The 57,671-nt window shown below is 31.4% G+C and carries 57 protein-coding genes and 2 pseudogenes (2 of these 59 running past the window's edge); 41 read left to right on the top strand and 18 right to left on the bottom strand.

Features of this window, described 5'->3' with window-relative positions; translation table 11 throughout:
• The 8 genes and pseudogenes from AC0L3M_RS05205 to AC0L3M_RS05170 all read left to right on the top strand — a co-directional run.
• Positions 1–1,275, top strand: partial view of an Eco57I restriction-modification methylase domain-containing protein gene (locus AC0L3M_RS05205; RefSeq protein ID WP_473432081.1) — the 3' portion only. The gene continues 105 nt to the left of window position 1, outside the view; the window shows 1,275 of its 1,380 coding nt (coding positions 106–1,380); the start codon falls outside the window, past its left edge; its stop codon occupies positions 1,273–1,275.
• Entirely contained in the window at positions 1,268–2,251 is a 984-nt protein-coding gene (locus AC0L3M_RS05200; RefSeq protein ID WP_473432080.1) for a BsuBI/PstI family type II restriction endonuclease, read from the top strand. Before AC0L3M_RS05205 ends, AC0L3M_RS05200 begins: the two co-directional genes overlap by 8 nt.
• A gap of 240 nt (positions 2,252–2,491) precedes the next feature.
• Positions 2,492–3,223, top strand: a pseudogene (locus AC0L3M_RS05195) (YifB family Mg chelatase-like AAA ATPase); the annotation flags it as partial.
• Positions 3,224–3,293: 70 nt separating this feature from the next.
• Positions 3,294–3,653: a hypothetical protein gene (locus AC0L3M_RS05190; protein ID WP_473432079.1), complete on the top strand. Its 360-nt coding sequence runs from the start codon at positions 3,294–3,296 to the stop codon at positions 3,651–3,653.
• Positions 3,654–3,658: 5 nt separating this feature from the next.
• Positions 3,659–4,375: a hypothetical protein gene (locus tag AC0L3M_RS05185; RefSeq protein ID WP_473432078.1), complete on the top strand. Its 717-nt coding sequence runs from the start codon at positions 3,659–3,661 to the stop codon at positions 4,373–4,375.
• Between the two features lie 118 nt (positions 4,376–4,493).
• The gene (locus AC0L3M_RS05180; RefSeq protein ID WP_473432077.1) at positions 4,494–4,994 is read left to right on the top strand and encodes a hypothetical protein; all 501 of its coding nucleotides are present in this window, start codon (positions 4,494–4,496) and stop codon (positions 4,992–4,994) included.
• A gap of 9 nt (positions 4,995–5,003) precedes the next feature.
• The gene (locus tag AC0L3M_RS05175) at positions 5,004–5,711 is read left to right on the top strand and encodes a hypothetical protein (protein WP_473432076.1); all 708 of its coding nucleotides are present in this window, start codon (positions 5,004–5,006) and stop codon (positions 5,709–5,711) included.
• A gap of 701 nt (positions 5,712–6,412) precedes the next feature.
• On the top strand, positions 6,413–7,234 hold the full coding sequence (locus AC0L3M_RS05170) for a sensor histidine kinase (RefSeq protein WP_473432075.1): 822 nt from the start codon (positions 6,413–6,415) through the stop codon (positions 7,232–7,234).
• Between the two features lie 10 nt (positions 7,235–7,244).
• On the opposite strand, the gene AC0L3M_RS05165 is transcribed toward AC0L3M_RS05170, so the two are convergent.
• From AC0L3M_RS05165 to panB, 3 genes and pseudogenes are all read right to left on the bottom strand, one after another.
• On the bottom strand, positions 7,245–8,615 hold the full coding sequence (locus AC0L3M_RS05165) for an aldehyde dehydrogenase (RefSeq protein ID WP_473432074.1): 1,371 nt from the start codon (positions 8,613–8,615) through the stop codon (positions 7,245–7,247).
• Between the two features lie 144 nt (positions 8,616–8,759).
• A complete protein-coding gene (locus AC0L3M_RS05160; RefSeq protein ID WP_473432073.1) occupies positions 8,760–9,455 on the bottom strand; it encodes an RluA family pseudouridine synthase in 696 nt (231 codons plus the stop codon).
• A gap of 47 nt (positions 9,456–9,502) precedes the next feature.
• Positions 9,503–10,320: pseudogene (gene panB / locus AC0L3M_RS05155) on the bottom strand (3-methyl-2-oxobutanoate hydroxymethyltransferase).
• A 108-nt stretch (positions 10,321–10,428) separates the two neighbouring features.
• Here panB and AC0L3M_RS05150 point away from each other — a divergent pair.
• The gene (locus tag AC0L3M_RS05150; RefSeq protein ID WP_473432072.1) at positions 10,429–10,881 is read left to right on the top strand and encodes a nuclear transport factor 2 family protein; all 453 of its coding nucleotides are present in this window, start codon (positions 10,429–10,431) and stop codon (positions 10,879–10,881) included.
• Between the two features lie 4 nt (positions 10,882–10,885).
• Here the strand turns inward: AC0L3M_RS05150 and AC0L3M_RS05145 are convergent, their stop codons facing one another.
• Complete coding sequence (locus AC0L3M_RS05145; protein ID WP_473432071.1) at positions 10,886–12,307, bottom strand: L-serine ammonia-lyase; 1,422 nt, start codon at positions 12,305–12,307, stop codon at positions 10,886–10,888.
• Between the two features lie 179 nt (positions 12,308–12,486).
• Here AC0L3M_RS05145 and dnaK point away from each other — a divergent pair, with 179 nt between their 5' ends.
• The 4 genes from dnaK (at position 12,487) to AC0L3M_RS05125 (ending at position 17,405) form a co-directional block, all read left to right on the top strand.
• Complete coding sequence (dnaK, locus tag AC0L3M_RS05140; RefSeq protein ID WP_473432070.1) at positions 12,487–14,382, top strand: molecular chaperone DnaK; 1,896 nt, start codon at positions 12,487–12,489, stop codon at positions 14,380–14,382.
• 202 nt (positions 14,383–14,584) lie between these two features.
• Complete coding sequence (locus tag AC0L3M_RS05135) at positions 14,585–15,532, top strand: NAD(P)H-dependent flavin oxidoreductase (protein WP_292944850.1); 948 nt, start codon at positions 14,585–14,587, stop codon at positions 15,530–15,532.
• 9 nt (positions 15,533–15,541) lie between these two features.
• Positions 15,542–16,015 carry a hypothetical protein gene (locus AC0L3M_RS05130; protein ID WP_473432069.1) on the top strand — a complete coding sequence of 158 codons (474 nt, stop codon included), beginning with the start codon at positions 15,542–15,544 and terminating at the stop codon, positions 16,013–16,015.
• 106 nt (positions 16,016–16,121) lie between these two features.
• A complete protein-coding gene (locus tag AC0L3M_RS05125; RefSeq protein WP_473432068.1) occupies positions 16,122–17,405 on the top strand; it encodes a hypothetical protein in 1,284 nt (427 codons plus the stop codon).
• Here AC0L3M_RS05125 and AC0L3M_RS05120 read toward each other — a convergent pair.
• Positions 17,395–17,973, bottom strand: coding sequence for a GNAT family N-acetyltransferase (locus AC0L3M_RS05120; RefSeq protein WP_473432067.1), 579 nt, complete (start codon positions 17,971–17,973; stop codon positions 17,395–17,397). The two genes, AC0L3M_RS05125 and AC0L3M_RS05120, sit on opposite strands and share 11 nt — an antisense overlap.
• 43 nt (positions 17,974–18,016) lie before the next feature.
• Here AC0L3M_RS05120 and AC0L3M_RS05115 point away from each other — a divergent pair, with 43 nt between their 5' ends.
• From AC0L3M_RS05115 to AC0L3M_RS05095, 5 genes are all read left to right on the top strand, one after another.
• The gene (locus AC0L3M_RS05115) at positions 18,017–18,442 is read left to right on the top strand and encodes a PaaI family thioesterase (RefSeq protein WP_292944858.1); all 426 of its coding nucleotides are present in this window, start codon (positions 18,017–18,019) and stop codon (positions 18,440–18,442) included.
• Between the two features lie 3 nt (positions 18,443–18,445).
• Positions 18,446–19,561, top strand: coding sequence for a chorismate-binding protein (locus AC0L3M_RS05110; RefSeq protein WP_473432066.1), 1,116 nt, complete (start codon positions 18,446–18,448; stop codon positions 19,559–19,561).
• A gap of 42 nt (positions 19,562–19,603) precedes the next feature.
• Positions 19,604–21,355 (top strand): 2-succinyl-5-enolpyruvyl-6-hydroxy-3-cyclohexene-1-carboxylate synthase, encoded by a 1,752-nt coding sequence (gene menD / locus AC0L3M_RS05105; RefSeq protein WP_473432065.1) that lies wholly within the window; start codon positions 19,604–19,606, stop codon positions 21,353–21,355.
• A 118-nt stretch (positions 21,356–21,473) separates the two neighbouring features.
• Positions 21,474–21,815 carry a DUF2853 family protein gene (locus AC0L3M_RS05100; protein WP_028281981.1) on the top strand — a complete coding sequence of 114 codons (342 nt, stop codon included), beginning with the start codon at positions 21,474–21,476 and terminating at the stop codon, positions 21,813–21,815.
• Positions 21,816–21,886: 71 nt separating this feature from the next.
• Positions 21,887–22,726 (top strand): CvfB family protein, encoded by an 840-nt coding sequence (locus AC0L3M_RS05095; RefSeq protein ID WP_473432064.1) that lies wholly within the window; start codon positions 21,887–21,889, stop codon positions 22,724–22,726.
• Here the strand turns inward: AC0L3M_RS05095 and AC0L3M_RS05090 are convergent.
• Complete coding sequence (locus tag AC0L3M_RS05090) at positions 22,710–23,141, bottom strand: hypothetical protein (protein ID WP_473432063.1); 432 nt, start codon at positions 23,139–23,141, stop codon at positions 22,710–22,712. The two genes, AC0L3M_RS05095 and AC0L3M_RS05090, sit on opposite strands and share 17 nt — an antisense overlap.
• A gap of 178 nt (positions 23,142–23,319) precedes the next feature.
• Positions 23,320–23,763 (bottom strand): hypothetical protein, encoded by a 444-nt coding sequence (locus tag AC0L3M_RS05085; protein WP_473432062.1) that lies wholly within the window; start codon positions 23,761–23,763, stop codon positions 23,320–23,322.
• Positions 23,764–24,064: 301 nt separating this feature from the next.
• Here AC0L3M_RS05085 and AC0L3M_RS05080 point away from each other — a divergent pair, with 301 nt between their 5' ends.
• On the top strand, positions 24,065–24,904 hold the full coding sequence (locus AC0L3M_RS05080) for a 1,4-dihydroxy-2-naphthoyl-CoA synthase (protein WP_145001854.1): 840 nt from the start codon (positions 24,065–24,067) through the stop codon (positions 24,902–24,904).
• Positions 24,905–24,907: 3 nt separating this feature from the next.
• On the top strand, positions 24,908–25,810 hold the full coding sequence (menA, locus tag AC0L3M_RS05075; RefSeq protein WP_473432061.1) for a 1,4-dihydroxy-2-naphthoate octaprenyltransferase: 903 nt from the start codon (positions 24,908–24,910) through the stop codon (positions 25,808–25,810).
• On the opposite strand, the gene AC0L3M_RS05070 is transcribed toward menA, so the two are convergent.
• A complete protein-coding gene (locus tag AC0L3M_RS05070) occupies positions 25,811–26,602 on the bottom strand; it encodes an SDR family oxidoreductase (RefSeq protein ID WP_473432060.1) in 792 nt (263 codons plus the stop codon).
• Positions 26,603–26,659: 57 nt separating this feature from the next.
• On the opposite strand from AC0L3M_RS05070, the gene AC0L3M_RS05065 reads away from it, so the two are divergent.
• The 5 genes from AC0L3M_RS05065 (at position 26,660) to AC0L3M_RS05045 (ending at position 31,950) form a co-directional block, all read left to right on the top strand.
• The gene (locus AC0L3M_RS05065) at positions 26,660–27,694 is read left to right on the top strand and encodes an o-succinylbenzoate synthase (RefSeq protein WP_473432059.1); all 1,035 of its coding nucleotides are present in this window, start codon (positions 26,660–26,662) and stop codon (positions 27,692–27,694) included.
• 3 nt (positions 27,695–27,697) lie between these two features.
• Complete coding sequence (locus AC0L3M_RS05060; protein WP_473432058.1) at positions 27,698–28,009, top strand: hypothetical protein; 312 nt, start codon at positions 27,698–27,700, stop codon at positions 28,007–28,009.
• 53 nt (positions 28,010–28,062) lie between these two features.
• Positions 28,063–28,653 (top strand): lysostaphin resistance A-like protein, encoded by a 591-nt coding sequence (locus AC0L3M_RS05055; RefSeq protein WP_473432057.1) that lies wholly within the window; start codon positions 28,063–28,065, stop codon positions 28,651–28,653.
• 2 nt (positions 28,654–28,655) lie between these two features.
• A complete protein-coding gene (locus AC0L3M_RS05050) occupies positions 28,656–29,714 on the top strand; it encodes an AMP-binding protein (RefSeq protein WP_473432056.1) in 1,059 nt (352 codons plus the stop codon).
• A gap of 94 nt (positions 29,715–29,808) precedes the next feature.
• Positions 29,809–31,950 carry a vWA domain-containing protein gene (locus tag AC0L3M_RS05045; RefSeq protein ID WP_473432055.1) on the top strand — a complete coding sequence of 714 codons (2,142 nt, stop codon included), beginning with the start codon at positions 29,809–29,811 and terminating at the stop codon, positions 31,948–31,950.
• Positions 31,951–32,121: 171 nt separating this feature from the next.
• Here AC0L3M_RS05045 and AC0L3M_RS05040 read toward each other — a convergent pair whose 3' ends face one another.
• Genes AC0L3M_RS05040 through AC0L3M_RS05025 form a run of 4 tightly spaced genes read right to left on the bottom strand, consistent with a single transcriptional unit; the run spans position 32,122 to position 37,412 of the window.
• A complete protein-coding gene (locus AC0L3M_RS05040) occupies positions 32,122–32,919 on the bottom strand; it encodes a hypothetical protein (protein WP_473432054.1) in 798 nt (265 codons plus the stop codon).
• On the bottom strand, positions 32,912–33,763 hold the full coding sequence (locus AC0L3M_RS05035) for a hypothetical protein (protein WP_473432053.1): 852 nt from the start codon (positions 33,761–33,763) through the stop codon (positions 32,912–32,914). The genes AC0L3M_RS05040 and AC0L3M_RS05035 overlap by 8 nt, the downstream gene beginning before the upstream one ends.
• A 30-nt stretch (positions 33,764–33,793) precedes the next feature.
• Positions 33,794–35,779, bottom strand: a complete 1,986-nt coding sequence (locus tag AC0L3M_RS05030; RefSeq protein WP_473432052.1) for a DUF3352 domain-containing protein — start codon at positions 35,777–35,779, stop codon at positions 33,794–33,796.
• A 4-nt stretch (positions 35,780–35,783) separates the two neighbouring features.
• Positions 35,784–37,412 (bottom strand): acyl-CoA carboxylase subunit beta, encoded by a 1,629-nt coding sequence (locus AC0L3M_RS05025; RefSeq protein WP_145001844.1) that lies wholly within the window; start codon positions 37,410–37,412, stop codon positions 35,784–35,786.
• A 202-nt stretch (positions 37,413–37,614) separates the two neighbouring features.
• On the opposite strand from AC0L3M_RS05025, the gene AC0L3M_RS05020 reads away from it, so the two are divergent.
• The 5 genes from AC0L3M_RS05020 to ettA all read left to right on the top strand — a co-directional run bounded on the left by AC0L3M_RS05020 (position 37,615) and on the right by ettA (position 41,360).
• Positions 37,615–38,145: an NADPH-dependent FMN reductase gene (locus AC0L3M_RS05020; protein WP_473432051.1), complete on the top strand. Its 531-nt coding sequence runs from the start codon at positions 37,615–37,617 to the stop codon at positions 38,143–38,145.
• A 24-nt stretch (positions 38,146–38,169) separates the two neighbouring features.
• Positions 38,170–38,610, top strand: a complete 441-nt coding sequence (locus tag AC0L3M_RS05015) for a MarR family winged helix-turn-helix transcriptional regulator (protein WP_473432050.1) — start codon at positions 38,170–38,172, stop codon at positions 38,608–38,610.
• A gap of 13 nt (positions 38,611–38,623) precedes the next feature.
• The gene (locus tag AC0L3M_RS05010) at positions 38,624–39,340 is read left to right on the top strand and encodes a pirin family protein (protein WP_473432049.1); all 717 of its coding nucleotides are present in this window, start codon (positions 38,624–38,626) and stop codon (positions 39,338–39,340) included.
• A 96-nt stretch (positions 39,341–39,436) separates the two neighbouring features.
• Positions 39,437–39,619 carry a CAL67264 family membrane protein gene (locus tag AC0L3M_RS05005; RefSeq protein WP_028281998.1) on the top strand — a complete coding sequence of 61 codons (183 nt, stop codon included), beginning with the start codon at positions 39,437–39,439 and terminating at the stop codon, positions 39,617–39,619.
• A 49-nt stretch (positions 39,620–39,668) separates the two neighbouring features.
• Positions 39,669–41,360 (top strand): energy-dependent translational throttle protein EttA, encoded by a 1,692-nt coding sequence (gene ettA / locus AC0L3M_RS05000; protein WP_473432048.1) that lies wholly within the window; start codon positions 39,669–39,671, stop codon positions 41,358–41,360.
• 63 nt (positions 41,361–41,423) lie between these two features.
• Here ettA and AC0L3M_RS04995 read toward each other — a convergent pair whose 3' ends face one another.
• Together AC0L3M_RS04995 and AC0L3M_RS04990 are read right to left on the bottom strand one after the other, a co-directional pair.
• Positions 41,424–41,615 carry a hypothetical protein gene (locus AC0L3M_RS04995; RefSeq protein WP_473432047.1) on the bottom strand — a complete coding sequence of 64 codons (192 nt, stop codon included), beginning with the start codon at positions 41,613–41,615 and terminating at the stop codon, positions 41,424–41,426.
• A gap of 465 nt (positions 41,616–42,080) precedes the next feature.
• Entirely contained in the window at positions 42,081–42,860 is a 780-nt protein-coding gene (locus tag AC0L3M_RS04990) for an MBL fold metallo-hydrolase (RefSeq protein WP_473432046.1), read from the bottom strand.
• 169 nt (positions 42,861–43,029) lie between these two features.
• On the opposite strand from AC0L3M_RS04990, the gene AC0L3M_RS04985 reads away from it, so the two are divergent.
• The 10 genes from AC0L3M_RS04985 (at position 43,030) to AC0L3M_RS04940 (ending at position 54,128) form a co-directional block, all read left to right on the top strand.
• A complete protein-coding gene (locus AC0L3M_RS04985; protein WP_145001836.1) occupies positions 43,030–44,370 on the top strand; it encodes a coiled-coil domain-containing protein in 1,341 nt (446 codons plus the stop codon).
• 156 nt (positions 44,371–44,526) lie between these two features.
• The gene (locus AC0L3M_RS04980; RefSeq protein ID WP_473432045.1) at positions 44,527–44,736 is read left to right on the top strand and encodes a hypothetical protein; all 210 of its coding nucleotides are present in this window, start codon (positions 44,527–44,529) and stop codon (positions 44,734–44,736) included.
• Between the two features lie 44 nt (positions 44,737–44,780).
• Complete coding sequence (locus tag AC0L3M_RS04975; protein WP_473432044.1) at positions 44,781–45,842, top strand: hypothetical protein; 1,062 nt, start codon at positions 44,781–44,783, stop codon at positions 45,840–45,842.
• 132 nt (positions 45,843–45,974) lie between these two features.
• On the top strand, positions 45,975–47,936 hold the full coding sequence (locus AC0L3M_RS04970) for an AAA family ATPase (RefSeq protein ID WP_473432043.1): 1,962 nt from the start codon (positions 45,975–45,977) through the stop codon (positions 47,934–47,936).
• Positions 47,926–48,513 (top strand): NUDIX domain-containing protein, encoded by a 588-nt coding sequence (locus tag AC0L3M_RS04965; RefSeq protein ID WP_191098776.1) that lies wholly within the window; start codon positions 47,926–47,928, stop codon positions 48,511–48,513. The genes AC0L3M_RS04970 and AC0L3M_RS04965 overlap by 11 nt, the downstream gene beginning before the upstream one ends.
• A 10-nt stretch (positions 48,514–48,523) precedes the next feature.
• Positions 48,524–49,153 (top strand): hypothetical protein, encoded by a 630-nt coding sequence (locus AC0L3M_RS04960; protein ID WP_473432042.1) that lies wholly within the window; start codon positions 48,524–48,526, stop codon positions 49,151–49,153.
• A gap of 5 nt (positions 49,154–49,158) precedes the next feature.
• Positions 49,159–50,394 (top strand): DUF6638 family protein, encoded by a 1,236-nt coding sequence (locus AC0L3M_RS04955; RefSeq protein ID WP_473432041.1) that lies wholly within the window; start codon positions 49,159–49,161, stop codon positions 50,392–50,394.
• 69 nt (positions 50,395–50,463) lie between these two features.
• A complete protein-coding gene (locus AC0L3M_RS04950; RefSeq protein WP_473432040.1) occupies positions 50,464–51,000 on the top strand; it encodes a hypothetical protein in 537 nt (178 codons plus the stop codon).
• Between the two features lie 72 nt (positions 51,001–51,072).
• Positions 51,073–52,836, top strand: coding sequence for a hypothetical protein (locus tag AC0L3M_RS04945; RefSeq protein WP_473432039.1), 1,764 nt, complete (start codon positions 51,073–51,075; stop codon positions 52,834–52,836).
• Between the two features lie 242 nt (positions 52,837–53,078).
• Positions 53,079–54,128: a T9SS type A sorting domain-containing protein gene (locus AC0L3M_RS04940; RefSeq protein WP_473432038.1), complete on the top strand. Its 1,050-nt coding sequence runs from the start codon at positions 53,079–53,081 to the stop codon at positions 54,126–54,128.
• A gap of 53 nt (positions 54,129–54,181) precedes the next feature.
• On the opposite strand, the gene AC0L3M_RS04935 is transcribed toward AC0L3M_RS04940, so the two are convergent.
• The 3 genes from AC0L3M_RS04935 to AC0L3M_RS04925 are packed head-to-tail and all read right to left on the bottom strand — an operon-like array spanning position 54,182 to position 55,972.
• Complete coding sequence (locus AC0L3M_RS04935) at positions 54,182–54,658, bottom strand: GNAT family N-acetyltransferase (RefSeq protein ID WP_473432037.1); 477 nt, start codon at positions 54,656–54,658, stop codon at positions 54,182–54,184.
• 2 nt (positions 54,659–54,660) lie between these two features.
• On the bottom strand, positions 54,661–54,951 hold the full coding sequence (locus AC0L3M_RS04930; protein ID WP_473432036.1) for a hypothetical protein: 291 nt from the start codon (positions 54,949–54,951) through the stop codon (positions 54,661–54,663).
• Positions 54,944–55,972, bottom strand: a complete 1,029-nt coding sequence (locus AC0L3M_RS04925; RefSeq protein WP_292944970.1) for a formimidoylglutamase — start codon at positions 55,970–55,972, stop codon at positions 54,944–54,946. The genes AC0L3M_RS04930 and AC0L3M_RS04925 overlap by 8 nt, the downstream gene beginning before the upstream one ends.
• Positions 55,973–56,066: 94 nt before the next feature.
• On the opposite strand from AC0L3M_RS04925, the gene AC0L3M_RS04920 reads away from it, so the two are divergent.
• Positions 56,067–56,951 carry a chromosome partitioning protein ParA gene (locus tag AC0L3M_RS04920; protein WP_473432035.1) on the top strand — a complete coding sequence of 295 codons (885 nt, stop codon included), beginning with the start codon at positions 56,067–56,069 and terminating at the stop codon, positions 56,949–56,951.
• Positions 56,952–57,051: 100 nt separating this feature from the next.
• On the opposite strand, the gene hutI is transcribed toward AC0L3M_RS04920, so the two are convergent.
• Positions 57,052–57,671 carry the 3' portion of an imidazolonepropionase gene (hutI, locus tag AC0L3M_RS04915; RefSeq protein WP_473432034.1) on the bottom strand. It continues 616 nt past the right edge of the window, so 620 of the gene's 1,236 nt are visible here — the last part of the coding sequence; its start codon lies beyond the right edge, outside the window; the stop codon is at positions 57,052–57,054.

Genomic DNA, 57,671 nt, shown 5'->3' with positions numbered 1-57,671 from the left:
TTAGATAATGATATTAATAATATTAGTGCAACGATTTACGAAATTGATAAGGATATAATCGATGAACTTCGTAAAATTTTAAATGATGTTAGTGTTATATTTAGAGATAGAAGTAAAATTTTTAATTTTACTATAATTAATAAGGATTTTGTAAGCTTACGACCAGATTTGCAGGATGAACAAAGGTTTGATGTATCGGTTATTAATCCGCCATATTTTAAATATTCCGTAAAAAATTCTATTTATTCAAAGAAAACAGCAGACCTTTTTAAAGGAGACCCTAATATTTATGCATCATTTTTGGCTGTAACGTTGTCGTCAATGGCTGTGGGCGGTCAAATTATTGCTATAACACCACGCAGTTTCTTAAATGGTCTTTACTTTAAAGGTTTTAGAAAATATATTTTAAATAATTCTAAACTTGAATTAGTGCATATATTCAAGTCTAGAAAAGATGTATTTGTTGATTCTAAAGTTTTACAAGAAAATATCATTTTTAAAATTGTTAAGAATAATGATACGTATTCTAAAATAAAAATTTCGAGTTGCTTCGGTACTTCTGATTTAGAAAACTCAATTCTTGTAAAATATCCAAAGAGTATCATAGTGGATAAATCTAATGGAGAAGAAATAATAAGAATACCAGAAAATCAGAATGATTTTGATATATTAAAAAAAGCTGAAAACCTTCCATCTTCATTTTCACAGGAGGGGTATTCCATATCTACAGGTCCTGTAGTTTTACACCGAACTAGACAATACCAATGTCTTAAACACAATGAGAACACTGTACCTTTATTAAAAGCTCATAATGTTAAAATTAATGGTGTTTTATGGAATGGTGAGGATAAAAAAGATTTTTCTTTTAAGCTAATTGATGATTATAGTAAGCACATTTTACCTAATAAGAAGTATGTTATTTTGAAACGATTTACTTCAAAAGATGAGAAAAGAAGACTTGTAGCGAGTGTATATAATCCTTATAATTTTAATGATTATATCGGTGTAAGCAATAAATTAAATTACATAAAACGGAAGGATTCGGAGTTATCAGATGAAGAAGCCTTGGGGTTGTCTATACTATTTAATTCTGAGTTTATGGATAATTATTATAGATGTATTTCGGGTAATACACAAGTTAATTCTACGGATGTTCGTATAATGAAAACACCAACTAGGAGTGAAATTATAGCACTTGGTAAATCAGCTGAAGGAATAAATAATTTGGACTATAATACTATTAATATTTTGATAAACAACATTTTAAATGACTGATAAACAAATAGAAAAGTTAGAAGATGCTAAAGCTATTCTAAAAGCTTTAGAGTTACCGAAAAAGCAAACAAACAATCGTTCTGCTTGGGTATTTCTTGCATTGGCAAACATTATTCCTTCAATAAAATGGAACGAAGCTAAAGCATTACTATTACCTACCCATGCTATTATGGAGTTTATAAGAGTGCATTATGATATGGATTATAAACCAAATAGTAGAGAAACTATAAGAAGGCAAACTTTACATCAGTTTGAGCAAGCTCGTATTATAGATAGAAACCGAGATAATCCTAAAAGAGCTACAAATAGTAAGGATAATAATTACTCTTTAAATAAGGAGATAATTGAAATGCTACAAAATTATCCTGATGGTGATTGGGAGACCAAAATAAAAGAGTTTTTAGTTCTGTCACCTAGTTTGCGAGAGGAATATCAAAGAAAAAGGAAATTGGAAAAGATACCTGTAACGCTTCCTGACGGTAAATTAATTACACTGTCACCAGGAAAACATAATCAACTACACGCTGATATCATTCACGAATTTTGTCCGAGATTCGTAGGTGAAGGTGGAATTGTATTATATATAGGGGACACTGCAAGTAGTAGAATTGGTGAAGGTGGTAAATTAATGCACTTAGAAATGGAATATCTAAAAGAGCTAGGAGTTTCGCCTATGTCTCACGATAAACTACCTGACGTTGTTGTTTACGATAGTGAGAGGAAGTGGTTGTTCCTAATTGAAGCCGTTACTAGCCACGGACCTGTTTCTGCTAAGCGTTGGACAGAACTAGAAGAAGCTCTTAAAGATTGCAAAGTTGGTAAGGTGTACGTTACTGCATTTTTAGATAAAAAGGAATTTAAAAAGAATGTCAGTGATATTGCTTGGGAAACAGAAGTTTGGATTTCAGAAAACCCTGACCATATGATTCATTTTAATGGTGATAGATTTTTGGGACCTCACGTTAAGCAGGTTTAAAATCTTTATAGGTAGTGTTGAGGAGTTTTGAATACAAGTGATTTTTATGATTTTAGGCTTAGTTATTTGCTCTATGATATAATACAGTCATTGGCTCTTATTATGCGTTTTTTAGTTAATTAAAGAAATTTTTTTATGTTTAGTTATATGTTTCAAGATTACAAAAAGAAAGTGAAATTTTAATGAAATATTTTTTCAAACTAAATTATTACCCTATAAACTTATAAAAAATTGATATGTTTTTATTCCCCCCACAAAACAATTTACACAGATGTTGCACTTGTTGGTGGTGGTGCATATCCACAGCCAGGAGAAATATCACTATCACATAATGGTGTTTTATTTTTAGACGAATTACCAGAATTTAAACGTGGTGTTTTAGAAGTCATGAGACAACCGTTAGAGGATAGAGAAGTGACCATTTCTAGAGCAAGATTTACAGTTACGTATCCATCATCGTTTATGTTGGTTGCTAGTATGAATCCTAGTCCTAGTGGTTATTTTAACGATCCTGATGCTCCTGTAACTAGTAGTCCTGCCGAAATGCAACGTTATTTAAGTAAAATTTCCGGACCGCTTTTAGACCGAATTGATATTCATATTGAAGTCACACCTGTACCTTTTGAAAAATTGTCTGAAGAACGTAAAGGCGAAGCTTCTGTAGATATAAGAAAACGGGTAACTAAAGCACGAAAAATCCAAACCACTCGTTTTGAAACTTTTGATAATGTACATTATAATGCACAAATGTCTACCAAGCAAATTAGGGTATATTGTAAGTTGGAAGAGGCTTCAAAACAATTACTTAAAACAGCAATGGAACGCTTAAATCTTTCCGCAAGAGCGTACGACAGAATATTAAAAGTATCTAGAACCATAGCTGATTTAGAAGGTAGTGAAGATGTTAAAGGTAATCATATTAGTGAGGCAATCCAATACAGAAGTTTAGATAGAGATGGTTGGTTGGGATAAATGTTTAAAGTTTAATAGATTTTCAGTACTTTCGTAAACAGCTATTAATAACTATAAACCTTATTTTAAAATGTCAGAACCAACTGGAAAAATTTCGGCTACAGAAGCCGAAACACTAAGTCAAGCGTGGACTAAACTACGTCAAGATGCTAACAATACTGCTGCAGGTCAGGAAGATAATAGGTCTTCGTGGTATTCTCTTGAAGATATGCAAGCATTTTTAGAAATGATTAAAGAACAAAATCCTAATGTAAATGGTGTAAGATGCTATTTAGGTGTGCAAACCGATAAGGAAACATCTAAAGGATTAACCACTATATTTATGGTACCAACAGAAGATGTTAATGGTAAAAACATGGATATAAAAGATGCTGATGGTATTGATAGAGGACAAGGAGGAATGCCTCCAGGAGCTGGTTATCCAAATTAATTATTATGGAAGAATTTTTAAAGGACAATTATAGTATTTTAACTAAATTCTTCATTTTAGTAGCAGTTGTTTCTGGTCTTGTAACTTACAAGAAACATAAAGGAACACCTGCTACTTTTTTTGTTAAAGTTTTAATCTATTTTTTAATTGTAGAATTAATAGGTACTTACTCTTCGTTGTACAAAAATTTTAGCTTTTTAGAGCCAATATATAATTCATTATTTAGACAAAATTATTGGTGGTATACTATTGCTTTTGATATTGTTGGTATTGTATTATTTTCGCTTTTATTTCAAAAAGTTATTCCTAATAAGCTTTTTAATAAGGTGTTAAAATATAGTACTTATGGGTTTGTTCTTTTTTCTATACTATATATTATTTATAATCGTGATTTGTTTTTCTTTCAGTTTTTTCCCGTAATTCAGATAACAGGAGCCTTAATAATACTTAGTTGTAGTGTCTTTTATTTTATAGAATTATTATTGAATGATAAAATTATAAAATTTTATAAGTTTCTTTATTTTTATATAGCTATAGCCATTTTTATATGGTGGATTGTCGTGACACCATTAACGTTTTATGATGTTTATATGGTAAATGGTGATTGGGATTATATTTTATTAAAGTGGGAAATTTACTTATCTCTAAACTTTATAATGTATATATCATTTGCTATTGGTTTTTTAATCTCTGAGCCAGAAAATTTGATTAAACTAGACTAGTAGCAGCCTTACAATACAATATTTAATATGTTTTCTTATTAGATAGTTTTCTATGTAAAAGATAGTTAGCTAATTTTTTTATTACTTTTAAATTGCTATTAACCAACTTTTAAAACAAATGAAAAACTTAGGCAGCTTAATCTTAGGATTAATTATTGGCGCATTGGTAATGTACTTTTATTCAAACAATTTAAACGGATCTCACGTTACTGACCCAATTATAAAACCAAGAGGTGTAATTACACCAAATCAAGCAATAGTGTTAGATTCTACCTACAATTCTAGACATACTTTAATTAGCGACAGTATTGTAAAACGACCTGATAATCGCTCAAGCTGGTGGTCCTTAGATGATGTTACTAATTATATAGATTATGCTAAAAACCAATCTGATAGCTTAGGTTATAATATGAGTGGATTAAGAGTGTATTTAGGAGCTTATCCAACAAGTAAAAATCAGGTTGGATATACTACTATGTTTATGGTACCAACGGGAGATGTAAAAATGGTTGATGGAAGTAAAGGTTTTGCAGCATCAGCTAATACTGATATTGAAGGAGCTAACCCTTTAAATATGGGAACTGCTGGGAATCCTCCAAATTCTAATTATCCTCATTAATTCCGTATTGTGGAAACATTTTTGAAACAAAATTATAGTTTAATAACCCACAGTGTAGAGTTATTGGCTGTGCTTATTGCTTTATTATGCTATAAAAAATACAAGTTAACTTCTGGTAAGTATTTTATATATTTTCTATTCTATGTTTTTGTTATTGACCTGTTAGGAGAATATCCTTCGTTTTACAATACGTTTGAGTGGTTAACTACTGTACAAAATTCTGTATTTAGATATAATTATTGGCTGTTTACAATTTTTTACATTTTAGGAAGCATAGTGTTTTATATGTTTTATTATCATAAGATTTTAAAAAACAAAACACATAAAATTATAGTATTGGCAGTAGGGATATTAAGTTTAGTAATTTCAATAATCTATATAGCGTGTAATACAACTCAGTTTTTTAATGGCTTTTTACCTTTAATAAGTGTTTTAGCTGCTTTTTCTATTATAACATTTACAACGTGCTATTTTATCGAGTTGTTACAAAGTGATAAAATGCTTAGGTTTTATAAAATATTAGATTTTTATATTAGTCTAGCGTTGCTTTTTTGGTGGTTAATTACAACACCAGTTATCTTTTATGGTATTTATAATTCTGATCAAGATTGGAATTTTGTAATCTTAAAATGGCAAATATTTTTGTTTTCAAATATCATGATGTACTTAACTTTTACTTTTGGATTATTAATTTCCAGGCCTCATGAAAACGATTAAATGATAGATTTTATAACCAAACATTTTAATTTTATTGTTTATTTTTTTGAATTAATTGCGCTTATAACAGGCGTTATTTTATTTAAAAAGCATAAAAGTAAAGCAACAAAAATTTTTATATTTTTTTTAGCTTACATAGTTTTTGTCGAGTTTGTGGGATGTGTCTTAACTTATCTTAAAGGTAACGCAATAGTGCACTGTGTAAGACAATTGGGCTTAACAACCCGACTATGGTATAATGTGTTTTGGTTATTTGGAAGTATCGTTTTTATCTTATTTTACTATTATAATTTGTTTAAAATCAAGATGTTTAAGGCTATAATTAAATATATAAGCTTAATATATGTTTTAATTTTTACTATACATGTAGTCCTTAATTACGACGCCTTTTTTAATGCGCATCATACGTTTTATTTTATTTTAGACGCCTCAATAATTTTTATATGTGTAACGCTTTTTTGTTTAGAATTACTTAAAAGTGACGACCTTTTAAATATTTCAAAATCTTTTAGCGTATACGCTACTTTTGGATTGTTTTTATGGTGGCTTGTAACAACTCCAATTATTTTTTACGAAAGTTATAATACCACTGCAGACTGGGATTTTGCAAATTTAAAACGTCGCGTATTTCTATTTGCTAATATATTTATGTATACTTGTTTTGTATTGGGTCTAATAGCTTCTAAACCTCAAAAAAATAAATGAATAATACTTTAAATTTTATACAAACACAGGCAACCTCTACACAGTCAGAACGTTATTTGCTAATTTATATGATTGGTGTGCTTATTGTGGTTACCACCTTGGTAGTATTGTTTTTTATAGTATTTCAAAAAAGAAAAAACACATTACTGTTAGATAAAATTTTACAACAACGGGCTTTTGATTTAGAGCTATCAAATGCACAAACCGAAATACAAGAGCAAACCCTAAAAAATATTGGTTGGGAGCTACACGATAACGTAGGTCAGTTGTTAGCAGCAGCTAGCATGCAACTTAATATCCTTAAAACTAAATTAAATGTTGACGGAAACGAAAACTTTGCTGAAGCCTCAGATTTTGTAAAACAGAGTTTAAAAGAAGTTAGGATGTTATCACGATCGTTAAATAATGAGGTGATACTAAATATTGGTTTTGAACAGTCCATTACCAATGAGTTAAACCGACTTAAAAAAATGAAATTTGCTTCTGCAGAATTACAAGTAAAAGGGATAGTAGTTCCTTTTAATGATAAAAAGCACGAGATTATTATATTCAGAATTTTACAAGAGTTTTTTTCCAATACAGTTAAATATTCTGAAGCAAAAAACTTGACAGTAACCTTAAATTATCTAGCAGATAAACTAATTTTATTAGCAACTGATGATGGTAAAGGATTTGATATAAATACAGTAAAAGAAGGATCAGGCTTATTAAACATGAAAAGTCGTGCCCAGCTTATTAATACCACCTACAATTTAACTTCAAAACCAGGAAATGGTGTTAAGTTGCAATTAGAGTATCCCTTAATAAAACAAGCTTAATAGACTACTATTATAGCCATTTTAAAGCCTTTCTAATAAAGTTTAACTTATCCTTATAAGGCGCATAACGCACAGGTATATCCAACCAATTAGCTTTTTTAACAACACCTTTTTTATGACTAAACGTGTCAAAGGTGTACTGTCCGTGATAAGCACCAAGTCCACTATTACCTACACCTCCAAACGGTAATCTATGATTAGCAAAATGTACAATGGTATCATTAATGCATCCTCCTCCAAACGAGAATTTTTGTATTAATTGTTTCGCTTTCGCGGAATTTGAGCCAAATACGTATAAGCTTAACGGTTTATTGTATGACATGATAATAGTGTCTAATTCCGAATCTTTTTGATAAGAAATCACAGGAAGAATCGGACCAAAAATCTCATCTTTCATCACTTCGCTATCAAGCTGTGGCTCATCAATAATAGTTGGCGCAATGTACAAATCAGAAGCATCAGTTTGTCCGCCAATAATGCACTTTTGATTAACTAACATTTTTGCTAAGCGCTCAAAATTTTTGGCATTTATAATTCGCGCAAAATCTTTAGATTGTTTTGGAGTAGAGGAGTATGCTAATTGTATTTCATGCTGCATAGCTTTATAAAAAGCTTCTTTTTTACTATCATGTATTAAAACATAATCTGGCGCAATACACGTTTGACCTGCATTTACAAATTTACCCCAAACAATACGTTTTGCTGCTAGCTTTATATTTGCTGTATTATCAATTATACAAGGGTTTTTTCCACCCAACTCTAATGTAACAGGAGTTAAATTTGGAGCAGCAGCCTTAGCTACTATTTTACCAACTGCGACACTACCTGTAAAGAAAATATAATCCCAATGTTGCTCTAGTAATTTGGTAGAGGTATCTACACCACCTTGCACAACAGCAACATGTTCAGGTTTAAAAACAGTTTTAATAATATCGCTAATTAATGCAGAGGTGTGTGGTGTTAACTCACTAGGTTTTAAAATGGCTGTATTTCCTGCTGCAATTGCACCAACTAGTGGTGCCAATGCTAATTGATAGGGATAATTCCAAGGTGCTATAATTAAAACACTTCCATAAGGTTCTGCATACAAATAATCAGTGGACGGAAAGTTTAATAACGCTGGTAATACGCGCTTTGGTTTTGCCCATTTATTTAATTTTTTTATAGTGTGTTTTAAATCCTGAATTACAATTGCTGTTTCGGTTAAAACACTTTCAAATTCAGGCTTTTTAAAATCGTTATATAACGCATCTATAATCTCGTGCTCTCTAGTTTCTAATTGACTTAACAACGATTTTAAAAGTGTTTTTCTGTAGGGAACACTTAATGTTTTACCTGTTTTAAAATACGTTTTTTGATTGTTTAATAATTCAGGAATCATAGTAGTGTTTTAATATTAAAGATAAACTATTTTATTGATTTGCTGCTCATGCGTTAGTGGTAGTAATGGCATCCTTTTTTTGCTGCCATAAATGGCAAAAAAAGATATAATGGATGACACGACCCTTGTGGTAACGCCCAAATATTACAAACAAGCGTCCCAAATAGGATCTTTAGGTAAAGGTGCTGTAATGTTTAAATCGTCTTTAGAGACTGGATGAGTAAATTGTATGTTTCTTGCGTGTAAGCTTATGCTTGCGTCTTTGTTACTGCGATCAAATCCGTATTTTAAATCGCCTTTAATTGGAGAACCTATACTAGACAATTGCGAGCGTATTTGATGATGACGTCCTGTTTCTAGATTAACTTCAAGTAAAAAATAGTTATCTAGCTTTTTGATTATCTTGTAATGCAGGATTGCCTTTTTGCTATCTGGTACTTCTTTTATATACGCTGTAGACTTGTTGTTTTTTGGATTTTTCTTTAACCAATGGATCAAAGTATCAGCATCTTTTTCTGGCCTATTTTTAACTAAAGCCCAATAGGTTTTAGAGATGTCTTTTGATACAAACAACTTATTTAATCTTGGCAAGGCTTTACTAGTTTTTGAAAATATAACTAAGCCTGTTGTTGGTCTATCTAGTCTATGGACAGTCCCTAAATACACATTGCCTGGTTTATTGTATTTTTGGGCAATGTAATTTTTAATAACGTCACTTAATGGTGTGTCTCCTGTTTTGTCACCTTGCACAAGGTCTCCAGCACGTTTATTAACGACAATAATATGGTTGTCCTCATAAATAACTTGAAGGTTGTCTTTATTAGATAAAACTTTTGACATTAGGATATATAATAGTATTGCAAATTAGTCTTAATAGCTAAAAGTTATTAATACTGTTCGTTATCGTTAGGGAAGTCTCCACTTTTAACGTCTTCGCCATATTGAGCAATTGCTTGACTCATTTCTTCATATAAATTCATGTAACGACGTAAAAAACGAGGGTTAAACTCATGCGTCATACCTATCATATCATGTAAGACTAGTACTTGACCATCAACACCATTTCCGGCTCCAATACCTATTACTGGTATTGACACGCTTTGTGCAACCTCTTGAGCTAATTTTGCAGGAATTTTTTCTAATACAATAGCAAAACATCCAATGCGCTCTAACATAAGTGCATCTTCCTTTAGTTGGTCTGCTTCTTGTTCTTCTTTAGCTCTTACAGTGTAAGTTCCAAATTTATATATAGATTGAGGTGTTAAACCTAAATGTCCCATAACAGGTATTCCAGCATTAAGGATTCGTTTAATAGAGTCTTTAATTTCTTTACCACCTTCCAATTTTACTGCGTGTCCACCAGACTCTTTCATGATTCTAATAGCACTTCTTAAAGCTTCTTTTGGATCACTTTGGTAACTACCAAACGGTAAATCTACTACAACTAAAGATCTGTCAATAGCACGCACTACAGAGGATGCGTGATATATCATTTGATCTAAAGTAATAGGCAATGTTGTTTCATGTCCAGCCATTACATTACTAGCAGAATCACCAACTAAAATAACGTCTGTACCTGCACCATCTACTATTTTAGCCATAGTATAATCGTAGGCAGTCAGCATGGAGATTTTTTCTCCATTTTTTTCATTTCTACTAATGATTTAACGGTAACGCGTTTATATTCTTTTTTTGCTACAGACATGTTTTGTTATTTTATTATAGAATGTAAATGTACTAAATTAAAGGCTTATTCTGAATTTTAATTTATTTTGAAAGACTTATCTTTAGCTAATAATTGTAATATTTTTTTATGAAATTATTTAGTCTTGTCCTATTTGTAATGTATAGCAGTTTTAGTTTTTCTCAAAATGATGAACAAGAAAAAGCAATTAAAACTATTGCTACTTTTTTTGAAGGGTTTCATAATCAGGATTCTGTAGTAATTAAAAGCGTTGTGTATAAAGCTGTTGTTATGCAATCAATAAGTGAAAATACTAATGGCAATTTGAAATTAACGACCTCTAATTTTTCTGATTTTATAAAACAGATTGTTGCTATTCCAGAAGACCAAACGTTTTCTGAAAAATTATTAAGCTATAGTGTGCAAATTGATGGCAATATGGCAAATGTATGGACGCCTTATCAGTTTTGGTACAATGACAAACTTAGTCATTGTGGCGTAAACTCGTTTCAATTGCTAAAAGTTAATCAAGAGTGGAAAATCTTTTATTTAGTAGATACTAGATCAAAATGCCAAGAATAAACGGTTAACAATCTGCCATATTAACACGTACAGCCAATCCACCTTCGCTAGTTTCTTTATATTTAGTGTTCATGTCTTTTGCAGTTTCCCACATGGTATCCACTACTTTGTCTAAAGGTACTTTTACGTTTTTAGGATCGGTATCTAAAGCTAATTCGGCTGCATTAATAGCTTTAATTGCTCCCATACTATTGCGTTCTATACAAGGGATTTGTACTAATCCTCCAATAGGGTCGCAGGTTAATCCAAGATGATGTTCCATTGCAATCTCTGCTGCAATCATGACTTGTTCTGGGCTACCTCCAAGTAATTCGCATAAGGCTGCTGCAGCCATAGCGGAAGACACACCAATTTCGGCTTGACATCCACCCATTGCAGCACTAATAGTAGCTCCTTTTTTAAAGATGCTACCAATCTCGCTAGCTACTAACAAGAATTTTTTAATGTCTTCAAAATCTGCATCATGGTTTTCTATAACCATATAATACATAAGTACAGCTGGTATAACACCAGCACTTCCATTTGTAGGTGCAGTAACCACACGACCAAGAGAAGCATTTACTTCATTTACAGCCAAAGCAAAACAGCTTACCCATTTTAATATTTGTCTAAATTTAACTTCACTGTTTCTAATGCTTTCTAACCATTCTTGAGGTGTAGTGTATGGCATTTCAATGTTTAAACGCTTGTGTGTGTCAAAAGCACGACGTCGTACGTTTAATCCTCCAGGTAAGTTACCTTCGGTATGACAACCAATAAACATACACTCCAGCATGGTATCCCAAATGCGATGTAACTCGAAGTCAATTTCTTCATCGGTTCTAAGAGAGCGTTCGTTTTCTAAAACTATTTCAGAAATACTTTTATTATTGTTTGTACAAAACGTTAGCAACTCGGTTGCTTTGTCTACTGGATATGGAAACTCTTTTTTTAATTCTTTATTTTCGGCATCGACCGTACGTTCTTCTTTTATAACAAAACCACCACCAATGGAGTAGAAGGTTGATGTATGAATTTCGGTTTCCGCGAAAGCGGTAAACTTAATTCCATTTGCATGAAACGGTAAAAATGCTCTGTTAAAAATAATGTCTGATTTGGGAGTAAACGGAATAATACGCTCGTTATTTAAAACTAACTTTGAGGTATTATTAATAGATGCAATAATAATGTCAATAGTATCCGTTGGTATACGTTCTGGATCTGCACCACTTAAACCCAACATGACTGCTAAATCTGTAGCATGACCTTTACCAGTTAAAGATAAAGAGCCATATAGGTCGATGGTTACCTTTTGAATACTGTCAAAAAGGTTAGCTTCTTTTAGTTCATAAATCCATCGTTCTGCAGCTCTCCAAGGTCCTAAAGTATGAGAACTAGAAGGTCCTACACCAATCTTAAGCATGTCAAAAACCGAAATACACTCCATATCACTAAATCGTTTTAGTATTGAGCGACAAATATAGTTTTTTGTTGCAGATATAATAATTAAAACTATTTCAATTTTGATAGATTTCTGCCATCATGTCAGTCAACTTGTTATGGCATAATCATTGACTTATTGTCATCGTAACAATTACAATACAAAATTTAAAATTATATAAAATTATGAGTAAGATTATTGGAATCGATTTAGGAACAACAAACTCTTGCGTTTCTGTAATGGAAGGTAATGAAGCTGTTGTCATCCCAAACGCAGAAGGTAAACGTACGACACCTTCAGTTATCGCTTTTGTTGAAGGAGGCGAAATTAAAGTTGGTGATCCAGCAAAAAGACAAGCAGTAACTAACCCAACAAAAACAGTTTATTCTATTAAACGTTTTATGGGTAACAAATATTCTGAATCTAAAAACGAAGCAGAACGTGTACCATACAAAGTAGTTAAAGGAGATAATGATACACCACGTGTTGATATTGATGGTCGTTTATACACACCTCAAGAATTATCTGCAATGATTCTTCAAAAAATGAAGAAAACTGCTGAAGATTATTTAGGTCAAGATGTAACGGAAGCAGTAATTACTGTACCAGCTTACTTTAATGACTCGCAAAGACAAGCAACTAAAGAAGCTGGTGAAATTGCAGGATTAAAAGTACGTCGTATCATTAACGAGCCAACAGCAGCAGCTTTAGCTTACGGAATGGACAAAAAAGGGACTGACCAAAAAATAGTAGTATTTGATTTTGGTGGAGGAACACATGATGTATCTATCCTAGAATTAGGAGATGGTGTATTTGAAGTATTATCTACAGATGGAGATACACACTTAGGTGGTGATGACGTTGATCAAAAAATTATTGATTGGTTAGCAGACGAGTTTAACAATGAAGAAGGAATGGACTTACGTAAAGATCCAATGTCTTTACAACGTGTTAAAGAAGCTGCAGAAAAAGCGAAGATTGAATTATCATCTTCTGAGCAAACAGAAATCAATTTACCATACATTACTGCTACAGCAAGTGGACCAAAACACTTAGTACGTACTTTAACACGTAGTAAATTTGAGCAATTAATTGACGATTTAGTAAAACGTACTATTGAGCCTTGTCAATCGGCTTTAAAAGCAGTAGGTTTATCAAAATCTGATATCGACGAAGTTATTTTAGTAGGTGGATCTACACGTATTCCAGCAGTACAAAAAGCAGTAGAAGCATTTTTTGGAAAAGCACCAAGTAAAGGTGTTAACCCAGATGAGGTTGTATCTTTAGGAGCAGGTATCCAAGGAGGAGTTTTAACTGGAGATGTTAAGGATGTATTACTTTTAGACGTAACGCCTTTATCATTAGGTATTGAGACTATGGGTAACGTATTTACTAAGTTAATCGAAGCAAATACAACAATCCCAACTAAAAAATCTCAAGTTTTCTCAACAGCAGCAGATAACCAACCATCAGTAGAGATTCACGTATTACAAGGTGAACGTGCTATGGCAGCAGATAATAAAACCATTGGACGTTTCCATTTAGATGGTCTTCCACCAGCACAAAGAGGTGTACCGCAAATTGAGGTAGCTTTTGATATTGATGCTAACGGAATCATTAAAGTTTCTGCTACAGATAAAGCAACTAACAAGACACAAGATATTCGTATTGAAGCGTCTTCTGGTTTAACTGAAGAAGAAATTAAGAAAATGAAAGCTGACGCTGAAGCAAATGCTGAAGCAGATGCAAAAGCAGCAGATAATGCTAAGAAATTAAACGAAGCAGATTCTATGATTTTCCAAACAGAAAATCAATTAAAAGAATTTGGTGATAAATTATCTGATGATAAAAAAGCACCAATCGAAGCAGCTTTAGCAGAGTTAAAAACAGCTTATGAAAGCAAAGATGTAGCAGTTATCGAGCCAGCGTTAGAAAAAATTAACGAAGCTTGGAAAGTAGCTAGTGAAGAAATGTACAAAGCACAAGCAGATGCTCAAGGTGGACAACCAGGACCAGAAGCAGGAGCAGATTCAACTGAAGGTAGTGATGTTGAAGATGTAGATTTTGAAGAAGTAAAATAATTATAAATATCTAAACTAGTTTAGAATTTAATAATATTAAAAACGCAATCATTAATTTGATTGCGTTTTTTTTGTTTAAAACCGTTCTAATATTTGTTTTAATTTTAGGATTAAATAAAAAATATAGGACAATAATTCATTTTAATAAACTATGCATGCATAATAAATTTATTGTTATATTTGTTTAAATAACATAATAATTATGCAAACTAAATTAACTCAGCTTTTAAATATAAAATACCCAATTATTCAAGCGCCAATGTTTTTGGTGTCTAATGTAGCAATGGTTACGGAAGGTATGAAAGCTGGTATTGCTGGATGTATTCCAGCACTTAATTACCGTACTTTAGATCAATTAAGAGAAGCAATACAAGAGTTAAAAGCTAATAAAGTAGAAGGTGGATCTTTTGGGTTTAACCTAATAGTTAATAAATCTAATATAAAGTATAAAGAGCAACTTAGAGTATTATGTGAAGAAGGTTGCGATTTTATTATAACGTCTTTAGGAAGTCCAGAAGAAACCATTAATCAAGCTCACAAAGCAGGTATTAAAGTGTTTTGTGATGTGACAGACCTACGTTTTGCTAAAAAAGTAGAACAATTAGGTGCTGATGCTGCAATTGCAGTTAATAATGAAGCAGGAGGACACAGAGGTAATTTATCGCCTCAAGAATTAACTAATCAACTTAGTAAAGCTTTAAATATACCAGTTATTTCAGCTGGAGGAGTAGGATGTAAAGCAGATATTGATAAAATGTTAAGTTATGGAGCAGAAGGCGTATCTGTAGGAAGTCCATTTATTGCATCTGTCGAAGCTGGTGTTACAGATGAGTATAAGCAAGCATGTGTTGATTATGGAGAAAAGGATATTATCATGACAGAGCGTATTTCTGGGACACCATGTACCGTAATTAATACACCATATGTTCAAAAAATTGGTACTAAACAAACGTGGCTAGAACGTGTATTAAATAAAAATAAAAAATTGAAAAAATGGGTTAAAATGATTCGTTTTTCAATAGGTATGAAAGCTACTGAAAATGCAGCTAAAAAAGCAACGTACAAAACCGTTTGGGTAGCAGGACCAAGTATTGAACATACTAAAGCTATTTTACCTGTTAAAGCTATTGTAGCTAATTTAATAGCCTAAATTAAGTTAATGATAATTCAACCTAAATCTATTAAAAAGGTTTTGCAGGTTGCCTTAGCAACTATTATTGTATTAGGTGTAGTCATATTTATATCAATTTTATACGAATCTAAGAAAGACATTTCTGATGATATTAGATTTTCAAAACTTTTAAACACACCAATTCAAGTTAGAAGTACAAGTACAATACGATGGAATAAAAATAATATTCGTTTTAAACATTATACTCTTAATCAAAACGAAGACTCTAACTATGATTTAGAGGATGTTAAGTCTGTTAAAAAATATCAAATTGGTGATACTATATATTTTTATGCAGCTAAATCCTATAAAAGTATGCATGTCGGAGAAAACTTTTATTTAATAGGTCAAGACACTTTAAATAATGGCGATATTATAGAATTTGAATATTATACAGCTTCAGATTATTCTTCAGAAATTTGGGAAACGGAAAAAGAATTTTTAAAAAGGGTTAGGGATTAATTATCAAACAACTAAATTTTAACTTAATTTTTATATGTCAAGTTTTTAAAATTTAAAGAGTTGTTATAACTTTAAAGCTAGCATATTAACCAAAACCTCATTTCTATTGTTAAAAAAAGTAATTTACTTTTTAATTGTAATACTTGTACTATTTATAGGTATGATGTATTGGTCTACTTCCTCAACAGATCAAACATTTAAAACGTCTCAGTTAGTTAATATTAATAATGTTAATGACATAAATTTTCATGATTTAGATTCTGTATTAGTTGCAGCTAGCGCTTTATATAAAGCAGATGAGATTAAAATACTTTTTCAAGGAGAGCAATATCGCGCTGCTTGGGCAACACCAATTAAAGCACCTGTATTATTTTTAGATACTTTATTTGGAGGTGTTACAATAACTAAGGAAGGTGGTGGTAAGCAAACCCATTCTTTAAAACTAGAAACTAAAGAAGGTGTTGAGTTAACACTTAGAGGTATTAATAAAGATCCAAAACAACTTATTCCTGATCTAGTAAAAACACTAGGTTTAGAAAATATTATCGTAGATGGTATTTCTGCGCAACATCCATATAGTGCTATATTGGCTGCTGAGCTAGCTAATAAATCCGCTATAATTAATACCAAACCTAAAGTGGTATTTCTTCCAAAGCAAACGCTATTGGGAGACTATAATAACAAATATGGGAATAGATTATTTTTATTAGAGTACGAAACAGAAAGTAAGACCAATTGGACACATTTAAGCAACGTTACTGAAATCGTTGACACCAAAAACCTTCAAGAATTAAAATTAAGTAATACTAATAATATATTTATTGATAAGTCTGCACTTATCAGAGCTAGACTGTTTGATCTATTAATTGGTGATTGGGATAGGCATACAAAACAATGGGGTTGGGCTATACAGCAAACAGATCAAAGTAACATAGCTATTCCAATTGCAGGAGATAGGGATAATGCTTTTATAAATTTAGAAGGTATTATACCATCTATTTTATCCAATGAAAATGTTGTTGAACAGTTAAGACCATTTGATTACGAAATAGATTTTATGCCAGGATTAGTCTATCCATTTGATCAATATTTTTTATTAAACACGGAAGAAAGTTTATTTATACAACAAGCTAAACAACTGCAATTACTTCTTAATGATGAGGTTTTACTAAAAGCTTCAAAAGTTTGGCCTTCTCAAATTTTAGAAATTGATGGAGAAGAAATCATTAGTAAAATAAAAACAAGACGAGATAATTTAGTGTCCTATGCTAAATTATTTAAAACAACCATAGATAAAAAAGGTTTGGTAACACAACGTCTAAAAGGCTCTGAAGATTTAAATCTTCCAGAACAACTTCAAGCATGTTTTGAGTGTTATACTAAATATTAAATTCTTTAAACGTATTAGTTTTAATAGTAAGCCATTCGTTATTTAAAATACCATAACAACATGTGCTTCGTCTAAAACCATCAGTCATTACTGTGTCTTTGCGTAATATGCCTTCTAATGTTGCTCCTAATTTTGTGACTGCTTTTCTAGATTTAATATTACGCTCATCAATTCTAAATTCTACTTTTTCAAAATGTAACGTTTCAAAAGCATATTCTAGCATTAAAAATTTCATATGACTATTTAGACCTGTTCCTTGAAAATCATGTCCTATCCAAGTCCAACCAATATGTAAGACTTTGTTTTTATGGTTAATTAATCCAAATCGAGTGCTACCTGCAAAAGCTTGTTTTTGTTTGTCATAAACAATAAACGGTAGTGTGGTATTATTATAAAAACCTTCAACTGCAGTTTGTACATAATCTTTTAGAGACTCTGGAGTAGAAATGATATTAGGCGAATAATAAATTAAATCAGTCTCTTTAGCAATAGTAGCTAAATGTTTATAATTACTTAAGTCTAAAGGAATTAGTTTTACACGATTGTTTTCAAGAGTTGGAGCTGTCATTTTAGCGCTAGGTTTTGTATTTTTACATTAAAATTAAAGATACATGAAGTATTCTAAAGCACAAGTGTTAGCAATAGCAAATAAGGCAAGTAAAAACACTTTAATGGAAACCCTAGAAATAGAAGTTGTGGATTATGGCGAGGATTTTTTAGTCTCCAGAATGCCAGTTACATCGCGTGTGCATCAACCAGATGGAGTGTTGCATGGTGGCGCAACAGCAGCATTGGCAGAAAGCGTTGGTAGTTTTGCATCGCATATATTTTTAGATTCAGAAAACTTAATGATTAGAGGTTTGGAGATTACAGCCAACCATTTAAAAAGCGTTAGCTCAGGCTATGTTTACGCTAAAGCTACATTTTTACACAAAGGACGTACAACGCAATTGTTAGATATTAGAGTAACGGATGATGATGATAACCTAATTTCGTTATGTAAATTGTCAACCATTTCTTTACCTAAAAAGAAATAAGATATGACGTCTTCCGTTTTTTTTGATCAGCTTTCGCAACAGTTTGACAAGCAACTTCCTTTTGTGGCTTTTAAAAAACCTAATCAGGAAACTGTAAAAGCAATGCTTCAAGATAGCAATCAGCTTCATTTTACCCAAAATTTTAAGGAAAGTGGTTTTGTGTTTTCACCATTTAAAAATGAAGACAATACGGTACTGTTTCCTTTAAATAAAAGTCAAACAATATCATGTTTGTATGATAATACTTCGGTTGATGCTAAAAACCAGTTAAGTAGCACTATAAGTGTTTCAGCGAAAGCTAAACATATACAAATTGTTGAAAAAGCGATATCAGATATTGAGAATGGAAGTTTCAAAAAAGTAGTACTATCTAGAGTTGAAACCGAAGCTTTTCCAGAAGCCAATACCATTTTATTATTCCAAAAACTGTTATCTACTTACAAAACTGCAATGGTCTATTGTTGGTATCATCCCAAAGTAGGGCTGTGGTTGGGTGCAACGCCAGAAACCTTATTAAAAGTAGAAGGTAACCGCTTTTTAACCATGTCTCTTGCAGGTACGCAACAATACAAAAACACAGTCGATGTCCAGTGGCAGTCCAAAGAGCAGGAGGAGCAGCAATTAGTTACAGATTTTATTGTGGGCAGTTTAGAGACTTCTGTCAGCAGTATTAATTTAGGAAAAACAGAGACTATAAAAGCAGGGAATTTATTGCATTTACAAACCAAGATTTCGGGACTATTAAAACTGGAAAATGGATTGCAGTCTGTTATTGCTAAATTGCATCCAACACCTGCAGTTTGTGGGTTGCCTAAAGAAAACGCTAAACAATTTATCTTAAAAAACGAAGGTTATAATCGCGAATATTATACTGGTTTTTTAGGCGAAATAAATATTAAACAAGCCAAAACAAGAAATACCAATCGCAGAAACGTAGAGAATAACGCTTACGGATCTGTTAAAACAATATCGCATTTGTTTGTTAATTTAAGATGTCTTCAAATTAAGGATAATCAAGCATTAATCTATGTTGGTGGCGGAATTACTAAAGATTCTGTACCGGAAAACGAATGGGAGGAAACTGTTGCAAAATCTAAGACTGTTAAAAACCTCTTATAATGGTTTTAATTAGGATTTGGGTTTTGTATTTTTGTAACACACATGAAACACCCAAAAATACCCTTAGCGCAAACCGTTATTCAGCTTTGTAAAGCCAAGAATATCCAACACATTGTACTGTCTCCAGGAAGCAGAAATGCACCTTTAACTATTGGATTTACACACGACCCTTTTTTTAAATGTTATAGTATTGTGGACGAGCGTTGCGCAGCGTTTTTCGCGTTAGGTATCGCACAACAGATTAAGCATCCCGTAGCAGTGGTTTGTACTTCGGGTAGTGCGCTTTTAAACTATTATCCAGCGGTATCAGAAGCGTATTATAGTCATGTTCCATTAGTGGTTTTAAGCGCAGACAGACCTAAATACTTGGTCGGAATAGGAGATGGGCAGACTATAAACCAAGAGGATGTATTTAAAAATCACATTCAATATTCGGCTAATTTAAAGCAAGATTTAAATCCTGAAAAGGAAAACGCTTTCGCGGAAGACTTGCCAATAATGAAAAGTATTGAGAATAAAGTCGAACGCTTTTTGGGTCTACAACAAGGTATCCAACAGCATAACGAAACCGAAATTAATAAAGCCTTTAATATTGCGATAACAACGCAAGGACCTGTGCATGTAAATATTCCGTTTGACGAGCCTTTATATCAAATGGTGGACCAGCCTACGGTTACTCCGGAAGTAATACCGACACCAAAACTTAATATGGTTAGTGAGGATTATAACGCTTTCGCTGAAATTTGGAATAACTCAAAACGAAAGTTAGTATTAGTAGGTGTTTTGGCTCCAAACAGTGTCGAGCAGCACTACATTGACGTTTTAGCAGAAGATGAAAGTGTTTTAATACTAACCGAAAGTACGTCTAACTTACACCACGATAATATTTGCCCAAGTATTGATAAATTAATTGGCGCACTAACGGAACAGGAGTTACAAGGCTTACAGCCTGAAGTACTATTAACTTTTGGAGGATTAATAGTATCAAAAAAAATAAAGAAATTTTTGCGCTCACATAAGCCAACGCAACATTGGCATGTGGCCATAAATGGAGCAAATGATACCTTTTTTGTTTTAAACAAAGTGTTTAAGCAGTCTATAAATTCGTTTTTCCAATCTTTTATACCATTAACGACGTCTTTAAAAAGCGAGTATAATCCGTATTGGAAAAATCAAATGGATATTAGAAGAGAAAAACATGCGCAATACATGGGTTTGATTCCATTTTCTGACTTTAAAGCATTTGATGTCTTATTAAATAGTATCCCTAATCAGTCGCAATTACAAGTTGGTAATAGTTCTGCTATTAGATATACGCAGCTTTTTGATGTTAATCCAACATTGGACGTTTTTTGTAATAGAGGTACTAGCGGTATTGATGGAAGTACAAGTACAGCAATTGGAGCAGCAACAACAAGAGACAACCCAACGGTCTTTATAACTGGAGATTTAAGCTTTTTTTACGATAGTAATGCGTTGTGGAATAACTACATACCTAAAAACTTTAGGATAATAGTTATAAACAACGAAGGTGGAGGTATTTTTAGAATTCTGCCAGGACATAAAAACACAGATAACTTTGATTATTTTTTCGAAACCAAGCATCATTTAACTGCTAAGCAATTATGTGACATGTATGGTTTTGAATATACTACAGCGTCTTCAGAAAGTGAGCTTTCAGTAGCATTGTCTGATTTTTACAACACTTCAAAGACACCTAAATTATTAGAAGTATTTACACCTTCTAGAGATAATGATGCTATACTATTAGATTATTTTAAGTTTGTTAAATAATTTCAACGAAAAAATTGGATGTTTATCGTAATTGTAATATTATTTTTTTTAGCTTAAAAAGAGATATAAAAAAATTGTACCTTTAAGAAGCTAAAAATATTAATCTAAATTTAAAATTATGAGTAAACGTGATGAATTAATCGCAAAGTATGCAACAGACCTAAAAGATAAGTGTGGTGTAACTGCAGATATGGATTTTTTAACTAAAGTAACTATAGGTTGTGGTCCATCAATATATAACAAAGATTCTGCAACTGTTTCTGGTTCTGATGCATCAGAATTAGCGACTGTAAAAAACAATTTTTTAATTAAAAAATTAGGCTTAGCAGATAGCGAAGATTTAGATAAAGCTATAGATTCTGTAATGGAAACTTACGGAAGGTCTAATAAAAATAAATACAGAGCAGTAGTTTATTATTTATTAGCTAAACATTTCAAAAAAGAATCTGTTTATAAATAAAATTATAAAAAAATACATAAAAAAAGCGTTACAGTTCTGTAACGTTTTTTTTATATGCTTACATTTGCAAAATGATACAAATAGGACAATTCAATACACTTGAGATTTTAAGAGATACAGAACCTGGATTATTTTTAGGCGATGCAGATAATAATGAGGTTTTATTACCAAATAGATATGTTCCAGAACATTTTGAAATTGGTGATAAATTAGAGGTGTTTGTATATTTAGATAATGAAGAGCGTATCATCGCAACAACCACAGAACCATTTATTTTAGATGGTGAGTTTGCTATGTTACGATGTAATGAAGTTACCAAATTTGGAGCCTTTTTGGATTTTGGATTGGTTAAAGAATTATTCTGTCCTTTTAAAGAACAAGCTTTCCCTATGAAAAAAGGAGGTTGGTACTTGGTACGTTGTTATCTAGATGAGGTTACAGAGCGTTTGGTAGCGTCTAGTAAAACCAATCGTTTTTTAGATAATAAGGAGTTAACAGTAGATCAATTTGACCAAGTGGATATTATTGTGTCGCATCCAAGTGATCTAGGTATGAATGTTATTGTAAACAACAGACATACTGGATTAATTTATAAAGACAATATCTTTCAGGATATTAGTGTTGGTGATAAATTAAAAGGGATTGTAAAAAAAATACGACCTGGTAACAAATTGGATATAAGCTTAGGAGAAATTGGTTACAGAAATATTGAACCAAATGCTGATAAGATTATGCAAGAACTAACTGATAACAATGGGTTTTTAGCATTAACAGATAAATCTAATCCTGAAAAAATTAAAACGGTATTACAAATGAGCAAGAAAACCTTTAAAAAGGCTATTGGGACTTTGTATAAACAAAAACTGGTTGATTTAAAAGACGATGGTATTTATCTTAAGAAGCAAGAGTAGTATTATTTACTAAATTGTTTTTAATTTTAGCCCATTCTATGGCTTCATATAAGTCTTCAAAACGTTTGATTTCTACTGCAGAGAATACCTTTTCCATTAGAGCATTAAACCAACTTTGTTCGCTTTTTGTGACTACAGCGTAACCATTTAACACGTTATTATTTTTATAAAACTTTAGCCAATCAGATGGTTTGACTGAGTAGTTGTTTACGCGGTTTGAGATATAGCAAACACTAATAGTCGGTCCATAAAATTTATGTACAGCCTGAATCACTTTTTTAGCTTCTTCCCATGAGTAAGTAGTGCCTTCATTTATTTCTGATATAACCATACCATCAAGAAAATAAAAATTACCTTGATCTGTGATGTGAACATCAAGAATAGAATCTGCTAAAGTTGAATCGATGATTGTCATAATATTAATAGCTATAAAGCTAAATTATAAAATAACTGATTGATTAATAATTTGTTACATATTTTTAATCTGCTTTTTCGACAAAAAATTGTATAAATAGGTTAAACGACAAAAAAAAGCCACCTAAAAGAGGTTAGGGCTCTAAAAGGTAGCTATTTAAGCATTTAATTAAAATGCCTTAGGGTATATCAAATGTCACGCTATCATCGGTTGAATTTAATATATAATCATTAATTGTGTTGTAAGCTTTTGCAATGTTATCAAAATCTAAAACTGGTATTTTGCTAAATTGTTTTTCTAAACTGATGTTGATATCATTAAAGTTAGTATATCCAACTACGCCATAAAGTTTTAAATTAGGCAAATTCTTGCTGTATTTAGGTAAATCTAAAACCTCTATGGAGTACTTGTTTAATCTATTTGAAATAATACCAAATGGTTTTTTAAATGCTTCATAATAATCATAAATACATTTAAAAGCTATTTTGGTGCTATCAAAACTTACATGTTCGCCTTCATTAACTTGTGCAATAATCATATTTTCGAAGAAAAATAAATCACCCATAGGAAACTTGTGTACTTCTTTTATTTGATTATAAATTTCAGAATTTATTATATTCATTATAGAGGGATTATTAATTCTATATCAAAGATAATAAGTGGTCCTAAAATCTGAAACCAAATATAGTGTTTTATTTTTCAAATAGACAAAAATCTAATAAATCAGTCAAAATACATAGTTTTGAATCTTGTTTAAATCGTTTAATACTTATTATTCAGTGGGTTATTTCTTTTTTAGGAATTTTTACGCTGCATTAATCATTATATATAATTACAATTATTCGGTTTCTTAAAATCAATTTTAATTCTGATAAAAATTTTTATTTGCGTATTTTTATGCTCTTAAAACTTAATGAGATCTTATGGAGCAAATTAAATGGATAAAGGCTAAAGAATATGAGGATATAACTTATAGCAAATGCAATGGAGTTGCCAGAATTGCATTTAACAGACCAGATGTAAGAAACGCTTTTAGACCAAAAACGACAAAAGAATTATATGATGCTTTTTATGACGCAGGAGAAGACACATCAATAGGTGTAGTGCTATTGTCTGCAGAAGGTCCATCGTCTAAAGATGGTATTTATAGTTTTTGCTCTGGAGGAGATCAAAAAGCAAGAGGTCATCAAGGTTACGTTGGAGAGGACGGTTATCACAGACTAAATATATTGGAAGTGCAACGTCTAATTAGGTTTATGCCTAAAGCTGTTATTGCAGTTGTGCCAGGTTGGGCTGTTGGTGGTGGACATAGCTTACATGTGGTTTGCGATTTAACTTTAGCAAGTAAAGAACACGCTATTTTTAAACAAACAGATGCAGATGTGACAAGTTTTGATGGTGGTTACGGATCTGCCTATTTGGCTAAAATGGTAGGACAGAAAAAAGCAAGAGAAATTTTCTTTTTAGGTAGAAATTACTCTGCTCAGGAGGCTTATGATATGGGAATGGTAAATGCTGTTATTCCGCATGATGAGCTAGAAAGCACAGCTTATCAATGGGCTCAGGAAATTTTAGAAAAATCGCCAACCTCAATCAAAATGTTAAAATTTGCAATGAATTTAACAGACGATGGTATGGTAGGTCAACAAGTGTTTGCTGGAGAAGCAACACGATTAGCTTACATGACAGACGAAGCTAAGGAAGGTAGAGATGCGTTTTTAGAAAAACGTAAACCTAACTTTCCAAAACAATGGATTCCATAATATATGAAAAACTTAAAAAAGTGGTTGTCGGCAATGCGTTTACGTACTTTGCCTTTATCCATATCAGGTATTATTGTAGCAGCTTGTTTAGCAAAATATAATGGTGTATTTGATTATATAATTTTTGTATTTGCTATACTTACAACACTAAGTTATCAGATTTTATCAAACTTGGCTAACGATTATGGTGATGGTGTAAAAGGTACAGATAATGATCAAAGAATAGGACCTGTAAGAGCTTTACAATCTGGAGCAATTACTAAACAGCAAATGTTTAATGCTATTAAAGTTAATGTTTTAATAAGTATAGCTTTAACTATTGGTCTTATATTTTTTTCGTTTAAGGCGCAACATCTTCTATTAGCTTTTGTGTTTTTTATATTGGCATCTTTATCTATTTATGCAGCGATTAAATATACTGTAGGGAATAACGCTTATGGATATAAAGGTAAAGGAGATGTATTTGTATTTGTATTTTTTGGTTTAGTTAGTGTTTTAGGTTGCTATGTTTTGTTTGCTAAACAAATTGACTATATCGTTATTTTGCCAGCAATAGCAATAGGTTTGTTAAGCACAGCTGTATTAAATCTTAATAACATGAGAGACATCGTGTCTGATGTTACTGCTAACAAAATTACATTAGCAGTTAAATTAGGAGCTGTTAAGGCTAAAAAATATCACTATGTTTTAATTATTACTGCTATTGTTTTATCGGCATTATTTGGTGTATTGTATTACAAATCACCATTTAATCTTATCTATTTTATAGCCTATTTACCATTAATATTGCATCTTAAAACAGTGAAGTCGGTTACTAATCCAAAGGATTTTGATCCAGAGCTTAAAAAATTAGCCTTAACAACGGTATTACTTAGTTTACTATTAGGTATAGGTCAGTTATTATAATTATCTAACCTGACTTTTTATCACAAAACGATGTAAAAGCCTTGGAAAAAAGCGTTTTAAGTAAACACCAAGTATTTCTTTTTTTCCAATATAAGCTTCAAACTTTTCTTGCTTAATAGCTTTAAGCATGCGTGTACTAAACTCAGTAATGGATAATCCATTTTCAGTAGCCTTATCTTGACTGTTTTGTAAAGATCCATCGCCAATTAAAGCATTTTTAGCAATATTAGTATTGACAAAACCAGGACAAATTAAAGTCACCTTTACATTATCTTTTTCATGTTCCATGCGCATTGCATCAAAAAAGCCATGCAAAGCATGCTTTGCTCCACAATATCCAGAACGATAAGGCGAACTAAACTTACCCATCAAACTAGTTACTACTGCATAGTGACCAGATTGGTTTTTAATAAAGTGTGGTAATATGGCTTTGCTTAAAGCAATGGTTCCTAAATAGTCAATCTCCATCAATTTTTTGTCTACACTAATGTCTGTGTCTATTATTAGCGATCTTTGGCTAATTCCACCATTATTTATTAATAGGTCAACAGATCCAAATAGACTTATAGCTGTAGTTACAATAGGTTTCATGTTTTCGTAATTAGCCAAATCAAAGGGTAAGATAGCAATGTTTTCAGGTTTAGGACATAACTGTTTGATTAGGTTCAAATCGGTTTCTTTTCTGGAAGAAATTATTATTTGACAATCTAATTTGGATAAGGCTAAAACTAACCCTTTTCCAATTCCGCTAGAGGCACCTGTAATCCAAACAACTTTATTTTTAAAGGTCATGTAATCGTAGTTTTTTAGGTGAAATTACGAAAATATTTAAGTATTTTTGAAATCCTTATGAAAGCATCGTATTACAAACATATTTTAGAATTTAAACAACCAAGCGGAACCTCTAGAGGTATATTAAAAACAAAGGAAACTTGGTTTATAATTATCGATAAAGATGGAAAACATGGTATAGGAGAATGTGGTATTTTAAGAGGTTTAAGTGCAGATGATAGACCTGATTATGAGGCACAACTTAAGTCCACTTGTTTAGATATTAAAAAAGGTTTAGATTATTTATATGCTAAAAATAGTGAGTTTCCTAGTATCCAAATTGGATTAGAAATGGCCTTTAAAAGCTTAGAAAGCACAAATCCTTTTGTTTTATATCCTTCAGATTTTACAAACGGAAATGCTTCGATTGATATAAATGGTTTGATTTGGATGGGTGATCAAGCCTTCATGAAACAACAAATTGAAGATAAAATTGCTTCAGGATTTAGTTGTATTAAATTAAAAATTGGAGCTATAGATTTTCAAACTGAATTGGATATTTTAAAGGGAATCAGGCAAAATTTCAGCGAAAGCGATATAGAGCTACGTGTTGATGCAAATGGTGCTTTTAGTACTACTGAAGCTTTGGAGAAACTTAAGCGTTTATCAGACTTTAATTTACACTCCATTGAGCAACCCATTAAAGCTGGTCAACCAGAAGATATGGCTAAATTGTGTGAGACAACACCTTTAGCGATTGCTTTGGACGAAGAGCTTATTGGTGTTTTTAACGATGATGATAAAAAACAACTGTTAGAGTATATTAATCCACAATACATTATTTTAAAACCAAGTTTTATAGGTGGATTTAAAGGTAGTGATACTTGGATAAATTTAGCAAAACAACAAAATATTGGCTGGTGGATTACTAGTGCTTTGGAGAGTAATGTTGGATTAAATGCTATTGCACAATATACTTTTAAAAAAGAGAGTGATTTACCTCAAGGTTTAGGTACAGGTAGCCTTTTTACTAATAATATTACGTCGCCTTTAGAGGTGAAAAATGGAACGTTACAATATAATATAAATACTAATTGGGAATTTAATTTTTAAACTATGGATTTTATAAAACAAGCCTTTAATGTTAAGCACGAGTTTTGGCGTTATTTAGTAGGATCTTTAATTATTGCAATTTTTGCAGTTATTGGACAATTCCCCTTTGCTATCGCTGCAATGATTAAATATGTTAGTAATGGTGGCTCTATTGATGCTATGGATGAGCAAGCATTAATGAGTGTTTTAGAGCCTAATTTAAATTTATTTTTATTGTTATTATCCTTTGCTTTTGGATTTTTAGGACTAATTATTGTTGTAAAATATTTACATAATCAAACAATGAAATCGGTTACGACTGCCAGAAAAAAATAGATTGGAAACGTGTACTATTTGCTTTTTTGTTTTGGGGTGTGATTACTTCTACAATGATTTTAATAGATTATTTTGCTAGTCCAGAGAGTTATGTATGGAATTTTGAGTTAAATCGTTTTTTAATTTTACTAGTAGTGGCTGTATTATTAATACCAATACAGACCAGTTTAGAAGAGTATATTTTTAGAGGATATTTGATGCAAGGTTTTGGAATGTTGGCAAAAAACAGATGGTTTCCATTAATAATGACTTCGGTTATTTTTGGAGGAATGCACGTTTTTAATCCAGAAGTAGGTAAGCTAGGTTATGGTGTGATGGTATATTATATAGGTACAGGATTATTTTTAGGTATAATAACTTTAATGGACGATGGTATGGAGCTTGCATTAGGCTTTCATGCTGCTAATAATTTATTTGGAGCTTTATTAGTGTCTGCAGATTGGACCGTATTACAAACACATTCTGTTTTAAAAGATGTGTCAGAACCTGGACAAGGCTATGGTGATATTTTTATTCCTGTGTTTGTTGTATTCCCTATTTTACTTTTAATTTTTGCAAAGGTATATAAATGGACTAATTGGAAAGAAAAATTATTTGGAACAATTGAAGCACCAATCACTGAAGATTATAAAGTTTTAGATTAAAAATGACACCAAGTTTTAATAAAGTACACAGTAAATTTAAGTTAAATGGTAATTATTATTCTTTTGAAGAACTAAAAGAGGTTGCGTATAGTTTTATTAAAGAAGGCTTGCCATTTGAGCAAGAGATTGGTAATTTTTTATCCCATTGGCTAGACAATAATAATTTTATTTTAGTCAAAACATCAGGCTCTACAGGTCAGCCAAAAACCATAAAATTACAAAAGCAAGCGATGGTTAATTCTGCTATTGCAACTGGTGATTTTTTTAAGTTGCAACCTGGTAACACTGCTTTGTTATGCTTACCAGCAACTTATATTGCAGGTAAAATGATGTTGGTTCGCGCTTTAGTTTTAGGATTAGAAATTGACAGTGTACAGCCCACTACAAACCCTATTTTTGATCCTGAAAAGCATTATGATTTTGTGGCTATGATTCCTGCGCAAGCAGAAAAAACGTTACATAGACTTAGCAATATTAAAACTCTAATTATTGGTGGAGCTCCATTATCTATTCCCTTAAGATTAAAATTAGAAAACTTAAAAACAGGTGTTTTTGAGACGTATGGTATGACTGAAACTATTACGCATATTGCACTTAAGCAATTAAAAAGTAGTGGACCACAATACTTTAATATATTACCAAATATTAAAATTTCACAAAATGACAAAGCGTGTTTAGTCATAGACGCACCACTTTTAACCAAGGACCAAATTGTAACTAATGATGTGGTTAAATTACACTCTAAAACCACTTTTGAGTGGTTAGGACGTGCAGATCATGTTATTAACTCTGGAGGTGTTAAATTGTTTCCGGAACAGATTGAAGCAAAATTGCAATCAAAAATAAAGTCTCGCTTTTTTATAACTTCAGAAGAAGATAAAACTTTTGGTAGTGTTGCAATATTAGTAATTGAAGCAGAAAATACGTCTTTAGATGCTCATGTGTTTTCTGACTTAAAAGCTATTGAAATGCCTAAAAAAACGTACGCTATTCCAGCTTTCGCTGAAACAAGTTCTGGTAAAGTTAACAGAAATGAAACACTTAAATTACTTAAAAAGTAGCGTTGCCTAATTCAAAATAGCGCTTCCCTCAATACTGGTTTTATAATCCTTAGTTTGGTTATAGGTTTGTTTTAAACTTTAAAACTACCTTATCATGAAAACAGGATTAAATTTAATAATTGCACTATTTATGGTAGTACAATTACATGCACAACAAAAAACGGTATCTGGTGTTATTACAGATCAAAATGGTTTGCCATTACCATCTGCTACAGTATTACAAATGGGAACAGCTAATGGGACAACATCCGATTTTGATGGTAACTATAGTATTTCTGTTAAAGTTAAAGATGTTTTAGTATTTAGCTATTTAGGTTACAATTCAGAACAAGTTGTGGTAACTGATGCCAATACAATCAATGTTGTTCTGCAAGAAAACGGTAGTTTAAATGAAGTATCAATTACTATGTTAGGGATTTCACGCTCAACAGACGAAGTAAAAAAATCTGTGACAACCATTCAATCAGAGGAAATTATACAAGCGTCCAACCCAAACGTAGTCAATAGTTTAGCAGGTAAAGTATCTGGTTTAAAAATCAAAACTAAAAATAATGGTGTTAATCAAACTACAAGAATTGTATTAAGAGGTAATAGATCTTTATCAGGTACAAATGACGCACTTATTGTTATTGATGGTAAAATATCTTCGGCTGAAAAATTAGTCAATTTAGCACCAAAAAAAATTACATCTACTCATGTTGTTAAAGGTGCAGAAGGATCAGCTTTATATGGGTCACAAGGTGCCAATGGTGTAATTATAGTCACGACAGTAGATGGTAATAAAGAAAATGCCAAGATTTCAAAATTTGTACAAACAAATAAAGAATTGCAACATAAATTTTTAAACGAAAGCTATACTAAAATTCATGAAAATAAATTTAAAATAGCAGCCTCAACACCTTTATCAACCTTTTCTATAGATGTAGATAAGGCTGGTTATAGCAATGTAAGACGTATGATTAACAATGGACAATTAATTCCTGCAAATGCGGTTAAAATTGAAGAAATGGTTAATTATTTTGACTACAATTACCCACAACCAAAAGATGAACATCCTTTTTCTATCAATACAGAAGTTGTAAAAACCCCTTGGCATAAGGATACTAAGTTGGTTAAAATTGGTTTACAAGGTAAAATTTATGATAATGAAAACTTACCAGCTGCCAATCTTACTTTTTTAATTGATGTTTCAGGATCAATGGGTAATCAAAACAAGTTACCACTTTTAAAAGAGGCTTTTAAATTATTAGTTAATCAATTAAGACCACAAGACAATGTCGCTATTGTAGTATATGCAGGAGCAGCTGGAGTAGTATTAAAGCCAACATCAGGGAAACATAAAACAAAAATTATTGAAGCTTTAGATCAATTAAATTCTGGTGGATCTACAGCAGGTGGTCAAGGTATTGAGTTAGCTTATAAATTGGCACAAGAAAATTTTAATAAAAAAGGCAATAATAGAGTGATATTAGCTACTGATGGCGATTTTAATGTTGGTGCCTCTAGTAATGATGCTATGGAAAAATTGATTGTTAAAAAAAGAGAATCAGGTGTCTTTTTATCAGTTTTAGGTTTTGGTTATGGAAACTATAAGGATGATAAACTAGAGATTTTAGCAGATAAAGGTAACGGAAATCATGCGTATATCGATACCATGCAAGAAGCAAGACGTATTTTTGAAACCGAATTTGGTGGGACTTTGTTTACCATTGCTAAGGATGTGAAAATACAAGTAGAATTTAATCCTAATCATGTACAAGCTTATCGTTTAATTGGTTATGAAAACAGATTGTTAGCAGATGAAGATTTTGTTAATGATAGCATTGATGCTGGAGAACTTGGTGCAGGACACACAGTAACCGCTTTATATGAAGTGCTTCCGGTTGGCATAGAAAGTGGGTACGCTAAACAAGCAATAGATTTAAAATACACACAAAATGAAGCTCAAAAAAACCAATATAATGATGAGTTGTTTACTGTCAAATTTAGATACAAAAAACCTAATGAAGATAAAAGTATTGAAATGATACATGTACAAAAAAATGAAACAACAGAAGCTACTGAAGACATGAATTTTGCTAGTGCTGTTGCGTTGTTTGGAATGCAGTTAAGAGAGTCTCAGTTTTATAATAATACTAATACCCAAGATGTAATTGCGTTAGCAAATAAAGGTAGAGGTGAAGATAAGTCTGGATACAGAGCAGAATTTGTTAGATTAATAAGCACTTTTAAGTAATCCTGTCTTTGGTTATTTCAGGATTATTTAAAATAAAAAGGAACACTATTTAGTGTCCCTTTTTTTATGATTACAGTTTTAAAACTTATTCAAACTCATGAAAAAAGCTTAGTAATATTTGTCTGTTTTTTAATAACTCTTTTGCTTTTTTATGATTGTCTTCAAATGTTTCTAAGTTGGTACCTTTACATATTCCGTAGGAATAATGGTATTTAATAATCTCAGTATCAAAATCTGATAATTGATAATCATTATCATGACTACCAGAAAAAAGTGCTTGTTGTCTATACTTTGGTTAAACTCAAAATACCCTAATGATTTTATAAAATATTTTTTTAATTCTCTTAAGCGTAATTTAGGTGTAAAAAAGTCTTCCTTTATAAGTCTAAGAGATAATCTATAAATTTGATTTTTATTGTTCCAATGCATATAATAGTCGGATTTCTTATAATTACTGATTCTTGATTCGTACTCAAAACCATCATTGTAATAAACAACATAATTAGAGTCTTCGACATGTTTGACTTCTTTTATGGATAAAGAATCAACGTTCTGTAAAGTCTTTTCGGCGAAAGCCATAAATTCTTTTTTAACTTTTTTATCTACAGAATTGGAAAAGAAAATAGCAATGTCTTCTTTCCAATATTTCATGGTAGTTTTTTTGCTAACAGAATCTTTGTAGTGATTAAATGCTATGGTTTTATACACGTCTAAAAATGTAGAGTCTTTATACTGGTAAGGTACGCTAACGCCAGGTTTTCGGACATAATCCTTTACAATAACCATGGTGTCATTATTTACATAAACAAAGTTTAAAGTGTCCTTTGCAGTTAATGGCGTTTTATATTTAGCCTTAAACTGTTTTAAAGACATCCTGTATTGGACGTTTTTTGGTTGGTGTGGTGTTTGTGCCTGTACTAATTGCACTAAAGTTAGTGATATGATGGCTATAAGTAGTGATTTAGTCATTGGCTAATTGTATGTAATAGTTTTCTAATGCTGAAAAAACAGTATAGTCTACTTTAAATTTATATAAGTTTTTGTAATGGTATTTAAGCAGCACAATATCAATTGCACCAAGAGTTGAAAAATTGGAGTTGGAAGATGATAATATAGAGGTGTTGTCATAAACACGATAGTCTTTAGACTGTATTAATGAGATAAAAAATACTTTTTTAACGTTATCCAATAATTGTGGATCGTTAATATAGGATGGACTAATTTGTAATACACCAGAATACATTTTATAATTATAATCACCATTCCAATCGTGTATTATTTTAGAAAAAGGATAGGTGTCAATTAGGTCTTTTGGCGTTTCTGCTTTTTGCTTGTCGGTTAAAGCTGATACCTCTTGATTTGCTATTTTGATGTAATAATTAGCTTTGTTTATATCTTTGCTAATAGTTATGTTTAAATTATCTATTTCGGGAATTGATAAAATAAACTGACTTATATTTTTTGTGATTTCCTGCGGAATGTTGTGGTCAAAGTAAACAACAATAGGTTCTTTCCATTGGTAAATTATTGCACTAGTATCTTGCTTAAAAATTAAGCTTTTATATTGTCTTAAAAAGTAATTATTTTTAAATAAATCAAAATCCTTAACAAAACTTAAAGCAGTCGTATCCTTACTTTTTATGGTTTTGTCTCTAGTAACGTTAGTGTGTAATGGGTATTTGACATGAAGTGTATCTACATTTTTTTTAATGGTATAATCCGTTTTTAAAAGGGGTTTTAAATCTGTAGATTGAGAAAAACTGGTAGCAAAAGCAAGTAGCGTAACTAGAAAAACTATTTTTTTATAAATCAAAGTGGTTGTTTTTGTTTTTAAAGTTAGTATTTAAAAACGTGTTTTAAAAATTAAATTTTCATTAATATCATACGCTTTCCAAGTGCCAACTTGTTTGTCTTTTCTATATTTACCCGAAATTTTTAAATTTCCATTTTGATAATACGCTTTGTAGCTACCATGTTTTAATCCATCTTTTAGTTCAACAGAAAAACGTGGGTTTCCGTTAGAGTATTTTTTTGTAAAAATTGGAGCAGTTAAATCAGAAGGATATAATTCTGGAATGTTAAAAACGGTATCTTTATTAATGTTCTCTTCTGTAAGACTAATAGAATTTGTAATAATTGTTTTTGGTTTATCATCCTCAAAAGTATAGCTAGACTTAACTTTTTCTGGCGTTTGATACTCTAGTATTAATTGGCTTTTAAAGTCGTTTTTGCTTGGTGTTAATTGTATGCCTATTTGCGGAAAACAGATAAAGTAATCTTTATTAGTTTTTAGCTGTTTTTTAGTTGCAATATCTACAAAGTCATAAGCTGTGTTATATAAATTAGGTGTGTTAACGTAAGCAAACACACTAGACCTATTATTAAACCTGTTGTCAAAGTCATTAAAGGCTTTAAAATAGTTTAAGGTCTCTTTGTTTGTGTAAGCATTAATTATACTTTTTAAGGTATTGGGCTCATTACTAAATATTACATAATCGTCAATAATTGTAAAATAAGGTTTTTCAATATTTGAAAATAAATCGCCTAAAATGATTTTGAAAAAACCTTTGATAGACATAAAATTTATGGCGTATCCTTTGTAATTAACTTCTTTAAATTTTACTGGTGTACGTTTTCTAATTTGTTCTAATATAAAATCTAAGTTGTCTTTAGCATCGTCAATCGCTTTTGTTTTTAATATTAATGCGACATCTTTTTTTGAGTCAGATACATTAGAGTGAAGTTGAATTAAAGCAATCTCATCATCAATCCAACTCATAAAATGGGTTTTGAGATTTATTTTTAAAAAGCTTTCTATTTGAGAAGTACCTTCAGCATAACTTTTAAACTGTTCAGGATTTTCTTTTTGAATGCTTTCAAAATTAGAATAAAAGTCTTCAAAACTTTTAAAACCGAAGCTTAAGTAAATTGCAGTATTATTAGGAACTACGTTTTTAATGGTACGCTTACCTTGTCCTGATTTTTGAAGCGCTTTTAAATACGTTGAAGCTTGGTCATTAGTATTTGTAATACCATTAGCTACAATAGCGTTTTTTTCTAAATCAAAACTAAAACCACTAAATTCTAAACTTTGACTAAGTGTTTTGGTTAAATCTCCAGGTGTATCTGAAAAAACATTAACAAATTCATCTAAATAATCATACTGAAAGTATAAACGAAACATATCGTTATAACCAACATGTTTTTTGACTTCAATAAAATTAAGATTTCTACCAATCTCAGGATTACTATATTGATCAATTGAGGCTTCAACTAAAGTATGCGTATAGGACGCAATCATTTGGTTTTTAATAAAGCTTATATAAAGGGTTTCGTGTTTTTTAACGTCGTAAATCTCTGTGATTTCATTTTCCTTATAATAGCGTTTACTAACTTTATAATTACTATTTATAACAGTATTTAAGTTGTTTTTAATAACATTTAGCTTTGCTATTTTTTGTAAATCGACTACATATAAAAAGCCATATTGTTTTGGAGCATAAACGTGTGCCGAAATTAAAATTTCTCTGTTTCCAATACGATTAAAAACCCCTTGCTTTTGCTTAAATATAGTATCTAACTTATTTAAGTTTGTGGCAAGGGTATTAAAATATGTGTTTGTGTTTAAATGTTTCCAAATATCATTTTTACTTATAGCATCCCAATTGTTTATTGGCTTTTGACTTTCTATAATGTAAACTGCATCCTTAGGTACTAAATAAATAGACTGGATGTTGTCATTATTATCAAAATAAAATACATAGACTTGGTAAAGTCCAAAGCTGATTATAAAAGTGATAATTAGTAAAAATAAACTACGTTTTTTCATTTACCTATACTTGTAAAACACCCATGTTAAAAGGTTTTTCGATAGGAGCGTGGTTTGCAGCATCAATTCCCATGCTAATCCAAGTTCTTGTATCTAATGGATCTATTACACCATCTGTCCAAATACGTGCTGCAGCATAGTAAGGTGATACTTGGTTATCGTATCTAGCTTTAATTTTATTAAATAACTCGTCTTCTTTTTCTTTAGTAATCGTTTCTCCTTTCTTTTTAAGCGATGCAGTTTCTATTTGTAATAAAACTTTTGCAGCACTATTACCACTCATAACTGCCAGTTCTGCACTTGGCCAAGCAGCAATTAATCTAGGGTCATAGGCTTTTCCGCACATAGCGTAATTACCTGCTCCATAACTATTACCTAAAATTATAGTAAATTTTGGCACAACACTATTACTAACAGCGTTAACCATTTTGGCACCATCTTTTATAATACCAGAGTGCTCACTTTTACTTCCAACCATAAAACCAGTGACATCTTGTAAAAAGACTAATGGGATTTTTTTCTGGTTGCAATTAGCAATAAAACGTGTCGCTTTATCTGCACTATCATTATATATTACACCTCCAAATTGCATTTCTCCTTTGGCGTTTTTAACTAAAGTACGTTGGTTAGCCACAATACCTACAGCCCAACCGTCAATTCTTGCGTAAGCAGTAATAATAGTTTTTCCGTAGTCCTGTTTATATTCATCAAATTCTGAGTTATCAACTAATCGTTTGATAATCTCTTTCATATCATATTGATCTGCTCTAGATTTTGGTAAAATTCCGTAAATATCTTGTGGATTTTCTTTTGGTTTTTGTGGCTCATTTCGGTTAAAACCAGCTTTGTCATAATCTCCAATTTTGTCTACAATACGTTTAATTTTTTCTAACGCATCTTTATCGTCTTTGGCTTTATAATCTGTAACACCACTAATTTCGCAATGCGTGTCTGCACCACCAAGTGTTTCGTTATCTATTGTTTCACCAATTGCAGCTTTAACTAGGTAGCTTCCTGCTAGAAAAATACTTCCCGTTTTATCTACAATTATAGCTTCGTCACTCATTATTGGTAAATAAGCACCACCAGCCACACAACTTCCCATGATTGCAGCAATTTGGGTAATTCCCATACTACTCATGATAGCGTTATTTCTAAAAATTCGTCCAAAATGTTCTTTATCTGGAAAAATTTCGTCCTGCATTGGTAAGTATACACCAGCAGAATCTACCAAGTATATAATTGGTAATTTGTTTTCAATTGCTAATTCTTGAGCACGTAAATTCTTTTTTCCTGTAATAGGAAACCATGCACCAGCTTTTACTGTAGCATCATTGGCAACAACAATGCATTGTTTACCTTTAATGTAACCCATTTTAACTACAACACCTCCAGAAGGACAACCACCATGTTCTGCGTACATATCTTCTCCTGCAAAAGCACCAATTTCGATACTTTTTTTATTGCTATCTAAAAGGTAATTAACACGCTCTCTTGCGGTCATTTTACCTTGTGCATGCAGTTTTTCTATACGTTTTTCTCCACCACCTAACTTGACTTTGGTTAGTTTGGTTTTAAGTTCAGAAAGTAATAATTTGTTATGATCTTCGTTTTTATTGAAGTTAATATCCATTGTAGTTATTTTGTTTGTTGTAAAAATACAAAAGAAAATAGTCTAATAAAACTACAATTTTTTAATTGTACGCTATATTCAATAATTCTGCTATTAATTACTTAACACTATTTAAGTTAATTTGTTTCGTTTTAAATATTAAACAAGGGTTTAGTTTCCATGTAATATATATTTTGTATATTTGTATTAAATAAATTTACAGATGAAAAATATAATAGCATTTGGAGCAAGTAGTAGTAAGACTTCAATAAATAAACAATTAGCAACATACGCATCTTCTTTATTAAAAAATACAGAAGTTGAAGTTTTGGATTTAAACGATTTTGATGTACCAACATACAGTGTGGATTTAGAGGGTAAATCCGGAATTCCGGACAATGCGCAACACTTGTTAAATAAAATAATTGCTTCGGATGGTTTAATCATTTCGTTAGCAGAGCATAATGGTGCTTATACAGCAATATTTAAAAGCTTGTTTGATTGGATGTCTAGGATTGATGTCAAATTATTTAAGCAAAAACCAATGTTATTAATGAGCACGTCTCCAGGAGCAAGAGGAGGACAATCAGTCTTTGAAATTGCAGAAAACAGATTCCCAATTCATGATGCAAACATTGTTGCTAAATTTAGCTTACCATCATTTAATGATAATTTTAAAGAAGACAAAATTGTTGATGCAGACTTGAAAGCATCATTAGTAGAAGCTGTTAATACTTTAGCAGAACGTATTTAATACATAAATAATAAATTAAAAGTCATGGGTGATTTTGCCAAAGACATTAATTCTAAGTTTGAAAATAACAGAATAAAAGCCATGCTAAATATTCTGTATACAGCAAATTATATTACTAGTTATCAAAACGACTTTTTTAAAACCTACGGTTTGTCTCCGCAACAATATAATATTTTAAGGATATTAAGAGGAGCAAAGGAGCCAATAAAAGTGCAAACTATAAAGGAGCGCATGGTGGAACGTGCACCAAATTTAACGCGTTTGACCGATAAACTTTGTGATAAAAAACTAATTAACCGTATTGCTTTTCCAGAGGATAGACGTGTAGTTTTAATTGAAATTACTAAAAGTGGATTGGATTTATTGGATAAAATTAAGCCCAACAATCCATCACATAATTTAATTGACAAGTTAACGGAGGACGAAGCTGGTTTACTAAGCGATTTACTAGATAAAATGAGATAATAAATTTTTAATTATGAAAACAATACTACATAAAGCATCAGATCGTGGTTTTGCAAATCATGGTTGGTTGCAAGCTAATCACAGTTTTAGTTTTGCACAGTTTTATAATCCCGAAAAAATTCAATTTGGAGCCTTACGTGTTTTAAATGATGATGTTATCGCACCAAGTATGGGCTTTAGTACGCATCCACATGATAATATGGAAATTATCACGATACCTTTAAAAGGGACGCTTAAGCATAAGGATTCTATGGGAAATAAATGGGAAACCATTCAATCTGGAGAAGTACAAATTATGAGTGCTGGTAGTGGATTAATGCATTCAGAAATGAATGCTAAAACAGACGAGTTTTTAAGCTTGTTTCAAATTTGGATTATACCAAACAAAACTAATGTTACTCCTCGTTATGATCAACGTTTTTTTAATGCTGAAGATAGACAAGGTAAGTTACAGACCATAGTATCATCTATTTATAATCAAGACGAAGGTTTAAAAATACACCAAGATGCTAAATTGTCTAGAATAGATTTAGCCCAAGGTCAAGAGTACACTTATAAAACCATAAGTAAATCACACGGAACATACGTAATGACAATCTCTGGAGATGTTGTTATTAACGATAATGATTTATCGAGTAGAGATGCTTTAGGTGTATCAGATACAGAAAGTTTTACAATTAATACTAAAAGCAGTGCACAATTACTTTTTATTGAAGTCCCTATGGCGTAATTTTGTGTAAATATTATCAAAAAAGCATCCTAAATAGGATGCTTTTTTTGTTAAAATAAACGATATTTGTAATTCACATTTTACTAAAAACAGATTATGGCAATGAATAAAAATACTGTGTTAGCTTGGGCTACCACAATAATGATAATAGTAGGATTAGCATTAATAGCATTAGGTGCTTTTAGATATGACGATGTTGCTGGATGGGGTTTTGCAGCTGTAGGTGTCGGTTTTTTCGCTGTAGCATGGGTGTTTAATGCACTTAAAGGTCGCGTTTAAAGCTTTTTGACTTAAATAAATAGCAATTAAAAAATAAATTAAAAATTATATGTCTGACGATAAAAAAGTAATTTTCTCAATGTCTGGTTTGACCAAGACATTTCAAAGTGCTCAAACACCAGTACTTAAAAATATATACTTAAGCTTCTTTTATGGCGCTAAAATTGGAATTTTAGGTCTAAACGGTTCTGGTAAATCTACATTACTTAAAATTATAGCAGGAGTAGATAAAAATTATCAAGGAGATGTTGTCTTTTCACCTGGTTATTCAGTAGGATATTTAGAGCAAGAACCTCAATTAGATGACGATAAAACAGTTATGGAAGTGGTGCGTGAAGGTGCTGCAGAAACCGTAGCTATTTTAGAAGAATACAATAAAATTAACGATCAGTTTGGTTTAGAAGAAGTCTACAGTGATGCAGACAAAATGGAAAAACTTATGAATCGTCAAGCAGAGCTTCAAGATCAAATTGACGCATCTAATGCTTGGGAATTAGACACAAAGTTAGAAATTGCTATGGATGCGTTACGTACTCCAGATGGTGATAAAAAAATAGGTGTATTGTCTGGAGGAGAAAGACGTCGTGTGGCTTTATGTCGTTTATTACTGCAAGAACCAGACGTTTTATTATTGGATGAGCCTACTAACCACTTGGATGCAGAATCTGTACATTGGTTAGAGCACCATTTAGCACAATATAAAGGAACTGTAATTGCTGTAACGCACGATAGATACTTTTTAGATAACGTAGCAGGATGGATTTTAGAATTGGATAGAGGTGAAGGTATTCCATGGAAAGGAAACTACTCTTCTTGGTTAGATCAAAAATCTAAACGTATGGCTCAAGAAAGCAAAACAGCATCTAAGCGACAAAAAACTTTAGAGCGTGAGCTAGAATGGGTTAAACAAGGTGCTAAAGGACGTCAGACAAAACAAAAAGCACGTTTAAAAAATTATGACAAGTTAATGAGTCAAGATCAAAAACAACTTGACGAAAAACTTGAAATTTATATACCAAATGGTCCACGTTTAGGAACTAACGTGATTGATGCGATTGGTGTAAGCAAAGCGTATGATGATAAATTATTATACGAAGATTTAAATTTTAATTTACCTCAAGCAGGAATTGTTGGTGTTATTGGTCCAAACGGAGCAGGTAAAACTACAATTTTTAGAATGATAATGGGTGAAGAAGCGCCTGATAAAGGTGAGTTTAAAGTAGGAGAAACTGCTCAAATTGCTTACGTAGATCAAAAACACTCTAATATTGATCCAGAAAAAACCATTTGGCAAAACTTTAGTGATGAGCAAGAGTTGATTATGATGGGAGGAAAGGAAGTAAACTCTAGAGCTTATTTAAGTCGCTTTAACTTCTCAGGAGGAGAGCAAAATAAAAAGGTAAAACTATTGTCTGGTGGAGAGCGTAACCGTTTACACTTAGCAATGACACTTAAAGAAGAAGGTAACGTATTACTTTTAGATGAGCCTACCAATGATTTAGATGTTAATACATTACGTGCATTAGAAGAAGGACTAGAAAACTTTGCTGGTTGTGCAGTAGTAATCTCTCACGACAGATGGTTTTTAGACCGTATTTGTACGCATATTTTAGCGTTTGAAGGCGACTCTCAAGTCTATTTCTTTGAAGGTGGATTTAGTGAGTATGAAGAGAATAAGAAAAAACGTTTAGGTGGAGATTTAATGCCAAAACGTATCAAGTATAAAAAATTGGTAAGATAAGTTTACTAATTTTTAAACATAAAAAAAGCAGACTAATTAGTCTGCTTTTTTTATGTTTTCTTTTTATTGATATAAATGACCATCAGTAAAATCTGTATAGTTATTACTATCTTTTTGCGATTTTAATAACGTTTCTATTTTTTTATTCTCCAGATCAAGCGCAATTTCTTTTCTATCTATTTTTATTTGTTTTTTCATTAATAAAACATTAATCAAAACAAATGCAAAACAAAGCATCCAAAAAGTAAGTATCATCCACAAATCCATGTTTATATTTTTTTTAATTTAGTATTAAGTGGGTATTCACTTTAATAAATATGATTATTATTAGTTTTGTAATTGAATAAATCGATACTTTCAATTTCGCTGTTTTTAAAGTCAAATTGACGTAATGCTTTATTCCATTTTCTTTTTAAAATAAAAGATCTATAAATAGGCAAGAAAAATACTAACGTATATATTAGAATACAAAATATTATTTGAACAGCAAGAATCATGATTATTTAGTTTTAAGTCTTTTAATCTCCTTTTTTAGTTGGTATATTTTATAAATATTTAGAGCAACTAAACTAGTCATTGTAATTAAAGCAATAGCAAGAATTGTAATTAGTTTTTCATTAGGCAGTTTTGCGGATGCTTCTGCTATACTTTGTAAAATAAATAAAAATTTAGACGTCATAAAATGTTAACTTGGGGATATATTAGTTCCAAATATAATAATTATTTTTCAGGATACCATTGTAGTTGTACAACCTCAATATCAGGATTACCTTCATTAACTAACGTTTTAAATTTAGCAACATCACTCAAACCATCTTTTCCTCTGTAGTGAAAAGGATACACTTGTTTAGGTTTAAAATCTAAAACAGCACTAGCAGCACTATCTACAGTCATAGTGTAAGGTAAATTCATACATACAAATGCTTTATCAATATTTTGTAAAGCTCTCATTTCAGTAATATCCTCAGTATCTCCAGAGATGTAAACACGTTCTCTACCAAAAGTTAAAATATAACCATTTCCGCGTCCTTTAGGATGTCTAGAGGTCTCGTCTTCCGGTAAATTATACATTGCAATTGCTTCTAACGGTATGTCTTTTACCACAGCAGTTTGTCCATTAGCTATAATTCGCATCATAGGCTTAAAATCTGCTTCAAATGTATCTGCTACTGCTTGAGGCACAACTAACAAAGCATTGTTTAGTTGCAACTCTTTTAAAGTGTCAATACTTAAATGATCACCATGTATATCTGTTATTAAAATAATAGTTGGGTCTTTTTGACCTTCAAACGCTTTTTTTCCTCCTGTAGGATCTACATATATGGTCTCGTTACCATAATTTAATACCATTGTTGCGTGACTAATAGGTGTAATTTCTAAAGTTTTACTAACAGTTTCTGTAGTGTCAACATCAGTTTTTACAATTTCCGTTTTAGGTTCACCTTTACAACTTGTTAATAGTAAGGCTATTGTTAGTATAGGTAGTGCTAATTTTTTCATTTTAAAAATTTTATTATAAAGATACTTACTTTTTTATTGGTCAAAATTATTTGTAACATTTTTATAACAATTAATACTTATAATATGAGCAACAAATATTTCCACAACTAATATTTTTTAACGAAATTGCTTACACAAAATTTGTCCAACCTTAAAAACAAGAATATATATGTCTGATGATTTTGATTTATTAGAAACAAACGCTAACGAAAAAACAGAGAAAGTAGATGTCAATTGGGGAAAAGCAATTGATACCATGAAATCCAAATTAGCACAAGAAGACGATCCAGAAAGTCGTCAAAAAATCTTAAACGCAACGTTGGACGACGTTGTCGGTATGGCAGAAAAAGATCGTACCACACTTTTAGATGCTATTAAAGATTTAACAGATTACCAAGACGAGGTTGGTATTTTATTTGAGCGTTTTTCATCATTAAATGACAAAGAACAAAAAGTAATCGACGATGCTCAAAAAGCATTAGAACGTTCTAAAATCGAGTTAGAAGACGCACAAAACAAACCTGACACATGGTGGAATAACCTTTGGGGACGTAAAAGCAAAATTAAAGCTGCTGAAAAAGCTTTAGAAGCAGCCGAAAAAGTACGTGCAGGAGCAGACAACAAAGCAAAAGCAATGTTTCAAGAACGTATCGAAAGTGCAGACATACAAACACTATTAAGTGAGTTATCATACAAGTCTCAAGCAGCAGTAACACGTCTTAAAAATCGTGAGGTAGAAATCAAAGAAGTAGAAGATAAGTTACAAGATGCAATCGTAGAAGCGTCTAAAAACCATACCAAAGCATTAGAGAAAAAAGCCGAAACTGAAGCTAAACTAGAAACGCAATACGCATTACTTAAACAAGCACGTCAAGCACTAGAAGAAGTTGCAGATAAACAATCTACAGAATACTCTGAAGCGTTATCAAAAGTAACTAAACTAGAGCAAGAAGTAGAAGAGTTAGAAGGACTTAAAAACGCCTATACAACCCTTGCTGCCTCTAAAGATAGTTTTGTACACAAGCATAATTTAACAATCAAAGTATTGACTTCATTACGTAGTAATTTGCAAACACATCGTGCTAAATTAAAGTCAGATACAGAAGAGCGTCTTAAATATTACGACGGTTATGTAGTAGCTTTAAAAGCACGTACAGATCAAGAGTTTGCTGCTATTTTAGAGCATTTAGGAGTTAAAACAGACGAGCATATTGGAGAGACTTTAGCATCAATGCATACCGCAAGTGCAAGAGCACGTCAAGAGATGATGGACAACATTCCAGTGCACGAAAAAGTTATGCAAGGTGTTTATCGCAGTTATGCCGAGGCGTTGCATGAGATTAGAGCAAAAGATGTGGATATCCAAAAGAATTTTGCAGACCGTTACGGAATTGACATGAAAGAGATTTTTGAAGAGTATTACAACTCAGATAATACAACACCTTCAGGAGACGATGCACCAGCAGGAGCACCAAAACCAGAAGCATCAAACGACGATTTATTGTCTTAAAATTAGTTTAGCGTTACCTACTTTAGCTTTTAAGGGCTAAAGTAGGTCAGGCTTTACGTTATATCTTTTGCAAAAAAGCAAAAGGATGCCACTTCAATCCTTAACGCGCTTACTCAAACCTTAAAGCGCAAATCAAAAATAAAAGTCAATAGTAAAATGTCAAAACAATTAAGACTAGTAATTGCAATTATAATCATGATAGGTTTTGTTTTAAATGGTATTTACATCCTAAAAATCAGTAATACATTTATAGGTCAAATAATAGGTTGGTCTAATATTATCTTTTTTCCAGGTTTTCTAGTTTGGGCTTTCATTAAATATATGACCAAAAAAAGGTTAATCACAACTAAAACAATCAAGTTATAACAGACTTAAAACGGACTATAACAACTGAATATTGAACATTTAAAATGAGTATAAACCACATTGTCACACCATTAGATTCATCTATATTAGATAGTAAAGATCAATATGTGTTTTATCACAAAAAGGTAGATTTTGCCTTAAAAGAATTAATTGTTGGCGTACAACAAAATGGCTTATGTACTCCACAAGAAATTGTTTTCTTTAAACAATACTGCGACTTACTACTATACTCCATAGAAGCCATGCGTGTCAAATACATGTACGATGAGGAAGACAACATGAAGGTAGACGTTACAGATTCTGGTTTTCCTAATTATTTAGAGTTTAGATACCTATATAACGACCTGTCTTTACGCGACAACTATTTAAACAAATTAAAAGATGTGTCAGAACTTCAAGACGAATTTCTGGACCAATTATTACGCAAAAAACAACCTGTTAGACGTGATAAATTATTTCAAGCAGCATCAATAGTATATTACACATCAGTAGAGCAGCAATATATATTTAACCGTTTTGTACAAGGTAAAATTATAAAAGCACCAGAAGGTAGTCAGGCAACTTACATGACCAGTTGGAGTTTTTACGATGTCTCCTTAAACCGTCCCTTTATTTGCTATATGTATTTTGATTATGATGGTAAAGATCCAATAAAAGAAAAAGAAGACATATATGACACTTTAAAAACAGTGGCAGATCGTAAAATGAATATGGATACTATGGCTTATGGTATTGATAGACGATTAAAAAATGTATTTCCAAAACACATAAAACGTTTGGATATAGGTGCTTTTCATAACGTGTTTGCAAAAGACGATAACGATTTAACGCACACCATTCTAGAAGCAATAGGTAAAAAAGAAATTCCTTTAGAAGCTTATGCTTTATCTTTTAAAGTACACGAAGTATTTACAGGAGGCCAATTTAAAGAAGGTGGATATTTTAGCAAACAAACACTTCAAAATTGGAGTACACCAATAAAAGAAGGTTACGTATTTGCACCACATCGTATCATCCAATTACTATACAATAAAAATCCAAAGATTATGAATAAGTTGGCAAAACCACCTTTTCAGGTATCAGATTTAAAAATTGATAAAAATTAAAAACAGTTTACAATCGCAGTCTCAGTTTTGTAGTGTTGCGATTTTAAAAAAATAAATATTTAAAGTTTAAGAAGCGTAAGCATTTTGAGTAATCACTGTATACTGCGACGACAAACCGAAAACTAAAATTACATGGAACACAACTCAACCTTCCCTATAAAAAAATCAGAATTAGACGTTTTACGTGACGAAGCTTCATCATACTTAAAAAGTATCAGTTGGGAACAAGGATCTCGAGCAAAAAATAAAGATAAAGACGCTAAAGATGAGTCAATATTATTATACCTGTCTAAAGCAAATAATGGATCGTCTGCATCAATCACTTCGGTTTCAAAAACCATTTTAGCTTTAAAAAAACGATTATTACCAGATTCGGTAGCCATACCAATTCTTTTAAATCAAACATTATACGCAGTACAAGAAGGATTAACTTTAGGGATTTGGATAAAAGACAGTTATTATGATGCGTCAGGTTTATCTAGTCTAAACGAGCGTAAATCGGCTTTAGATAATGATGGTAGACGTGAGTATGAAAGTAAGATGCAAACAGCAAGTGCGTTTATGTTATTTGCGACTGCTTATAAAATTTTACACTTGTTAAAACCTCATGCTTCTGACGATTTAAGTGTTATGAAGCAAAAATTTGCTGGTATTCCAGAAGTCTCATTACTATCACCATTAAAAGGTGTCTCTTGTGCGTTATTTTATTATGATAAATATTTAGCACATCCAGATATTGTAAAATCAGACAAAGACGTTGCAGATTTTACTGTGGTATATTTTGAAGCTTTGTTAACCGAAATCAGTTTACGCAGAAGCAACTTAGAATATACTGAGACTATCGTTGACAGAACCTATAAATTAGAAAACAGTGATTTTGCTATTTCAGGATGGGAAAACACCTTTCAAGGTACCGCAAAAAGTGTTGAGTTTAATAAAATTCAATTCGAGCAAATTGTAGGTAACAGAGATGCAAAACACTTTGCAAGACGTTTGACGGAACGTATGTTGAGTTACGATTTTGAAGCAAAGAAAAACCCCTTTCAAGAGCTTGGTGGTTTTATGCCAGTTTTTATGGGTTATGGTATTCCTGGAACAGGAAAAAGTATGTTAATTGCTGCAATTGCAACTAGATTAAAAGAACATTGTGACCATTTAGACATTCCGTTTTTATTCCACCCAATGCCAGATACCTTAATTAGTACATTTCAAGGTGGATCTGCTGAGAAGATGGTGGATTGGATGAAACCAATGCAAGATCCTTCAAAATTAATATTTGCACCAATTGATGATGCTGAAAATAACCTGCAAGAACGTACAGCACAAGGTGTGTCTGCAGGTGTAAAAGAGGTCATTGGTGTCTTTTTAAGATATACAGAAGGTGCTTACGCAGTTAATTATGGTAACAGCTCGATTGGGTTGTTTACCAACCTTCCAGAAATGTTAGATAAAGCAGTTATATCACGTGTCCAAGGTCGTTTTAAAATTGATGGAGCACGTAGTGAACATGATTTTTTAGATCAAGATCATTTATGGTGGAGTAAACTGGATAAGACTATGCCAGAGTTTGTTAACATGCAAGGACCTGTAGATTATAAATATTTACAGGATCAAGGACTAGCAACAAATATGGGAGAAATCTTAAACGTGTCAGATAAACCAACGGAATTACGTGTTTTAGAAGCTTACGATAAAGCAGAAACACAACATAAAACAAACTCGCACCAATTTTATGCGACTTTATATAAAGAGATTCAGAAGATATTTCCATTTTTCTCTTCCAGAGATGTACGTAATATCCAAAGTGCAGTATCACTACGTTTAACAGATTTTGATTTGGAACAAAGCTGGTTTGAAAATCCAGAAACGTATTTCAAAAAAGATTATGATACTAAATTTAATATGTTACAAGAATTAATGAAATCTAACATGAAAGGTCTAAACTTTTCAGAAATTAGAAGACAAGAAGTTGTTAGATATTTAGATAATGTAGCAACAATTGCAGATACCGACTTTAAACGTAAAGTAGATGCTAGAATCAACCAGTTAAATATAGAAACTAAAGCACGAGACTTATTTAGTAATGGGCAATAAAATAAAAAATGTAGTAATAAATACCTTATATAAAGGTTGGGCAACGTTAAACGAGGTATCGTTTTCATATAAAATGAAAAATGAATCTTGGGTAAATCAAAAGCGCGAATCTTATGATAGAGGTGATGGAGCAACAGTTTTATTATACAACAAGGTTAAAAAAACGGTCATTCTGACAAAACAATTTAGAGTGTCAACGTTTTTAAACGGAAATGATTCTGGATTTGTTTTAGAGACTTGTGCAGGTATGTTGGATAACGACCAACCAGAAGCTTGTATTATCAGAGAGATTGAAGAAGAAACTGGTTACAGAGTAAATTCGGTAACAAAATTGTTTAAAGCATATTCTTCACCTGGTGCTTTAACTGAGATTTTACATTATTTTATTGCAGAATACTCAGAAGACATGAAGGTTAATGAAGGAGGAGGTTTGGATAGTGAGCATGAGGATATTGAAGTGTTAGAAATGCCTTTTGAATTTGCAGTTAATATGATAACTACTGGCGAAATTAAAGATATAAAAACCATTTGTTTGTTGCAGTATGCACAGATAAATAAGATATTTAACAACAGTTAGTATAAAGTATATGAGCAATAAAACAAATGATGGTAAATTATCGCAAATTGGATTACAAGACTATTTGTCTATCGGTTATTTATTTTTACTAATTTTAGGTGTTGTATACGAGTCTATTTACTATAAGTTTTTAGGAATTAACATTTTAGAATATTCCTCTGTTTTAGATGTATTAATTAGCCCAATAGCAGTAATGACAGGAAATTTAATCTTAGGTTTAGCAGTCATATTTAGCATGATTATGGCTTATTTTATGGTTAAAATCACACCTAAATATTATAAATGGTTAAGTAAAAAACCAAAGTATCAATCAGGGAAAAATAAATTAAAATTAGAAAAAGCACAAACCAAAATCAAAGCTAAAGACGCTGTTATTACAATGATAGCTTTTTACGTATTCTCTGTTTTTATAGGTTTAGGCATAGGAAGTGGATATAAAACTAACAAACGAGTAGAAACTAACGATTATAAAATAACTCATAAATTAATCTTTGAAGACGGATTAACTCAAGATATTAAAATGCTAGGTAAAAACAGTTTGTATGTATTTTATGTACTTAAAGATGATAAAGAAGTGATTATATCTCCTATTGAAGGTAATATTAAAATGATTAAAAAATTTAAGAAAGAAAAGAATTAGGTATAATGCAAAAACTAAAATTAGCAAACCTTTACAGAAGTGAGCTTATTCCAATTAGTGGTAAGTTGGTAGACCGTTATAATCTATGCCTTCAAAAATTAGGGTTTACACCAACAAAACTGACCCATTTTTCAATTGATGGTATTGGTTATAGTCCAGAGATTGCAGAAGAAAAAGGAACAACTATGTATCTTAATAATGGCGAAGCTAATCCACATGCCATTATTATTTCACCTTTGCAAAAAGGAAAACCTGTCTATTCGCCTTTTCATAGTTTTGATAGAGAGATGATGAAGCAGGTGTTTCAAGTTCATGGTCAAAAAATCAATGACATTACAAGGGATTCTGCTATATGTATAGATTTTGACCAAGATATTGATGCTTTTTATGAACCACTAGATGTGCTTAAATACGATAAGGTTTATATCAAATTTCATTTAATAAATAACTTAGATCAAATACAAAAGCAGCAACAGCAATTAATTGATACTTTTAAACAAGGTAATAATTTTATTGATGAAGATTTACATGCAAAACTTTTAGAATCAGCCCAAACATATGGCGATTTACGTGGACGCGATTTAAGCTTACATAGTTTGCAATATCAAACAGATTCATTTTACACAAAGTCGTTTGGAGGTGTTTATGTTTTGCGTGATTTTATTTCGCCAATTATTGTTTTTGAAAATCTTAAATGGTACAAAGAAGCTATTAAAGACACGGTTCACGACATTACTATTTTTCATATTGAGCAGCCAGAATTAATGGACAAATTGCGTAATCATGTTATTATTGAACACGATTTGGAAGAAGCTTTAAACACAGACAGATACCAACGTATTAAAAAAATGGAATTTGCTATGGCTTTAAAAGATACGCAACATCCATTACGTGATATTTTAAATGATGCAGTATTGTTTAAAAGTTACCTAAATAAATTAGATATTGATACTAGAAAACGCATCATGGGTGTGGAGTTGTATTTGGATAAACTTGAAGTTAGTAACCAATACAAAATAGCAGATATAGTAGATTCTAATTTGTTTAATGCATTGCATTTACCACACTCTTCATTAATAGCAAAGCATCAAGATTTAATATGGAAATTATTAATTAATGTGTCTCCAAAAGATGTTTTATTCTTGTATTGGTATGATAAAGAAGAGTTTTATAGACAATATAACTCATGGGATGAATCATTTAAAGATTGGGTTATAGAAACTATAAGTAACAATATTTAAAAATTATAGACTAATTTAGTAAAGGTTGCAATCAAACACCTTTTTATTAATCAAAACACAATTAAAACCATGGGTTTAGAAATTATAATATTTTTTGGAGCAATTCTTTTTGGGATTTTTATTTATTGGACAGAGTCTAAAAGTAATGCAGTGTATCGCTTTTTTAACAAAGTATTTAATAGTAAAGAACTGCAGATGAAACCAGGAAATCCAAAAGGATTTATTTATAAGCAAGCTATTTTGCCTAGAGTATTGTTTGTTGCATTTACATTTTTAATTGCAGCGCTAATCATTCAGTTTTTAACTCCAATAGCTATTTTTAGTACTTATTATGGTATTTCAGCATTTGCTTCTGCTATTTTCGGGACTTTAATAGGGACTTACGTAGCAAACTTTGTACTTAAGTCTGGTGAGGTGATTGAGCAGCAATCAGACAGTCTTGAGGATGTTGTTAAAGACGGACTAAACAAAGGAAAAGAGTTTTTAGAAGACTTTAAAAATAAGGATGCTAAAGTTGTAGAAGCAGCTAAAAAAGAAATAAAAGAAACACCTAAAGCACCAGAAAAAAGCGCTAGAGAACGTCTTAAGGATAAAGGACTAATGTAATTTTTAGGAATTAAATAAAAATAAAACACAATTCGGTTTTTAGCAAAAGCTAATCACCTAAATTATAGATATATGATTAAAAAGTATTGGAATCAAGGCGGAAAGCAAAAAGCAGTTGTAATTATTGTAGCAATAATTGTAATTGCATTATTGTTTTTTTTAAGAGACGATTATCAGCCTGTATTGTTATTTATCCGTAAATATATTTTTGTCATTTTATTAAGTGCAATACTATTATTTTTTGGACTTCGTAGCTTCCGAAACTCGGCATCTATAGGTAAACGTCTAGGTATCCTGGCAGGATTATTGGTCTTTTTTGGAGTGCTTTACACAGCAGGTTGGCACTATCAATTGTACGATTATATGAAAACGTATAACGTATTTAATAATTTAAATAAAGTTGAAATTAACGAACTACCTTTAACCCAAAACGAACGCATTCAGCCTTTACGAAACATTTTTTCTATGGCTAATGAAAGCGTCGGAGAAACCAAAGATGTCTCATTACCACATTTAGTAAGAGTGGATGACGAGAACAAATGGACTATGGCGATTCAACCTACTGAAAAATATGTGTGGCAAGGGATTAGTGATAATACAGAAGAAGTGTTTTCAGTCTCAAGTACGACACCTTTTCCTCGTTTCTCTAACGAAAACCGAATTTCAACCACATTTTCTATTGGTGAATCTTTAAAATTTAGCAGAAACACATACAATGCAGTAGTACAACGTTTTAATCCTTGGATGCTATTTAATTACGAACCAAGTGACACGTTTTATATGAAAAATGACAACGGTCAATGGGTGGAAGTGGTAAGTTTAATTAAATGGAAAGGTTTTTTCTTCCCTTATCCAACCTTTGGAGGTGTAATGGTAATAGATAGTGGTGCACATGATTTTAGCGATTATATTGAGCGTGTTACGATAGGTAAAGGAACCTTTATAGCACCAGAAGATATGAAAAATCATCCTTATTTAACACGTCAAAACACATTATCAGAAAAAGTATCACGTTTACAAGCCGAATCGCTTAAGTTTTTAGGTGGATTTAGTGATCCATTACCTTGGAACATGGAAACAGCTGTTAAGATACCTAATCTTCCGGATGATCAAAACCAACAACCATTTGTGACGGATTTTGATTTTTCAGACTCAAAATCTGATGCTTATAGTGGTTTGTATCATTGGTTTGGTCTGGAGCCTGTTGGCGATGAGCGTACAAGTTTAACGTTTAGCGTGTTTGTGCCAGCTGATGGAACAAACAAACTATATTATTATGATCATGCCTCAAAAAAACAAGGTTATGCTGGTGTTTCGGCAATGCCTTTAAAGGTTATTGAATCTAGAAAAGAATATGATTGGTCTGTAAATAAGCCTGTCGAGTTTAGACCATACATTAAAAATATAGCAGGTCGTAAACGTATGTTTTTTTTAGGGACTATATCTTCAATAAAAGCAGAAGGAGCACAATTTGATGGTTCTGCAACACCAGATTTAGCTTTAATTGATAGCGAATATAGAGATGTTGTTTGGATAGATGCCAAACACCCTAGCCAGTGGGAAAAATCTGTTTACGATCAATTAAATGAAGCTTGGCGAGCAAGTGAAGGTATTGATGATTATTATATGGACGATGAAAAAGCAGTAGAAGCTATAATGAAAGATTTAAACGATCAATTTATAGCTATTGATACTACAGATTTAAAAGGTAACACCATAAAAGAAAAAGAATCTCTAAAGACTTTACAGCGTAAATATGACTCTATAGTCAAGCAAAGAGAAGCAGACGATATTGCTAAATTAAAACGCAAAATAGACTCGTTGGAAAATAAGTAAAAAACTAATTAATTATATTAAGCCTGTTTATAATATTGCTATTGTAAACAGGTTTTTTATTGTAAGAAAAAAACGACCAATGGTAATTAAATTGGTACAAATGGAACTTTTTTTAACCTTTTTAAATATATTTTTGCAACTGCAATAATGTAGCTATTATTTCAATTTTTATTAAAATCTAATTAAAAACCCCTTTCCTAAATTTTGCCGAAAATTAATTTTTAAGGCTTAAAAATTCGCTTATGAAACAAATTTACAATTTATTATTTTTAGTGTTTGGTATCTTTACAATCAATGCTCAAACAACTGTTGTGACAACTGGTACAACTAACCCTTATAGATTATCATTGTCTGGTAACGACTTGTACATATCAGAGTTTAATAGTGGTATTGTCTCTAAATTGGATATTACTGCTCCATTACCAACGACTAAATCAAATGTTATTACGGGATTAAATAGACCAATGGGTATTGTTGCAACAGGTAACTTTATTTATGTGGCAGAACATTTTGGTAATAAAATATCTAGAATTGATATTTCTGCACCAACAGCAACTATGTCAACAGTAATTTCTGGTTTAAATAATCCAACAGGATTAGCTATTAAAGGAGACGAACTTTATTATGCAGAAACAGGTAGCAATTCAATCTTTAAAATAAACCTAACAGATGCAGTGCCAACTGCTGTTTTAGTTGCTAACGCATTTAATGCACCTTACGGAATCTTTTTTAAAAATGATATACTGTACATCGCTGAGTTTTCCGGTAATAAAGTGTCCACACTTGATGTAGCTTCAGGTGCAACAACAGGTACAGATTTTATTACTGGCTTTAATTCTCCTATAGATTTAACTATAAGTGGAAACACGTTATATGTAGCAGAGTATGCAGCAAATAAAGTTTCAAAAGTTGATATTTTAGCAGCAGTACCAACTAAGGAAGATTTAGTGTCTGGAGTACAAACTCCTATTGGTTTAGCAGCTAATACTAGCGAAGTTTATATAGCTGAATTTGATGCAAATAAAATTTCTAAATACAACTTACCGACTTTATCTGTAGATGGGTTTGTTTTAAGCAAATCGTTACAATTATATCCTAATCCTTCTAGCAAATTTATTAAAGTGTCTAACATGGAAAAAGCTTTAAACTATACTGTTTATAATAGTTTAGGACAACAAGTGTTAAAAGGTAAAGTTGAAAAAAATGAAAGTATAGATATTCAGAATTTATCTAGTGACTTATACCTATTTAAATTAGAAGATGGTAATACTTTAAAGTTTGTTAAAAAGTAAACGGTTACTTAATATGTTATAAATTAAAAGCACTAAATTTTTTAGTGCTTTTTTTATTTTTTTAAGTCAAATTCCATTTTTATATCAGCACGTTTATATGGTGTGTTTTTTTCTAACACGACTTCTTTAAAACCAAACTTATGATATAAATAAATGGCATTTTCTAATTTACGATTAGAGTAGAGTAGTAGTCTTTCAAAGTTTTTGGCTTTAGCAAAATTAATACAATGCTCTAGTAGTTGTTGACCAATTTTATGACCTCTTAAACTAGGTGATACAGCCATTTTTGTTAATTCATAACCAGCTTCATTTTTTAAGGGCATGAAGGCATAAGTACCAACAATTTGATCTTCAAATTTGGCAAAAAATATATAACCACCTTTGTCCATGATGTATTGGTCAGGTTTGCTTAAAACCTCTTCGTCATAAGGTTCAACATAAAAATAGTGTTCTAACCATTCTCTGTTGAGTACGTAAAAATCCTTGGCGTATTTTTTATCAAAAGGGATAATGTTAATAGTAGGTTTCATTTTTACTTTAAAATATAAATTGTAAATAATAACAATAAAATTGAAATTACAGATATAAAAAAGGTTAGGTTAAATATAGACTTGTCTGCTACTTTTTTTCTAAATAAATCAACAATCATCCAAATAGGAATTGCAATACTTAAACCTAAAGCAGGCATGATCATAACACTTGATAATGTTGTAAACCAATTTAAATCAACTTGATTAATATGTAAAAAAAGAAGTGTAATTATAAAAACAAATACTAGTAAAGCTAATGTTAGTCTAATGTATTCTATTTGTAGTTTAGTCATTTTTATTAGAGTTTGAGCGTATAAAATCTGTAATTAAATAGCTAATTAGTTTACCAACTTGTGAGGCCTTTTTATTTTTAGCTACAGCTTCACAGATATGTAAATATTTAACATTGTCAAGTGCAGCAAAATAATGTAAAAATTGTCTTGTTTTTTCTGCTGAAAAGCCACTAGATGTTTGCGCACTACTAGGAGTGTTTATAATAGCATCGCAATCTATTTCAATTCCAAAATGGGTTGTATTTACATGTTTTTTGGCACGTCGTAATTCTTTTTTAAATTTTGAATTTTGTCTGACAGCTAGTGCTTCATAAGTATTAAAATCTAAATGTTTATTATCTTTAAATTGAGTAAATACTTGTGATGATGTGTAATTTTCGTGTAACCCAAATGCAAAATAGCGTTTTAAAAAACCTTCAGCGTAAGCGTAACTAAAACCATTACCACTATGTCTACCTTCTAATGCTCTAAAATCTGTATGTGCATCAAAATTAATACTATTTATGGGTTGTTTTAAAGCTAGACTTGTACCTTTTATCATTCCATAAGCATTATTGTGTCCACCACCAATTGCGATGGGTATTTTACCTGCTTTTACAATATTGGACACTAAATCTACAACGTGTGTATCCATTTGAGCCACTAATTTTCTGGCTTTAGCGATATGCTTAGGATCATCTTGATTTAATTTAGAAAGCTGTTTTTGCTCTTCTGTAAAATCTAAATGGCCAAGGACCAAAACATTTTTGGCATTAGTAAAAGCATTGCTTTGGATATTTAACAAAACTTTAATTGTAGCATCCCAAGCGGTTGAAGTGCCTGATTTTCCTAGATTTGCAAACACACCAATAGCTTCTGGTATACCAAAAATAACGTACTTGACGTCCAAAGGTTTAAGAGAATCGTATATATTTGAAACGCTGGTTAACGTGTTAGTATGTTCTCCAAATTTAGTTTCGCCAAGACGAGTATTTAGTAGATTATTTATAATTGAGTTATCAAATAAAACTAATTTATCCATTTACTTTTTATGTAGTTTTGAAAAATTAAAATTACGTTTTTATTATTAAAAAATAACTAGAAAATTAACGATTACCATTTAAAAACAAATAATTATGGCAAATAAAACAGCAAGTACAGGTTTGAAGGTTGCATTAGGTATAGCCTTAGCTTTATTTATCGGAACCGGAATTTATACATCGACTTTGTATAAAGACAAACAACAAACTGAGCAGCAATTAACACAAGAAAAAAATGACGTTTTAAACGACTTAAATACAATGGTTGCTAAATATGATGTCGCTTTAAGCGAAAGTCAAGTGACTAACCAAAATTTAGTAGAAGCTAGAGAGCGTATTCAAAGTTTAATAGACTCGTTAAAAGTATCGGAAAACAACGTTAGTAGTTTATGGAAATACAAAAAGAAGTATTTAGCATTACAGGATGAAATGGATGTTTTATTATCTGAAAACGATAGATTAAAAGTAGAAAATATGCATTTAGCGACTACTTTAGATAGTACTAATATTAGATATGAAGAAAGTAGAATGTTTAATGATTCTCTAGTTGTACAAAATACAGCGCTTGCTGAAGTAGTAGAAAATGCTGCAGTTTTAACAACAGCAAACTTAAAGGGTTTTGGAGTTATTGAACGTAATAATGGTAAACTTATTCCAACAGAAAGAGCAGGAAGAAGTGATAAAATTAGAGTATGCTACACAGTTGCTAAAAATAAATTAGTACAGTCAGGAGATAAAGAATTGTATGTACAAGTTATAGATCCTAAAAACAATATATTAGGTGTAAATCAACAAATTAAGTTTGGTGAACAAACACTTAATTATAGTATTATAAGTAAGTTTAATTACGAAAATGGAAATCTAGATATCTGTGAATTTATAGTAAATAGTACAGATGATGATTTTGAAAAAGGACGTTACCAAGTAAACGTTTTTAACTCAAACGAATTGGTTTCAAGCTCTGAGTTTACACTTAGATAATAGCTTGAACTAATATTAATTGTTTATTCCATAACAAAAAACCTGAAGGCTAATGCGTTCAGGTTTTTTTATATTTAAAACATAAGGTACTTATGGTTTACTAGATTATTTCACCATTAATTATTACTATTTCTATATGGTTATCACCAAAAGCATAGGGTAAATAATTATAGCTTGATATAGGTTTAGTAATTATTATATTAGCTTTTTTTCCTTTGGTAATACTACCATATTGTTTTGATATTCCCATTGCATAAGCACCATTTAGTGTTGCAGCATTAATGGCTTCTTCAGGCGTTAACCTCATTTTTATACATGCAGTACTTACAACAAAATTCATATTTCCAGAAGGTGTTGAGCCAGGATTATAATCCGTAGCTAAAGCTAAAGGTAGTCCAGCATCAATTAATTGTCTTCCTGGTGTGTAGGGTATACTTAAAAAGTAAGAGCAAGAAGGTAACGCAACTGGCATTGTATTACTGTCTTTTAAAGCATTAATGTCTTCGTTATTTAATTCTTCTAAATGATCAACACTTATAGCATTGTGTTTTACAGCTAAAGCAATACCTCCAAAAGCATTAAATTGATTAACGTGTATTTTAGGAATTAAATTATAGTCTTGTCCAGCCTTAAGTATTTGTGCTGTATCGTCTAAATCAAAATATCCCTTTTCACAGAATACATCAATATATTGCGCTAAATTTTCTTTAGCAATTTGAG

It is taken from the genome of Olleya sp. KJ81-1 (genome assembly GCF_055808135.1).
Note: the sequence above shows the minus strand (reverse complement) of the source record. Positions and strands in the feature narration are given on the sequence as shown.

What these genes read in the sequence shown, in the direction of transcription:
- AC0L3M_RS05200 (WP_473432080.1), top strand. Translation starts at nt 1,268, where the DNA reads ATGACTGATAAACAAATAGAAAAGTTAGAAGATGCTAAAGCTATTCTA.
- AC0L3M_RS05190 (WP_473432079.1), top strand. Translation starts at nt 3,294, where the DNA reads ATGTCAGAACCAACTGGAAAAATTTCGGCTACAGAAGCCGAAACACTA.
- AC0L3M_RS05185 (WP_473432078.1), top strand. Translation starts at nt 3,659, where the DNA reads ATGGAAGAATTTTTAAAGGACAATTATAGTATTTTAACTAAATTCTTC.
- AC0L3M_RS05180 (WP_473432077.1), top strand. Translation starts at nt 4,494, where the DNA reads ATGAAAAACTTAGGCAGCTTAATCTTAGGATTAATTATTGGCGCATTG.
- AC0L3M_RS05170 (WP_473432075.1), top strand. Translation starts at nt 6,413, where the DNA reads ATGAATAATACTTTAAATTTTATACAAACACAGGCAACCTCTACACAG.
- AC0L3M_RS05165 (WP_473432074.1), bottom strand. Translation starts at nt 8,615, where the DNA reads ATGATTCCTGAATTATTAAACAATCAAAAAACGTATTTTAAAACAGGT.
- AC0L3M_RS05160 (WP_473432073.1), bottom strand. Translation starts at nt 9,455, where the DNA reads ATGTCAAAAGTTTTATCTAATAAAGACAACCTTCAAGTTATTTATGAG.
- AC0L3M_RS05150 (WP_473432072.1), top strand. Translation starts at nt 10,429, where the DNA reads ATGAAATTATTTAGTCTTGTCCTATTTGTAATGTATAGCAGTTTTAGT.
- AC0L3M_RS05145 (WP_473432071.1), bottom strand. Translation starts at nt 12,307, where the DNA reads ATGGAGTGTATTTCGGTTTTTGACATGCTTAAGATTGGTGTAGGACCT.
- dnaK (WP_473432070.1), top strand. Translation starts at nt 12,487, where the DNA reads ATGAGTAAGATTATTGGAATCGATTTAGGAACAACAAACTCTTGCGTT.
- AC0L3M_RS05135 (WP_292944850.1), top strand. Translation starts at nt 14,585, where the DNA reads ATGCAAACTAAATTAACTCAGCTTTTAAATATAAAATACCCAATTATT.
- AC0L3M_RS05130 (WP_473432069.1), top strand. Translation starts at nt 15,542, where the DNA reads ATGATAATTCAACCTAAATCTATTAAAAAGGTTTTGCAGGTTGCCTTA.
- AC0L3M_RS05120 (WP_473432067.1), bottom strand. Translation starts at nt 17,973, where the DNA reads ATGACAGCTCCAACTCTTGAAAACAATCGTGTAAAACTAATTCCTTTA.
- AC0L3M_RS05115 (WP_292944858.1), top strand. Translation starts at nt 18,017, where the DNA reads ATGAAGTATTCTAAAGCACAAGTGTTAGCAATAGCAAATAAGGCAAGT.
- AC0L3M_RS05110 (WP_473432066.1), top strand. Translation starts at nt 18,446, where the DNA reads ATGACGTCTTCCGTTTTTTTTGATCAGCTTTCGCAACAGTTTGACAAG.
- menD (WP_473432065.1), top strand. Translation starts at nt 19,604, where the DNA reads ATGAAACACCCAAAAATACCCTTAGCGCAAACCGTTATTCAGCTTTGT.
- AC0L3M_RS05100 (WP_028281981.1), top strand. Translation starts at nt 21,474, where the DNA reads ATGAGTAAACGTGATGAATTAATCGCAAAGTATGCAACAGACCTAAAA.
- AC0L3M_RS05095 (WP_473432064.1), top strand. Translation starts at nt 21,887, where the DNA reads ATGATACAAATAGGACAATTCAATACACTTGAGATTTTAAGAGATACA.
- AC0L3M_RS05090 (WP_473432063.1), bottom strand. Translation starts at nt 23,141, where the DNA reads ATGACAATCATCGATTCAACTTTAGCAGATTCTATTCTTGATGTTCAC.
- AC0L3M_RS05085 (WP_473432062.1), bottom strand. Translation starts at nt 23,763, where the DNA reads ATGAATATAATAAATTCTGAAATTTATAATCAAATAAAAGAAGTACAC.
- AC0L3M_RS05080 (WP_145001854.1), top strand. Translation starts at nt 24,065, where the DNA reads ATGGAGCAAATTAAATGGATAAAGGCTAAAGAATATGAGGATATAACT.
- menA (WP_473432061.1), top strand. Translation starts at nt 24,908, where the DNA reads ATGAAAAACTTAAAAAAGTGGTTGTCGGCAATGCGTTTACGTACTTTG.
- AC0L3M_RS05070 (WP_473432060.1), bottom strand. Translation starts at nt 26,602, where the DNA reads ATGACCTTTAAAAATAAAGTTGTTTGGATTACAGGTGCCTCTAGCGGA.
- AC0L3M_RS05065 (WP_473432059.1), top strand. Translation starts at nt 26,660, where the DNA reads ATGAAAGCATCGTATTACAAACATATTTTAGAATTTAAACAACCAAGC.
- AC0L3M_RS05060 (WP_473432058.1), top strand. Translation starts at nt 27,698, where the DNA reads ATGGATTTTATAAAACAAGCCTTTAATGTTAAGCACGAGTTTTGGCGT.
- AC0L3M_RS05055 (WP_473432057.1), top strand. Translation starts at nt 28,063, where the DNA reads ATGATTTTAATAGATTATTTTGCTAGTCCAGAGAGTTATGTATGGAAT.
- AC0L3M_RS05050 (WP_473432056.1), top strand. Translation starts at nt 28,656, where the DNA reads ATGACACCAAGTTTTAATAAAGTACACAGTAAATTTAAGTTAAATGGT.
- AC0L3M_RS05045 (WP_473432055.1), top strand. Translation starts at nt 29,809, where the DNA reads ATGAAAACAGGATTAAATTTAATAATTGCACTATTTATGGTAGTACAA.
- AC0L3M_RS05040 (WP_473432054.1), bottom strand. Translation starts at nt 32,919, where the DNA reads ATGACTAAATCACTACTTATAGCCATCATATCACTAACTTTAGTGCAA.
- AC0L3M_RS05030 (WP_473432052.1), bottom strand. Translation starts at nt 35,779, where the DNA reads ATGAAAAAACGTAGTTTATTTTTACTAATTATCACTTTTATAATCAGC.
- AC0L3M_RS05025 (WP_145001844.1), bottom strand. Translation starts at nt 37,412, where the DNA reads ATGGATATTAACTTCAATAAAAACGAAGATCATAACAAATTATTACTT.
- AC0L3M_RS05020 (WP_473432051.1), top strand. Translation starts at nt 37,615, where the DNA reads ATGAAAAATATAATAGCATTTGGAGCAAGTAGTAGTAAGACTTCAATA.
- AC0L3M_RS05015 (WP_473432050.1), top strand. Translation starts at nt 38,170, where the DNA reads ATGGGTGATTTTGCCAAAGACATTAATTCTAAGTTTGAAAATAACAGA.
- AC0L3M_RS05010 (WP_473432049.1), top strand. Translation starts at nt 38,624, where the DNA reads ATGAAAACAATACTACATAAAGCATCAGATCGTGGTTTTGCAAATCAT.
- AC0L3M_RS05005 (WP_028281998.1), top strand. Translation starts at nt 39,437, where the DNA reads ATGGCAATGAATAAAAATACTGTGTTAGCTTGGGCTACCACAATAATG.
- ettA (WP_473432048.1), top strand. Translation starts at nt 39,669, where the DNA reads ATGTCTGACGATAAAAAAGTAATTTTCTCAATGTCTGGTTTGACCAAG.
- AC0L3M_RS04995 (WP_473432047.1), bottom strand. Translation starts at nt 41,615, where the DNA reads ATGATACTTACTTTTTGGATGCTTTGTTTTGCATTTGTTTTGATTAAT.
- AC0L3M_RS04990 (WP_473432046.1), bottom strand. Translation starts at nt 42,860, where the DNA reads ATGAAAAAATTAGCACTACCTATACTAACAATAGCCTTACTATTAACA.
- AC0L3M_RS04985 (WP_145001836.1), top strand. Translation starts at nt 43,030, where the DNA reads ATGTCTGATGATTTTGATTTATTAGAAACAAACGCTAACGAAAAAACA.
- AC0L3M_RS04980 (WP_473432045.1), top strand. Translation starts at nt 44,527, where the DNA reads ATGTCAAAACAATTAAGACTAGTAATTGCAATTATAATCATGATAGGT.
- AC0L3M_RS04975 (WP_473432044.1), top strand. Translation starts at nt 44,781, where the DNA reads ATGAGTATAAACCACATTGTCACACCATTAGATTCATCTATATTAGAT.
- AC0L3M_RS04970 (WP_473432043.1), top strand. Translation starts at nt 45,975, where the DNA reads ATGGAACACAACTCAACCTTCCCTATAAAAAAATCAGAATTAGACGTT.
- AC0L3M_RS04965 (WP_191098776.1), top strand. Translation starts at nt 47,926, where the DNA reads ATGGGCAATAAAATAAAAAATGTAGTAATAAATACCTTATATAAAGGT.
- AC0L3M_RS04960 (WP_473432042.1), top strand. Translation starts at nt 48,524, where the DNA reads ATGAGCAATAAAACAAATGATGGTAAATTATCGCAAATTGGATTACAA.
- AC0L3M_RS04955 (WP_473432041.1), top strand. Translation starts at nt 49,159, where the DNA reads ATGCAAAAACTAAAATTAGCAAACCTTTACAGAAGTGAGCTTATTCCA.
- AC0L3M_RS04950 (WP_473432040.1), top strand. Translation starts at nt 50,464, where the DNA reads ATGGGTTTAGAAATTATAATATTTTTTGGAGCAATTCTTTTTGGGATT.
- AC0L3M_RS04945 (WP_473432039.1), top strand. Translation starts at nt 51,073, where the DNA reads ATGATTAAAAAGTATTGGAATCAAGGCGGAAAGCAAAAAGCAGTTGTA.
- AC0L3M_RS04940 (WP_473432038.1), top strand. Translation starts at nt 53,079, where the DNA reads ATGAAACAAATTTACAATTTATTATTTTTAGTGTTTGGTATCTTTACA.
- AC0L3M_RS04935 (WP_473432037.1), bottom strand. Translation starts at nt 54,658, where the DNA reads ATGAAACCTACTATTAACATTATCCCTTTTGATAAAAAATACGCCAAG.
- AC0L3M_RS04930 (WP_473432036.1), bottom strand. Translation starts at nt 54,951, where the DNA reads ATGACTAAACTACAAATAGAATACATTAGACTAACATTAGCTTTACTA.
- AC0L3M_RS04925 (WP_292944970.1), bottom strand. Translation starts at nt 55,972, where the DNA reads ATGGATAAATTAGTTTTATTTGATAACTCAATTATAAATAATCTACTA.
- AC0L3M_RS04920 (WP_473432035.1), top strand. Translation starts at nt 56,067, where the DNA reads ATGGCAAATAAAACAGCAAGTACAGGTTTGAAGGTTGCATTAGGTATA.